This is a genomic window from Micromonospora sp. NPDC047074 (assembly GCF_040643815.1).
GTDB lineage: Bacteria > Actinomycetota > Actinomycetes > Mycobacteriales > Micromonosporaceae > Micromonospora.
Genome location: NZ_JBEYVB010000010.1, coordinates 173,624 through 217,167, shown reverse-complemented (window position 1 = coordinate 217,167; position 43,544 = coordinate 173,624). Strand labels below are relative to the sequence as shown.

42 protein-coding genes and 1 pseudogene (1 of these 43 cut by a window edge) are annotated in these 43,544 nt (G+C 74.0%); 14 read left to right on the top strand and 29 right to left on the bottom strand.

Features of this window, described 5'->3' with window-relative positions; all coding sequences use genetic code 11:
- A pseudogene (locus ABZ809_RS16350) lies at window positions 1-101 on the top strand (phytochelatin synthase); the annotation flags it as partial.
- A gap of 211 nt (window positions 102-312) precedes the next feature.
- On the opposite strand, the gene ABZ809_RS16345 reads toward ABZ809_RS16350, so the two are convergent.
- Window positions 313-669, bottom strand: coding sequence for a VOC family protein (locus ABZ809_RS16345; RefSeq protein WP_357563307.1), 357 nt, complete (start codon window positions 667-669; stop codon window positions 313-315).
- A gap of 158 nt (window positions 670-827) precedes the next feature.
- Here ABZ809_RS16345 and ABZ809_RS16340 point away from each other — a divergent pair, with 158 nt between their 5' ends.
- Window positions 828-3,710, top strand: coding sequence for an aconitate hydratase (locus tag ABZ809_RS16340; protein WP_357563306.1), 2,883 nt, complete (start codon window positions 828-830; stop codon window positions 3,708-3,710).
- 65 nt (window positions 3,711-3,775) lie between these two features.
- Here ABZ809_RS16340 and ABZ809_RS16335 read toward each other — a convergent pair whose 3' ends face one another.
- From ABZ809_RS16335 to ABZ809_RS16295, 9 genes are all read right to left on the bottom strand, one after another.
- A complete protein-coding gene (locus tag ABZ809_RS16335; protein WP_357563305.1) occupies window positions 3,776-5,791 on the bottom strand; it encodes a hypothetical protein in 2,016 nt (671 codons plus the stop codon).
- Between the two features lie 301 nt (window positions 5,792-6,092).
- Complete coding sequence (locus ABZ809_RS16330) at window positions 6,093-6,704, bottom strand: ATP/GTP-binding protein (protein WP_357563304.1); 612 nt, start codon at window positions 6,702-6,704, stop codon at window positions 6,093-6,095.
- Window positions 6,685-7,071 carry a DUF742 domain-containing protein gene (locus ABZ809_RS16325; RefSeq protein WP_357563303.1) on the bottom strand — a complete coding sequence of 129 codons (387 nt, stop codon included), beginning with the start codon at window positions 7,069-7,071 and terminating at the stop codon, window positions 6,685-6,687. Before ABZ809_RS16325 ends, ABZ809_RS16330 begins: the two co-directional genes overlap by 20 nt.
- Window positions 7,072-7,075: 4 nt before the next feature.
- Window positions 7,076-7,498 (bottom strand): roadblock/LC7 domain-containing protein, encoded by a 423-nt coding sequence (locus ABZ809_RS16320; protein ID WP_357563302.1) that lies wholly within the window; start codon window positions 7,496-7,498, stop codon window positions 7,076-7,078.
- 91 nt (window positions 7,499-7,589) lie between these two features.
- The gene (locus ABZ809_RS16315; RefSeq protein WP_357563301.1) at window positions 7,590-10,172 is read right to left on the bottom strand and encodes a nitrate- and nitrite sensing domain-containing protein; all 2,583 of its coding nucleotides are present in this window, start codon (window positions 10,170-10,172) and stop codon (window positions 7,590-7,592) included.
- Window positions 10,173-10,310: 138 nt separating this feature from the next.
- A complete protein-coding gene (locus tag ABZ809_RS16310; protein ID WP_357563300.1) occupies window positions 10,311-11,897 on the bottom strand; it encodes a prenyltransferase/squalene oxidase repeat-containing protein in 1,587 nt (528 codons plus the stop codon).
- On the bottom strand, window positions 11,894-12,805 hold the full coding sequence (locus tag ABZ809_RS16305) for a terpene synthase family protein (protein WP_357563299.1): 912 nt from the start codon (window positions 12,803-12,805) through the stop codon (window positions 11,894-11,896). Before ABZ809_RS16305 ends, ABZ809_RS16310 begins: the two co-directional genes overlap by 4 nt.
- Complete coding sequence (locus tag ABZ809_RS16300) at window positions 12,802-14,139, bottom strand: cytochrome P450 (protein ID WP_357563298.1); 1,338 nt, start codon at window positions 14,137-14,139, stop codon at window positions 12,802-12,804. The genes ABZ809_RS16305 and ABZ809_RS16300 overlap by 4 nt, the downstream gene beginning before the upstream one ends.
- 234 nt (window positions 14,140-14,373) lie before the next feature.
- A complete protein-coding gene (locus ABZ809_RS16295; RefSeq protein ID WP_357563297.1) occupies window positions 14,374-15,291 on the bottom strand; it encodes a GNAT family N-acetyltransferase in 918 nt (305 codons plus the stop codon).
- A gap of 78 nt (window positions 15,292-15,369) precedes the next feature.
- Here ABZ809_RS16295 and ABZ809_RS16290 point away from each other — a divergent pair, with 78 nt between their 5' ends.
- The gene (locus ABZ809_RS16290) at window positions 15,370-15,618 is read left to right on the top strand and encodes a DUF2630 family protein (protein WP_357563296.1); all 249 of its coding nucleotides are present in this window, start codon (window positions 15,370-15,372) and stop codon (window positions 15,616-15,618) included.
- 43 nt (window positions 15,619-15,661) lie between these two features.
- Here the strand turns inward: ABZ809_RS16290 and ABZ809_RS16285 are convergent, their stop codons facing one another.
- From ABZ809_RS16285 to ABZ809_RS16275, 3 genes are all read right to left on the bottom strand, one after another.
- A complete protein-coding gene (locus tag ABZ809_RS16285; RefSeq protein WP_357563295.1) occupies window positions 15,662-16,597 on the bottom strand; it encodes an RIO1 family regulatory kinase/ATPase in 936 nt (311 codons plus the stop codon).
- Between the two features lie 154 nt (window positions 16,598-16,751).
- Window positions 16,752-17,423, bottom strand: coding sequence for an HAD family hydrolase (locus ABZ809_RS16280; RefSeq protein WP_357563294.1), 672 nt, complete (start codon window positions 17,421-17,423; stop codon window positions 16,752-16,754).
- A gap of 60 nt (window positions 17,424-17,483) precedes the next feature.
- Entirely contained in the window at window positions 17,484-18,353 is an 870-nt protein-coding gene (locus ABZ809_RS16275) for a carbon-nitrogen hydrolase family protein (RefSeq protein ID WP_357563293.1), read from the bottom strand.
- 105 nt (window positions 18,354-18,458) lie between these two features.
- Here ABZ809_RS16275 and ABZ809_RS16270 point away from each other — a divergent pair, with 105 nt between their 5' ends.
- The 6 genes from ABZ809_RS16270 to mug all read left to right on the top strand — a co-directional run bounded on the left by ABZ809_RS16270 (window position 18,459) and on the right by mug (window position 22,752).
- Window positions 18,459-19,031, top strand: a complete 573-nt coding sequence (locus tag ABZ809_RS16270; RefSeq protein ID WP_357563292.1) for a helix-turn-helix domain-containing protein — start codon at window positions 18,459-18,461, stop codon at window positions 19,029-19,031.
- 93 nt (window positions 19,032-19,124) lie between these two features.
- Window positions 19,125-20,030 carry a TIGR04222 domain-containing membrane protein gene (locus ABZ809_RS16265; protein WP_357563291.1) on the top strand — a complete coding sequence of 302 codons (906 nt, stop codon included), beginning with the start codon at window positions 19,125-19,127 and terminating at the stop codon, window positions 20,028-20,030.
- Complete coding sequence (locus ABZ809_RS16260; protein WP_357563290.1) at window positions 20,027-20,845, top strand: DUF692 domain-containing protein; 819 nt, start codon at window positions 20,027-20,029, stop codon at window positions 20,843-20,845. The genes ABZ809_RS16265 and ABZ809_RS16260 overlap by 4 nt, the downstream gene beginning before the upstream one ends.
- The gene (locus ABZ809_RS16255) at window positions 20,842-21,288 is read left to right on the top strand and encodes a hypothetical protein (RefSeq protein WP_357563289.1); all 447 of its coding nucleotides are present in this window, start codon (window positions 20,842-20,844) and stop codon (window positions 21,286-21,288) included. Before ABZ809_RS16260 ends, ABZ809_RS16255 begins: the two co-directional genes overlap by 4 nt.
- A gap of 67 nt (window positions 21,289-21,355) precedes the next feature.
- A complete protein-coding gene (locus tag ABZ809_RS16250; RefSeq protein WP_357563288.1) occupies window positions 21,356-22,123 on the top strand; it encodes an SDR family oxidoreductase in 768 nt (255 codons plus the stop codon).
- Complete coding sequence (gene mug, locus ABZ809_RS16245; RefSeq protein ID WP_357563287.1) at window positions 22,123-22,752, top strand: G/U mismatch-specific DNA glycosylase; 630 nt, start codon at window positions 22,123-22,125, stop codon at window positions 22,750-22,752. Before ABZ809_RS16250 ends, mug begins: the two co-directional genes overlap by 1 nt.
- A 4-nt stretch (window positions 22,753-22,756) precedes the next feature.
- Here mug and ABZ809_RS16240 read toward each other — a convergent pair whose 3' ends face one another.
- From ABZ809_RS16240 to ABZ809_RS16230, 3 genes are all read right to left on the bottom strand, one after another.
- Window positions 22,757-24,736 (bottom strand): ABC transporter ATP-binding protein, encoded by a 1,980-nt coding sequence (locus ABZ809_RS16240; protein ID WP_357563319.1) that lies wholly within the window; start codon window positions 24,734-24,736, stop codon window positions 22,757-22,759.
- A gap of 145 nt (window positions 24,737-24,881) precedes the next feature.
- Window positions 24,882-25,649, bottom strand: a complete 768-nt coding sequence (locus ABZ809_RS16235) for an enoyl-CoA hydratase/isomerase family protein (RefSeq protein WP_357563286.1) — start codon at window positions 25,647-25,649, stop codon at window positions 24,882-24,884.
- 46 nt (window positions 25,650-25,695) lie between these two features.
- Window positions 25,696-25,923 carry a helix-turn-helix domain-containing protein gene (locus tag ABZ809_RS16230; RefSeq protein WP_007462679.1) on the bottom strand — a complete coding sequence of 76 codons (228 nt, stop codon included), beginning with the start codon at window positions 25,921-25,923 and terminating at the stop codon, window positions 25,696-25,698.
- 203 nt (window positions 25,924-26,126) lie between these two features.
- On the opposite strand from ABZ809_RS16230, the gene ABZ809_RS16225 reads away from it, so the two are divergent.
- Entirely contained in the window at window positions 26,127-26,726 is a 600-nt protein-coding gene (locus tag ABZ809_RS16225) for a cadmium resistance transporter (RefSeq protein ID WP_357563285.1), read from the top strand.
- 144 nt (window positions 26,727-26,870) lie between these two features.
- Here ABZ809_RS16225 and ABZ809_RS16220 read toward each other — a convergent pair whose 3' ends face one another.
- Window positions 26,871-28,475, bottom strand: coding sequence for an ABC-F family ATP-binding cassette domain-containing protein (locus tag ABZ809_RS16220; RefSeq protein WP_357563284.1), 1,605 nt, complete (start codon window positions 28,473-28,475; stop codon window positions 26,871-26,873).
- 245 nt (window positions 28,476-28,720) lie between these two features.
- On the opposite strand from ABZ809_RS16220, the gene ABZ809_RS16215 reads away from it, so the two are divergent.
- A complete protein-coding gene (locus tag ABZ809_RS16215; RefSeq protein WP_357563318.1) occupies window positions 28,721-29,638 on the top strand; it encodes a neutral zinc metallopeptidase in 918 nt (305 codons plus the stop codon).
- A 132-nt stretch (window positions 29,639-29,770) separates the two neighbouring features.
- Here the strand turns inward: ABZ809_RS16215 and ABZ809_RS16210 are convergent, their stop codons facing one another.
- Window positions 29,771-31,102 (bottom strand): carbohydrate-binding protein, encoded by a 1,332-nt coding sequence (locus ABZ809_RS16210; protein WP_357563283.1) that lies wholly within the window; start codon window positions 31,100-31,102, stop codon window positions 29,771-29,773.
- 316 nt (window positions 31,103-31,418) lie between these two features.
- Here ABZ809_RS16210 and ABZ809_RS16205 point away from each other — a divergent pair, with 316 nt between their 5' ends.
- Both ABZ809_RS16205 and ABZ809_RS16200 read left to right on the top strand, forming a co-directional pair.
- A complete protein-coding gene (locus ABZ809_RS16205) occupies window positions 31,419-32,321 on the top strand; it encodes a helix-turn-helix domain-containing protein (RefSeq protein ID WP_357563282.1) in 903 nt (300 codons plus the stop codon).
- A gap of 126 nt (window positions 32,322-32,447) precedes the next feature.
- Window positions 32,448-33,221, top strand: coding sequence for a carbohydrate-binding protein (locus ABZ809_RS16200; RefSeq protein ID WP_357563281.1), 774 nt, complete (start codon window positions 32,448-32,450; stop codon window positions 33,219-33,221).
- Window positions 33,222-33,349: 128 nt separating this feature from the next.
- On the opposite strand, the gene ABZ809_RS16195 is transcribed toward ABZ809_RS16200, so the two are convergent.
- From ABZ809_RS16195 to ABZ809_RS16180, 4 genes are all read right to left on the bottom strand, one after another.
- Window positions 33,350-34,768 carry a helix-turn-helix transcriptional regulator gene (locus ABZ809_RS16195; RefSeq protein WP_357563280.1) on the bottom strand — a complete coding sequence of 473 codons (1,419 nt, stop codon included), beginning with the start codon at window positions 34,766-34,768 and terminating at the stop codon, window positions 33,350-33,352.
- Window positions 34,765-36,120, bottom strand: a complete 1,356-nt coding sequence (locus ABZ809_RS16190; RefSeq protein ID WP_357563279.1) for a helix-turn-helix transcriptional regulator — start codon at window positions 36,118-36,120, stop codon at window positions 34,765-34,767. Before ABZ809_RS16190 ends, ABZ809_RS16195 begins: the two co-directional genes overlap by 4 nt.
- 107 nt (window positions 36,121-36,227) lie before the next feature.
- On the bottom strand, window positions 36,228-36,881 hold the full coding sequence (locus ABZ809_RS16185) for an acVLRF1 family peptidyl-tRNA hydrolase (RefSeq protein WP_357563278.1): 654 nt from the start codon (window positions 36,879-36,881) through the stop codon (window positions 36,228-36,230).
- Between the two features lie 42 nt (window positions 36,882-36,923).
- The gene (locus ABZ809_RS16180; RefSeq protein ID WP_357563277.1) at window positions 36,924-37,478 is read right to left on the bottom strand and encodes a TetR/AcrR family transcriptional regulator; all 555 of its coding nucleotides are present in this window, start codon (window positions 37,476-37,478) and stop codon (window positions 36,924-36,926) included.
- A gap of 57 nt (window positions 37,479-37,535) precedes the next feature.
- On the opposite strand from ABZ809_RS16180, the gene ABZ809_RS16175 reads away from it, so the two are divergent.
- Window positions 37,536-38,516: a DsbA family protein gene (locus ABZ809_RS16175; RefSeq protein WP_357563276.1), complete on the top strand. Its 981-nt coding sequence runs from the start codon at window positions 37,536-37,538 to the stop codon at window positions 38,514-38,516.
- A 127-nt stretch (window positions 38,517-38,643) separates the two neighbouring features.
- Here the strand turns inward: ABZ809_RS16175 and ABZ809_RS16170 are convergent, their stop codons facing one another.
- The 7 genes from ABZ809_RS16170 to sufD all read right to left on the bottom strand — a co-directional run.
- Window positions 38,644-39,348 carry a LysE family transporter gene (locus tag ABZ809_RS16170; RefSeq protein ID WP_357563317.1) on the bottom strand — a complete coding sequence of 235 codons (705 nt, stop codon included), beginning with the start codon at window positions 39,346-39,348 and terminating at the stop codon, window positions 38,644-38,646.
- Between the two features lie 558 nt (window positions 39,349-39,906).
- Window positions 39,907-40,332 (bottom strand): metal-sulfur cluster assembly factor, encoded by a 426-nt coding sequence (locus ABZ809_RS16165; protein WP_357563275.1) that lies wholly within the window; start codon window positions 40,330-40,332, stop codon window positions 39,907-39,909.
- Window positions 40,329-40,805 carry a Fe-S cluster assembly sulfur transfer protein SufU gene (gene sufU / locus ABZ809_RS16160; RefSeq protein ID WP_357563274.1) on the bottom strand — a complete coding sequence of 159 codons (477 nt, stop codon included), beginning with the start codon at window positions 40,803-40,805 and terminating at the stop codon, window positions 40,329-40,331. The genes ABZ809_RS16165 and sufU overlap by 4 nt, the downstream gene beginning before the upstream one ends.
- Window positions 40,806-40,847: 42 nt before the next feature.
- Window positions 40,848-42,152: a cysteine desulfurase gene (locus ABZ809_RS16155; protein ID WP_357563273.1), complete on the bottom strand. Its 1,305-nt coding sequence runs from the start codon at window positions 42,150-42,152 to the stop codon at window positions 40,848-40,850.
- 31 nt (window positions 42,153-42,183) lie between these two features.
- Window positions 42,184-42,957: a Fe-S cluster assembly ATPase SufC gene (gene sufC, locus ABZ809_RS16150; protein WP_357563272.1), complete on the bottom strand. Its 774-nt coding sequence runs from the start codon at window positions 42,955-42,957 to the stop codon at window positions 42,184-42,186.
- The gene (locus ABZ809_RS16145; protein ID WP_357563271.1) at window positions 42,957-43,301 is read right to left on the bottom strand and encodes a non-heme iron oxygenase ferredoxin subunit; all 345 of its coding nucleotides are present in this window, start codon (window positions 43,299-43,301) and stop codon (window positions 42,957-42,959) included. The genes sufC and ABZ809_RS16145 overlap by 1 nt, the downstream gene beginning before the upstream one ends.
- Window positions 43,301-43,544: the 3' end of a Fe-S cluster assembly protein SufD gene (sufD, locus tag ABZ809_RS16140; RefSeq protein ID WP_357563270.1), read on the bottom strand. 902 nt of this gene lie beyond the right edge of the window; only the last 244 of its 1,146 coding nucleotides appear in the window; its start codon lies beyond the right edge, outside the window; it ends in the stop codon at window positions 43,301-43,303. Before sufD ends, ABZ809_RS16145 begins: the two co-directional genes overlap by 1 nt.

The following is a 43,544-nucleotide window of genomic DNA, read 5'->3' as shown; positions in this document are numbered from 1 at the left end:
CCGTCACCATCGCCGACTCCGCGGACCCGAACCAGGCCTCCTACCGGATGAGCGTCGACAACCTCGCCGACTGGATCGCCACCCGCGGCTACACCGCCTGACCCACGCCAACGGCACCACCCAACGACACGCACCACCCAGCGACACCCAACGACAAGGGCCGGCCCCACAAGGGGCCGGCCCTTCGTCATGCCTGGGGCGCACCCGCGGCAGCCGGCCCGCGTTGCCCACCCCGGCGGGTCACAGACCCGGACGCGGAACTCCAGCGCCCGCCGGCAGGGCAGCCGACCGACGCGAGCAACCGGCTGGCGGTCAGTCGATCGGGGCCAGGAACTCCAGGCGGTTGCCGTGCGTGTCCTCGGAGTGGAAGCGGCGCATCCCGGGCAACTCGTCGTCGCCCCACGTGACCGGGTGCCCGGCGGCGGCAAGCCGGGCGGCGAGCGCGTCCAGGTCCGGCCAGAGCAGGCCGGGATGCGCCTTGCGGGCGGGGCGGAAGTCGTCCTCCACACCCAGGTGGAGTTCGACGCCGTGCCCCGTGAACCAGCAGCCGCCACGGGCCGCCAGCACGGGCGGCTTGGGCTTCTCCGCCATGCCGAGCAGCCCGACGTAGAAGGATCGGGACGCATCCTCGGAGCCGCGCGGGCAGGCGAGTTGGACGTGATGGATCATGGGGTACCTCCTTGTCCCGAACAATGGCACGAGGTTGCGGAGTTAGCAAGACGGACGTACGGTTTTGTTGACGACGAGATCGGCGGTAAGTGTCCCCTAACCACGGCGGCACCCCGACCGGTGCGACAGACTGCTCAGGACTACTCACGGTCGCTGGTGTGAAGGAGTACGACGTGGCGAGCCTCGACACCTTCGGTGCGAAGACCCAGCTACGCGTCGGAGACGCGAGCTACGAGATTTTCAAGATCAGCAAGGTGGAGGGCCACGAACGGCTCCCCTACAGCCTGAAGATCCTCCTGGAGAACCTGCTCCGGACCGAGGACGGCGCGAACATCACCGCCGACCACATCCGGCAGCTCGGCGGCTGGGACCCCGACGCCGACCCGAGCGTGGAGATCCAGTTCACCCCGGCGCGGGTGCTCATGCAGGACTTCACGGGCGTACCCTGCGTGGTCGACCTGGCCACCATGCGCGAGGCCGTCCGCGACCTCGGCGGTGACCCCACCAAGGTGAACCCGCTCGCCCCGGCCGAGCTGGTCATCGACCACTCCGTCATCGCCGACCTGTTCGGTCGCGAGGACGCCTTCCAGCGCAACGTCGAGCTGGAGTACGAGCGCAACAAGGAGCGCTACCAGTTCCTGCGCTGGGGCCAGACCGCGTTCAACGAGTTCAAGGTCGTCCCGCCGGGCACCGGCATCGTGCACCAGGTCAACATCGAGTACCTGGCCCGTACGATCATGGAGCGCAACGGTCAGGCGTACCCGGACACCGTGGTCGGCACCGACTCGCACACCACGATGGTCAACGGCCTGGGCGTGCTGGGCTGGGGCGTCGGCGGCATCGAGGCCGAGGCCGCCATGCTCGGCCAGCCGGTCAGCATGCTGATCCCGCGCGTGGTGGGCTTCAAGCTCTCCGGCGAGATGCCGGCCGGCACCACCGCCACCGACCTGGTGCTCACCATCACCGAGATGCTGCGCAAGCACGGCGTGGTCGGCAAGTTCGTCGAGTTCTACGGCCCCGGTGTGAGCGCCGTGCCGCTGGCCAACCGGGCCACCATCGGCAACATGTCCCCGGAGTACGGCTCCACGGTCGCGATCTTCCCGATCGACGCCGAGACCGTCCGCTACCTGGAGCTGACCGGCCGGGACGCCGCGCAGGTCGCGCTCGTCGAGGCGTACGCCAAGGAGCAGGGCCTCTGGCACGACCCGGCCGCCGAGCCGGACTACTCGGAGCGCCTGGAGCTGGACCTGGGCACCATCGAGCCGTCCCTGGCCGGCCCGAAGCGCCCGCAGGACCGGGTCCCGCTGGGCAACGCCAAGACGCTGTTCCGCTCGGCGCTGACCGACTACGTGGCCGCTGACGAGACCGGCAGCGACGCCGACCCCCGCGGCGGGGTCCGCACCAACCCGCCGCTCGGCGTGCAGGGCCCCGCCGACGAGGCCAGCGCCGAGTCCTTCCCGGCCAGCGACTCCCCGGCCAACGGGGTCAACGACCCGGCCGACGCCCCGCGTGACCTGGAGACCGCGGCCGTCGGCGCGGGTGGCCGGGCCACCAACCCGATCCGGGTCACCGGCGCCGACGGCACCGAGTTCGAGCTGGACCACGGCGCCGTGGTGATCGCCGCGATCACCTCCTGCACCAACACCTCCAACCCGCAGGTGATGATCGGCGCGGCCCTGCTGGCCCGCAACGCCGTCGACAAGGGCCTGAGCCGCAAGCCGTGGGTGAAGACCACCCTGGCCCCGGGCTCGAAGGTCGTCATGGACTACTACGAGCGGGCCGGCCTCACGCCCTACCTGGAGAAGCTCGGCTTCCACCTGGTCGGTTACGGCTGCACCACCTGCATCGGCAACTCCGGCCCGCTGCCGGAGGAGATCTCGGCCGCGGTCAACGAGGCCGACCTGGCCGTCGTCTCCGTGCTCTCCGGCAACCGGAACTTCGAGGGCCGGATCAACCCGGACGTCAAGATGAACTACCTGGCGTCCCCGCCGCTGGTGGTCGCGTACGCGCTGGCCGGCACGATGGACATCGACCTGGCCAACGAGCCGATCGGCGAGGACAGCGCGGGCGACCCGGTGTTCCTGCGGGACATCTGGCCGAGCACCGCCGAGATCCAGGACGTCATCGCCTCGGCGATCGGCGCCACCGGCTTCAGCGCCGCGTACGCGGACGTGTTCGCCGGTGACGAGCGCTGGCAGTCGCTGCCCACCCCGACCGGCGACACGTTCGCCTGGGCGGGCGAGTCGACCTACGTCCGCAAGCCCCCGTACTTCGAGGGCATGGAGCGGGAGCCGAAGGCGGTCGTCGACATCACCGGCGCGCGGGTGCTGGCCAAGCTGGGCGACTCCGTGACCACCGACCACATCTCGCCGGCCGGCTCGATCAAGGCCGACTCCCCCGCCGGCAAGTACCTCGCCGAGCACGGCGTGCCGCGGCACGAGTTCAACTCGTACGGGTCGCGCCGGGGAAACCACGAGGTGATGATCCGGGGCACCTTCGCCAACATCCGGCTGCGCAACCAGCTGCGGGTCCCGGGTGCCGGCTCCGACGCGGGAGCCGCGCTCCCCGAGGGCGGCTTCACGGTCAACCACCTGACCGGCGAGCAGACCTCGATCTACGACGCCTCGGTCGCCTACCAGGAGGCGGGTGTCCCGCTGGTCGTGCTGGCCGGCAAGGAGTACGGCTCCGGCTCGTCCCGTGACTGGGCGGCCAAGGGCACCATGCTGCTCGGCGTCAGGGCGGTCGTCGCCGAGTCGTACGAGCGGATCCACCGCTCGAACCTGATCGGCATGGGTGTGCTCCCGTTGCAGTTCCCGGCCGGCGAGACCGCCGAGTCGCTCGGCCTGACCGGCACGGAGACGTTCTCCATCACCGGGGTGACCGCGCTGAACGACGGCCAGACCCCGCGTACGGTCAAGGTCAGCACCGACACCGGCGTCGAGTTCGACGCGGTGGTCCGGATCGACACCCCGGGCGAGGCCGACTACTACCGGCACGGCGGCATCCTGCAGTACGTCCTGCGTCGCATGATCGCCGGCTGACGCCGCACGTGTAAGGAAGGGCCCCTTCCTAACGCATAGCGTTAGGAAGGGGCCCTTCCTTACACTCAGGTGGGGCCGGCGCCCGCCGTCACCAGTGCGGGCACGTCCGCGGCGGGGTCCAGGGTGTACGGGTAGTACGTGCCGGGCTCGACCACGGTGCCGTTCGTCTCCGGCACCCCCGAGTCGACGTACACGTTGTGGCGTTGCACGGCCCGGCCGGGGCCGCTGTCGGCGTAGCCGCTCGCCGAGTACATCGGGTGCGGCACGTTCCGGAAGTAGTTCCCCTCCACCAGCAGGCCGGCGTTCTCGGTCGACGCCACCCCGTAGAGGGCGTTGCCGAGGAAGTAGTTGTTGTAGACGTGCACCGGCTCGCCGAAGCGGACCCGGGGGTGCCGCTGGCGGCTGTTGTCGAAGAAGTTGTGGTGGATGCTGACCTTCAGGCGGCCGACGTCGGTGGAGGCCGAGCCGTCGGAGTGGCCGATCAGCATGGCCTTGTCGGCGTGGTCGAAGTGGTTCCACGACACCGTCACGTAGTCGGCGCCGCGGACGATGTCCACCGAGCCGTCCACCGCGCCGGAGAAGCGGTTGTGGTCGATCCAGATGTGGTGGGAGTTCTGGCCGATGTTGACCGCGTCGTCCTCCGCGTTCGTGAAGTTGATGTTGCGGACGATCACGTTGTACGACCGGTAGAAGTCGAGGCCGCCACCGGTGATCTCGGCGTCGCCGACCCCGACGATCGTCTTGTTGGGGCGTACCCCCTGCTTGCTGGTGATCGCGATCCGCCCGGTGACCTGGATGACGAGCGGGCCCACCGTGTCGATGTACTCCAGGAGGTCCGCCGCGTTGGTCGCGGTCACGGTCGGCCCACCGGCGCCGCCGGTGGTGCCGTTCTGGCCGAGGGCGTCGACGCCCGCGAAGCCCTCCGGGGCGGCGGCGAGCGACGGCGGGGCGGTGGCGGCGCCGGCCGCGGGCGGCAGCTTGCCGACCCCGGCGCCCGCCGGGACGACGGTCGGCACGGTCGCGGCCGGGTCGAGGCTGTACGGGTAGTACCCGCGCGGGTCCGGCACCGTGCCCCGGGTCTCGATCGCGTGGTTGCAGGCGACCAGGATGTTGCCCCGCTCGACGATCCGGCCGAGGTCGCCGCTGAAGTCGACGCGGCCCGGGTTGTTGACGCTGTAGAAGTAGTTGTTCTCCATCAGCACGGCGGCGTCGTAGGTGGAGGCGACCCCGTAGCTGTTGTCGTTGTAGTAGTTGTTGTAGACGTGCGCGAGCGCGGAGAAGCGGACCCGCGGGTTGCGCTGGTCGGAGCGGTCGAAGAAGTTGTGGTGGTAGGTGACCCGGAGCCGCCCGATGTCCTGCGGGCCGGCGTCCTCGTCGTGGCCGAGCAGCAGCGTCTTGTCGTGGTCGTGGAAGTGGTTCCAGGAGACCGTGACGAAGTCCGAGCCGCGCTTGACGTCCACCGCGCCGTCGTCGCCGTTGGAGAACTCGTTGTGGTCGATCCAGATGTGGTGCGAGAACATCTGGACGTTGATCAGGTCGTCGGTCGCGCCGGTGAGGTGCAGGTTCCGGATGATGATGTTGTGCACGGCGTCCGCCGGGGGCGAGGTCACGTCGTCGTCGACCGGCACCCCGATGGTGAGACCTCCACCGGAGAGCGTCGCGTCGTCGCCGAGCCCGACGATCGTCTTGTCGGAGGCGACGTTCCACATCCCGTCGTTGCCGCCGGTGGGCAGGGTGATGGTGCCGGCGACCTGGATGACGTACGGCCCGGGGCGGGCGATGTGGTCGAGGAACTGTGCGGTCGTGGTCACGGTGACCACGGGCCCGCCGGCGCCGCCGGTGGTCCCGGCCTGGCCGAGGGCGTGGACGCTGGCGAAGCCGTCAGCCGCCGCGAGCGGGCCGGCGACGTCGGCCGCGAGCGGGCGGCCCGGGAGGAGGGCCGGCAGGTGCGCGGCGGCCGGGGGCGCGGCGACGGCCGGCGGGGCCGGCACCAGCAGCGCGGTGGCCAGGCCGGCGGCGGCGAGCAGCCGCCGTCGACGCCCGGGCCGCGGGGGCCGGGCGGTGGTGCGGGTCGCGAGCATGGTTTTCCGCCTTTCTCGTACGGCGGATCGCCGGGCCGGCGCACGACGGCGCCTGCCCACTGTCGGTGCACGGTCAGGCCGGACCGGACGCGGGGGGACGGATTCGCGCCAGGGGTGCGGCCCGGCTCCGGGCGATCAGCCAGGTGATGGACGGCGGAAAGCGCTTTCCAAGCTCATGCTAGGCAGCTAGATTGATCGAAGTCAATCAAAGGACCAACTCGCTGGCAGGCGGAGTCCTGGCACGGGAAGACCCCCTGCGGGGGCGGTCCCGTGCCAGGGTTGCACCTGGGCGGTGCGGCGCCTATCCGGTCGTGCCGGCGCGGCGGCGGGCCTCCCGGGTCTTCATGGCGTGCTCCATCAGCGTGATGAGCACCTCCTTGCTGGACTCCCGCTTCCGGGCGTCGCAGAGCAGCACCGGCACCCCCGGGTCGAGGTTGAGCGCCGACTGTACCTCGTCGAGCCGGTACTGCCGCGAGCCCTCGAAGCAGTTCACCGCCACCACGAACGGCGTGCCACGGCCCTCGAAGTAGTCGATGGAGGGGAAGCAGTCGGCGAGCCGACGGGTGTCCGCCAGGACCACCGCGCCGAGCGCGCCGAGCGCCAACTCGTCCCAGACGAACCAGAAGCGGTCCTGGCCCGGGGTGCCGAAGAGGTAGAGCACCAGGTCGTCGCTGATGGTGATGCGGCCGAAGTCCATCGCCACCGTGGTGGTCGTCTTGCTCTCCACCCCGGACAGGTCGTCGATGCCGACGCCGGACTCGGTCAACACCTCCTCGGTACGCAACGGGCGCGTCTCGCTGACCGCGCCGACCATGGTGGTCTTGCCCACGCCGAAACCGCCCGCGACGAGGATCTTGATCGCGGTGGGCAGTGGCGTCGCTCCCGCCGGCCGCTCAGAGTGCCCGTAGTCCATTGATTACCGCCTCGAAAACGCTGTTGTCGGGAAGGCCGGCCGTGGTGTGCGGTTCGCGCACCTGCACCAGGCTGCGGGCCGCCAGGTCACCCAGCAGGACCCGGATGGTGCCCACCGGCAGGTTCAGGTGGGCGGCGATCTCGGCGACGGACTGGATCCGCTGACAGAGCCCGACGATCGCCAGGTGTTCCGGGCCCAGTCCGGTCTCCGGAATCACCTCCGCGCGGGTCGCCGTTACCAGGGAGATCAGGTCGAACGTGCCGGTGACCGGCCGGGCCCGGCCACGCGTCACCGCGTAGGGACGCACGACCGGGCCGGCATGGTCGTCGACCCACTGGTGCTCCGAGGACTCCCCCTGCACCGCCATCCGGCTACTGCTCGCCGGTCGGCTGCTCGGTGTTCCGGGACGGCGACGCGACGTACTTGCCGACCCGGGTGACGAGCATCGCCATCTCGTAGGCGATCAGGCCCACGTCGGCGTCCTCGGAAGCGAGGACGGCGAGGCAGGCGTTACGCCCGGCCGCCGTGACGAACAGGAACGACGACTGCATCTCGATGATGGTCTGCTGCACCTGCCCGCCGCCGAAGCGCTTGCCCGCTCCCCGGGCCAGGCTCTGGATGCCGGCCGCCATGGCCGCCAGGTGCTCGGCGTCGTCCCGGCTGAGCCCTCGCGAGGCGGCCATCAACAGGCCGTCCGTAGAGAGCGCCACCGCGTGTTCGGCTTGCTTCACCCGGCCGACCAGGTCGTCCAGCAACCACGTCAGGTCGGCACTCGAAGCCGTCTTCTGCGCCACTCGTCGTCCTCTTCTCCCCCGGCTGTTGTCGCCGTGCTCGTCTCGGTCGCTGCCGCGCCGCGCGGATCACCCGCACCGCGGCGGCGCCCGGTCAGGTCGCTTGCAGGTCGTCGCCGGCGTCGGGTTCCTCGCCGGCCTCGGTTCGGCTGTCGCCCGTCCCGCCGAGCAGCCGGGCGGCGTCCGTACGGCCGCGCCGGGTGCCGGTCTGGTACGAGCTCATCATCCGGCGCACCTGCTCCGGCGGGCGCGCCATGTCCTGGTCGTCGGCACCGTCCGCGGCGGGCTCGTCCCGCAGCTCCGGCACGATACTGGCCTGCCGGACCCGGACCGGCAGGCCCGAGTCGGTACGCGCCACGACCTGCCGGGCCGCCGGTGCCGGGCCGCCCGCCGTCGTCGGCCCGGTGCCCGCCTCCGGGGCGGCCGGAGCGTCGGTCGGCGCGGGCCGGGGGGTCGTCACGGGCAGGCCGGTCGGGAAGGTCGGACCGTCCAGGGCGTACTGCTCCGACCCACCGCGCGGCCGGGTGGGCAGTCGCACGTCGAGCGCCGGGGCGGCCGGCAGGCTGCGGCCACGCGACCGGGTGGGCAGCGGGGCCCCCTCGGAATCCCCCGCGGCGGGGGTGTCGGCGTCCGGCCGGGGGCGGGCGGCGAGCGGCTCGGTCAGCGTTCCCGGCACCGGGCCGACCGGCTGCTCGACGGCGGGCGCGACGCGGCCGGACGCCCCGGGCACCGGGTCGGCGGCGGGCAGGCCGGCCGGGAACCCGCCAGAGGTGTGCGGGTCGTCGTCGGCGGCGGTGACCAGCTCGGCCGGGATCAGGACGACGGCGGTGGTGCCGCCGTACGCGGACTCCTTGAGCTGCACCCGCACGCCGTGCCGCTCGGTCAGCCGGCTCACCACGTAGAGCCCGAGTCGCGCGGCGTTGGCCAGGTTCAGCTCGGACTGGTCGACGATCCGGTCGTTCGCGGCGGCCAGGTCCTCCTCGCTCATGCCCAGGCCGCGATCCTCGATCTCGATGGCGAACCCGTTCGGCACCAGTTGCCCCCGCACCTCCACCGAGGTGTGCGGCGGCGAGAACGACAGGCCGTTCTCGATCAGCTCGGCGAGCAGGTGGATGACGTCACCGACCGCGCGGCCGGTGAGCGAGACCGGGCCCAGGGGCAGCACGTTGACCCGGGTGTAGTCCTCGACCTCGGCGACCGCGCCCCGGACCACGTCGACCATCGGCACGTTGCGCCGCCAGGCGCGGCCGGGGGTGGAGCCGGAGAGCAGGATCAGGTTCTCCGCGTTGCGCCGCATCCGGGTGGCCAGGTGGTCGACCCGGAACAGGTCCTCCAGCTCCTCGGCGTCGTGCTCGCGACGCTCCATCGCGTCGAGCAGGGTGAGCTGGCGGTGCACCAGCGCCTGGGTCCGCCGGGCCAGGCTGAGGAAGACCTCGCGCACGTTGCGGCGCAGCTCGGCCTGCTCGACGGCGGTGCGGATGGCGGTCTCCTGCACGGCGTTGAACGCCTTGCCGACCTGGCCGATCTCGTCGTCGCCGAACTCCAGCGGAGGCGCCTCCTTGGCGACGTCGACCTCCTCGCCACGGCCGAGCCGCTCGACCACGCCGGGCAGCCGCTCGTTGGCGAGCCGGATGGCGGCCTCACGCAGCCGTTCCAGCTGCAACACCAGGGCCCGGGCGGTGGTGATCGACACGACGATGGAGGCGACGACGGCGAGCAGGCCCAGACCGGCGGCCAGCACCAGCCGGAGGACGACACCGACGGCGATGGGCGCGGCCCGTTCCACGAGCGCGTCGCCCGCCTCGATGATGAAGCGCTGCTGCTCCTCCATCACCACGTCGGCCGCCGCCCGCCACTCCGTCGCCGACACGGCAGGCCCGTCGGCGCCCCGCCCCGCCAGGGCCACGCGGTCCTCCAGGGACCGGAGCGTCGTGTACGCCGCACCGCTCTGCAGGGCCTCGAAACGGGCCCGGTCGGCGGCCGCCAGCTCGGTGCGGGTCTGGCTGGCCACATAGCGCTGGGCACCGGCGGTGCGGGCGAAGAGGGCGGTCTCCTCGGGCGTCATCCGGCCCGCGGCCAGCGCGCCGGTGACGAGTGCGTCCTCCTGCGACAGCAGCTCGCGGACGCGCACGAGCTGGATCAACGCCGCCGTCTCCTGGGTGAACCGCTCGTCGTCCAGGTTGCCCAGCGACCCGTACATCCGCAGCACCGAGTCGATGAGCTCGGTGTACGTCTGGGTGGCGGCGGCCCGGTCCACCTGGCGGGCCTGGATCGACTCACGCACGCCGTCGAGCCGGTCCAGCCCGGCGACGACCAGGTCGACCTGGCGCTGGCTCTCCTGGGCCGCGAGGTCCACCCGCCAGCTGCTGACGGACTTCCGGAACTTCTCGGCGACGCCGTCGGTCTTGCCCCACTGCGCGTCGAGCCGCTCGCGCTCGGCCGGACCCGAGCCGCCCAGGTACGCCGCGGACGCCCGGCGTTCCGCCTGCAACTCCAGGACCAGCGGCTCACCCGGCTGGGCGACCTGGGCGTCGAGCACCTGCACCCAGAGGAGGCTGACGCCCTCCCGCAGGGTCACCCACGCGGCGAACGCCCACAGCGCAACGAGCGAGGCCAGCAGAGCCACGACTTTTCGGCGCAGATTGGAACTGCGGGAACCCATTTGAAACCATCCCATGGCGGGGAGCCTGATTCATCCGATCGGCGGTTCAGCATGGCGCTTCGACCGACCCGGCGCACGGTAGCAGTGTCCCGACGATCACTCAAGCGTTCCTGATCATGACCTGTGCGTGGTGGAGCCCGTCCGGTTCGGGAGTCACCGTCCGATGTGGTCGGCGAGCCGGGCCAGGTGCCGCGCCGCGAGCACGGCGGCCCGCACGATGAGCACCGGGTGGTAGAGATCCTTGTCGTGCCACAGCGGAACGCCGTCGGCGGCGCCGTCCGGTTGACCGTCGAGGTAGGCGAGCGCCCGGCGTACGACGCCGGCGAGGCCCGGCCGGGGCGGCCGGCCGGTCCCCAGCAACACCTGGAGGGCGTACGCGGTCTCCTCCGGCGTGCCCGTCCACAGTCCCCACGAGCCGTCGTCGCGCTGGGTGTCCCGCACCCAGCCGGCCGCCCGGTCGAGCACCCCACCGGTGGCGTCGGGCGCGTACTCGGCCAGGCTCGCCGCCACGCTGGCCGTCGCGTAGTACGGCGAGGCGTGCCAGCGGTCCGTCCAACTGCCGTCGGCCTGCTGACCGGCCACGAGCCAGCCGGCCACCCGCCGCGCCATCCCGGCGTACGGGCCACCAAAGGTGTGCCGGGCGTGCCAGCCCAGCGCCTCCAGCACGTGGGCGTTCGTGGTGACCGACGCGCCGTCCTCGCCCTGCCAGGTGCAGAAGTGCGCGCCGGTGTCGTACGCGAGCAGGCTGTCGGGCGCGACCGGGAGGCCGAGCCGGGCCAGCGCGAAGAGGGTGACGGCCGTGGTGTCGGCGTCCGTCGGTAGGCCGGGCGAGGTCGCCACGCCGGTCGGGCCGAGTGCGGCGGCCAGGCCGGCGGCGAGTTCGGCGACGAGTGCGGCGGGGACGCCCGTCGTCGCACCGACCCGGGCCAGGCTGCTGAGCACCCAGGCCCGTTCGAACACGGCGATGGGGGTGGTGCACGGCACGGGTCCGCCACCTCGCGCGACGGCCCCCGTCAGGTAGCCGAGCGCGGCCCGGTCCACGCCGGGCCGGGCGGGACCGCCCAGCCAGGCGGCGGTCGCGGCGGGCGAGGCACCGACGGCGCCGGCCACGGGACGGGGTCGCAGGTGCGCCCGTGCCCGCTCGTCCAGCACCTCGAAGGCGTGCCACAGCTTCTCCGGCACCGGACCGCCCGCGGCGAGGAGCCGGCCGACCGCCTCGGTCCGGTGCCGCGTCATGCCGTGCGGCAGCGGCAGCACCTGCCGCTGGGCCGGCGGAGCACCGGCGGCGAGGAGTGCGTCGATCCGGTCGACCAGCGCGGGCACGATCAGGTCGACGCCCGGCATGTCCGGCACCGGTTCGGCGGCGACCAGCAGCCGGTCCCGCAGCGCCGCGACGCCCCGGCCCACGGCCGGCGGCAGCCGACGTGCCTCGGGCACGTCGGCGCGCCCCGGGGCCCCCTGCGACCGCAGCAAAGCCTCGACGGCGCTCAGGGTCGGCACCAGGCCGTACGCGCCGGGCGCTCCCCACCCGCCGTCGGCGCGCTGGGTGGCCAGCAGGTGCCGCAGCCGCTCGGCGTGCCCCGGCAACCAGGGCGCGTCGCTGACCAGCCGGCCCGTCTCGTACACCGAGGGCGAGACCGTCCCGGCGGGCGCGGCCAGCATGGCCGCCACCAGCTCGCGGCCGGCGGCGGCGAGCCCGGGGCCGACCAGGTCCGGGACGGCGACGGGTGCCGCCGTCACGCCATCCCCCAGAAGTCGGCGAGCTGGTAGAAGCCGCTGCTGAACCCGATCTGCCGGGCCAGGTAGTCCGCCTCGCGGGGACAGTCCGACCGGAGCGGGACGAGCATGTCGTGGCAGGTGTCCACGAGCGCGGCCAGCCGCTGCTCCACCTGGCCGCGGTCGTCGACCAGCAGGATGGCGTTCAGGTCGCCCCAGCGCAGGTCCCGCTCGTAGGTGCCGAGGTCGTTGACGAGGCGCAGGGCGCGCTGCACCTGGTCGCTGACCGCGACCAGCTCGTCCAGCCGGGCGAGGGTCGCCTCGTCGCCCGTGTAGAGCCAGTGCGCGACGTTGACGATCGTGCAGGCGTGGTTGTCGGCGTTGTCGAGGTAGTCGTCGAGGCTCGGCAGGCGGTCCCGGCCGCCGGAGCGCCACGCCGCCTTCCACTCCCACTCCCGGGCCATCGCCCGCACCGTCGCGTGCAGGCGGTCCCGCCACAGTGGGCGGTACGCGGCGAAGGCGGGCGCCACCGCGAGTTCCTCCTGGAGCGCGGCCAGGTAGCCGCCGAGGTGGTCGTCGGCGCCGGCCGGCTCACCGGCGGCCACCGCGAGGCAGCGCGTGACGAGGCCGTCGACCTCGTCGCGGGACTGCGCCCGGTGGTCGATCAGCCAGTCGAGGGCGAAGCCCCAGAGCACGGTCCGGTTCGCGGCGCGCAGCTGCTCGGCCGTGCACCACGGGGCACCGAACGCGATGGCCAGCGAGATGTTGGCGAACAGCATGGTGTCGAACGGCTCGGCGGGGAACAGCTCGGGGTGCGCCGCCGCCGACGCCTGGAGGTCGCGTTGGCCGCGTACCGCCAGGCCGCAGATCCGGCCCTGCTCCCGCGCGTCGCGCAGTTCGTCCCGCTCGGGCCGCGCCGTCGCCGGGATCACGCCGGTCTCCGCTCGCGGACCGGGGTCAGTGCCATGGTCACCGGCCGGCCCGGGCGCAGGGTGGCCGCCAACTGCTTGGGCGGCATCCCGGCCTCGCGCAGCCGGAACCGGTAACGGCTGAGGATCGTCGCCACCACCAGCGGTGCCTCCAGGTTGAACAGGTACATGCCGAGGCACTGGTGCGGGCCGCCGCCGAACGGGAAGTACGCGTACCGGTGGCCCCGTCGGGGCTGGTCGGCGCGGAACCGGTCGGGGTCGAAGGTGTCCGGGCGGTCCCAGTACCGGGCCAGCCGTTGGGTGACGTAGGAGCTGACCGCGACGATGCTGCCGGCCCTGACCCGGGTGCCCCCGATGACGTCGTCCGCCACCGCCGTGCGGGGCACCAGCCAGCCCGCCGGGTACATGCGCAGCAACTCGTCCATCACGGACCGGGTGTAGGTGAGGGCGAGCAGTTGGTCGCGGCTGATCACCCGGTCGGCGCCCACCACCTCGTCCAGCTCGGCGTAGAGCCGGCCGGCCACCTGCGGGTTGGCGTCCAGGATCGGCCACAGCCAGGTCAGCACCGCGTACGTGGTCTCCGTGGCGGTGGCGAACATGGACACCACGTCGTCGCGGACCCGTCGCTCGTCCAGCGGCCGGCCGTCGTCGTCGCGGGCGGAGACCAGGGCGGCGAGCAGGTCGTCGCCGTCACGCGGGCGGGCCCGTTCGGCCCGGACCAGGGGCAGCATGATGTCGTCGACGACGCCGATGGCCCGGCGCAGGGCGCGATCGCCCGGCACCGGTACGGCGTCGGGGACGAAGGGCAGGAGCAGTCGTAGCCGCAGCGCCGTCACGATCGTGTCCTGGGCGGCCACGATCCGCAGCTGGTCGGCGAGGCCGACCCGGTCGGCGAAGAAGACGCTGCTGATCGCCCGGCAGATCACCCGCCCCAACTCGGCGCCGGCGTCCAGCCACCGGCCGGACCGGGCCGGCTCCTCGAACTCGTCGACCGCGTCGCTGACCGCGCGGCTCATGGAGTCCACCAGGGAGTCGATCCGCTTGGCGGTGAAGTGCGGCTGCATCCGCCCGCGGCTGGCCTGCCACTCCGGGCCGTCGGACATGATGCCGTCGCCGGTGAGGCGCCGCACCGGTCGCCACAGCATGCTCTGGCCGCCGCGGGTGTAGTTGGCCGCGTTGTCCCGCAGCACGTGCTGCACGTGGGCCGGCTCCGTGACCAGGTAGGGACGGATCGTCCCGACGTTGAGGCGGAGGACCTCGCCCGGGGTGGCGTCCGCCAGCGCGACGAGCCTGCCCAGCGGATCACGCAGCAGGCCGGGCATCCTCCACAGTGGCACCGTCCGCGCCGTCCGTACCGGTGGGTCTTCGGCACTCCGGTCAGCCATGGCTTCCCCGCACTCGCGGCTCCTTCTCGCTCACCGTCACGCAGCGTTGTGACGGAACGTCGCTGGGACGGCCGCCTTGCGTCACGATTTCGGGAAGCATGCCATCACCCGTCGAGGCTCCGCTAGCCGCCATACGAGAATTTTGTTCATGGGAATACTGATCCATGAAGGACTTCGTGGCGGGCGTCACTCCTGGAGGGTGCGCAGGTAACGCCACTCGGCGGCGACCGGGCGGTACCCGAACCACCCGTTGACCGCCCGCATCGCGTCGTTGCCGGCGTCGTTCAGCGTGGACGCCCACCGGAAGCCCGCCGACCGGGCGGCCAGCAGCGACGCCCGCTTGACCACCCGGGCGAGACCCCGGCCCCGCCACCCGCCCCGGGTGCCGGTCATCCCGGACAGGTAGCGGTCCACGCCGTCGGTCAGCGCGACGGTGAACGCCACCACCACACCGTCGGCCACCGCCACCGTACTGAGCGTCCGGTCCAGGTCCGGCCGGTCCCAGTACGCCGCCCGCCAGTCCGGGAAGCTGATCACGGCCATCCCGACGTCACCGGGCTCGTCGGCGGCGGCGGCCAGATCCGCCTCGTGGAGCGGGCGCGGATCGGGCAGGTCGGCGGCCGTGGTCAGCCGCACCCCGGCGGGCGGGGCGGGCGCGTCCGGCAGCACCGCGGTCGCCAGGTCCAGGCCCAGGATCACGCTGCGCCGACCGGGTCGGTAGCCGCGCCGCTCGGCGAAGGAGATCGTCGCCGGCTCGTCGTCGACCCGCGCGTACGCCCGGCGCACGCCGAGCCCGACGAGCCGCTCCTCGGCGGCGGCGAGCAGCGCCGAGCCGATGCCCCGCCCCCGCTCCCCGGGGCGCACGACGAGGTTGACGAAGCCGAGCCCCGGCTCGGCGCTCTCGTGCAGCAGTCCCGTACGGGCGACGCCCGCGATCCCGCCGCCCGCCTCGGCGACCTGCATCCCGAAGCGCTCCGCCGGTTTGCCGGCCGCCTGCCAGGCGAGCAGCTCGGGGGTGACGACGAGGTGGGGTCGGGCGGCGCGGAGCAGTCCGGCGACCGGTGTCGTGTCGGAGGGGCCGGCGGCCCGGACGGTGAGGACCATGGCTGGGCAAGCTACCGCAAAGGCCGGCGCGGCGGGGGAATCCGGGCGCGCCCGCCCGGGCTGTGCCAGGCTCAGGGCATGGACGACAAGACCATCCTGAACCGGATCTCCGAGCTGGTCGACGAGGAGCACCGGTTGCGCGCCGACGCGCAGGCCGGCGAGTCGGGCACCGACGACGACGCCCGCGCCCGGCTGCGCGCGCTGGAGGAGTCGCTCGACCAGTGCTGGGACCTGCTGCGCCGGCGGCGGGCCGCCCGGCAGGCCCACGGCGACCCGGAAGCCCAGGGCGGGCGCCCCGTGTCGGAGGTCGAGCGCTACCTCCAGTGACCCGGGTCCCGGGCGGCCGGCGCGGGCCGCCCGGGACGTCCGGTCAGCGGATCCCCGCCTCCCGCAGCAGCAGCTCGGTCAACGCGGCCGGGTCGGCGTCCACCGTGGGCAGGCCCCGCGCCGCGAACCAGGTGGCGACCACCCGCACGTCGCGGGCCAGGAACTCCGGCCCCTGCGGGTTGGCCACCACGTCGACCACCTGCGGCAGGTCGATCAGCACCAGCCGCCCCGCGTGCACCAGCAGGTTGTACGGCGACAGGTCGCCGTGGGCGAGGCCCGCGCGGGCGAGGACCACCAGGGCGTCGACGAGCTGCCCCCACAGTTCGCGCAGTTCTCCGGCCGCTGGCCGGAGCTGGGCCAGCCGGGGCGCGGCCTGCCCCTCGTCCTGGTCGCCGAGGAACTCCAGCATCAGCTCGGTGCCGCGCAGCTGCACCGGGTAGGGGACGGTGATCGTGCCGTAGCGGGCGCCGACCTCCCAGAGCCGGGTCAGGGCGGCGAACTCGGCCGCCGCCCACTGCCCGGCGATCATCTGCCGGCCGAAGGCGGTCCGGCCGGCCATCGCCCGGTTCTCCCGGGACCGGCGGACCCGGCGTCCCTCCAGGTAGCCGGCGTCGCGGTGGAACAGCCGGTGCTGGGCGTCCCGGTATCGCTTGACCGCCAGCAGGCAGGACCGGTCGGTGCCGGGCACCGCCCGACGGACCAGGTGGACGTCCGCCTCCTTGCCGGTCTTGAGTACGCCCAGCTCGGTGTCCTTCGCGGCCAGCTCGGTGATCAGCCAGTCCGGGTGGGGGTCCGGGCCGTGCACGGCGTCGTCCCAGGAGGACCAGCGCTCCCCCGTCTCCGGGTCGGGCTCGGCGTCGGGGTCGGCGGGGGCGGGCTCGGCGGGCCGGCCGCGCTTCAGGAAGAGTTGCTCGTCGTCGTCGAAGCGGCGCTTGCCGCAGGTACGGCGCTCGCGCGCCGGAAGGTCGTGATCGCGCACTGCGGTGGTGTTCCCTTGCTCGAGGCTGATGGAGGCAGGTGGAAGTGACCTGCGAAGACGGCCATGACCGACCCCCTCTCCTCGACCGGGCACGGGCCCGGGTGCACGATGCGCCGACCATGCTCGCGGGGCGACCCCGCCCGGGTCAACCGAATTACGCCCGCCGCGGCCGGCGTTCCGGTGCGCCGGCGAGCACCGCCGCGACGGCGGCGATCACGCCGTCGGCCGTGCGGGTGGGCGCGAACCGGCTGTCGTCCCAGGTGCGCCCCCGGTGCAGCCAGACGCTGGGCAGGCCCATGGCGGCGGCGCCCCCGATGTCCGCCTCCGGGCCGTCGCCGACCACCCAGGCACCATGCAGCGGCAGCCGCACCCGGCGGGCGGCCAGCGCGAAGATCCTCGGATTGGGTTTGCTGACCCCGACGTCCTCGGAGATCACCCAGTCGGCGACGAAGCGGTCCAGCCCGGTACGCCGGATCATGGCCTCCTGGTGGCGGACCCCGCCGTTGCTGACCACCACGGGCGTCCAGCCGGCCTCGCCGACGATCCGCAGCGCGCACGCGACCAGCGGATCGAGCCGGATGGCGGCCAGGACGCCCTCGTGCAACTCGTCGACGAGGTCGATGGACGGGTGCTGCAACCCGTACCGGTCCCGCACGGCGTCGGCCACGTCCCACCGGTCGGTCAACCCGTCGGCGTCGATGGAGAGCAGCCAGTCGATGTCTGTGGGCGGCGCACCGACGCCGGCCAGGAAACGCTCCCCCCAGGCGCGGAACGGACCGGCCCGGTCGAGCAGGGTGTTGTCCAGATCCAGCAGGAGCAGTGGCACCTGGGCACCCTACGGGACCGCGACCGCCCGCCGACAGTGCCGATTTCTCGCCCGAAGCCGTCAGGCCGGCAGCGACGTACGCGCGCCCCCCTGTCCGGGCAGGCGGTCGAGCAGCATGCGGTGGGCCGCCCGGGTGGCCGCGAGCGCCTCCGGGCGGAGAACGACGACCAGCACGTCCTCGCCGCTGTCCGTGCCCCGGGCCAGCGGCCGGCCCTCCGGGTCGTAGACCGCCGCGCCACCGTTGAACCGCCACGGATCGGCGCCGCCGACGAGGTTGGCGAACACCACGTACATCGTGTTGTCCAGCGCGCGGGCGGCGTAGTAGAGGTCACGGCGGTGTTCGGAGCCGGCCAGGTAACCGCTCGGGCAGAGGTAGCCGTGCGCCCCGTCGGCCGCCGCGGCCCGGCCGTGCTCCGGGAAGCAGCCGTCGTAGCAGATGCCGAGCCCGAGCCGCCAGTCGTCGACGAGCAGGGTGGCGCCCCGGTCACCGGCGACGAACAGGTCCCGCTCGCCGCTCCACAGTTGCTGCTTGTCGTACCCGACGCGGACGTCGCCGGAGCGGTCGACCAGCAGGGCGGAGATCGTCCGCCGGCCGTCGGGGTGCCGTACGGCCGCGCCGACGACCACCGCGCCGCCGCCGTCGCGGGCCGCCTCGCGCAGCGGGTCCAGGCGTGGGTCGTCGACGCCCGCCGCCGCGTCGGCCGCGACGTCGGTGCCGGCCGGGTCGGCGGCGAGGGTCGGCAGGTGGTACGCGGGCAGGAAGAGTTCGGGCAGCACGGTCACCCTGGCGCCCCGATCCGTGGCCCGGCGGACCAGTCGGGCGGCGCTCGCCGCGTTGCCGGTCACGTCGCCGGGGACGGGCTCGGCCTGCACGGCCGCGACGGTCAGTGGGGCGGCGGGGACCGCGACGGCGGCGGCGGGTGGCGTCACGGGCCGATCCTAGCCGGGCAGGAATCGATGGATGATCATCCACGCGGGCAACCCAAGCCGTACGTACGGTTTGCAGGGCGCCTGCCGAACTGACACGATCGACCCGTGCCCAGAGTAAGTCAGGATCAGCTCGACGCGCGCCGGCAGGAGATCCTCGCCGCCGCCCGGGCGTGTTTCGCCCGGCACGGCTACGAGGGCGCCACCGTACGCAGGCTGGAGGAGGCCACCGGGCTGTCCCGGGGTGCGATCTTCCACCACTTCCGCGACAAGGACTCGCTCTTCCTGGCGGTGGCCGAGGACGACGCTGCGGCCATGGTGGAGACGGTCGCCCGCAACGGCCTCGTCCAGGTGATGCGTGACCTGCTGTCCCGTGCCGTCTCCCCCGACACCACCGGCTGGCTCGGCAGCCAGTTGGAGGTCTCCCGGCGGCTGCGTACCGACCCCGCGTTCGCCAGGCGCTGGGCGGAGCGGTCCGCCGCCATCGCCGCGGCGACCCGCGACCGGCTGGCCCGCCAGCGGGAGGCGGGAGTGCTCCGTGAGGACGTGCCCATCGACGTGCTGGCCCAGTTCCTCGAACTCGCCTACGACGGCCTGGTGCTGCACCTGGCGATGGGTCGTCCCGCCGGCGACCTCGACCCGGTGCTCGACCTGGTCGAGGAGGCCGTCCGCCGCCGCTGACCCACCTGCGCCGGGCCGGTGTTCCGACCGTCGCGGGACGTGGCGGCCCTGCCCCACAATGGGGCCGCGATCCCTCGCCGACAGGAGCAACCCATGACCGTCCTCGCCGCACCTGGTGACACCTGGGGCATCCCCGGCCCCACCTTCCTCGGGATCTATCTCCTCGCGACCGTCGTGGTCGTCGTCGGCACGCTCGTCCACCGGATCCTCGTCCTGGCCGGCCCGACCGCCGGGGACGTGGGTCAGCTCGGCCCGCAGCAGGTCGCCTACCTCAACGGTGGGGAGCAACTGGCGGTCTGGGCCTCGCTCGGCGGGCTGCGCGGCAGCGGCGCGATCGGCGTACGGCCGGACCGGCGGCTCACCACCGGCGGCCCGCTGCCCGCCGGGACCACACCGCTGGACCAGGCCATCCACCTCGCCGCCGGCCGGAACGCCACTGCCCGGGAGCTGCGCCGCGACGAGTGGGTCCGGCGTGCGCTCGACCAGCTCAGGACCGGCCTGGAGCAGGCCGGGCTCGCGGTGTCTCCGGCCCGCCGGGCCGCGCTGCGCCGCGGCGCGTTCCTGCTCTCCGCCCTTTCGCTGGTCGGCATCATCCGGATCATCGCTGGCCTGCAGAACGACCGTCCGGTACTCCTGCTCGTGCTCTGTCAGATCCCGCTGGTCGTGGCCAGCATCCTCCTGCACGTGGTGCCCCGGCGCACCCGGGCCGCCACCCAGGCGCTGCGGGGCCTGCGCCGGCAGCACACCTACCTCGCGCCCGCCTCGGGCCCCGCCTACGCCACCTACGGGGCGGCGGGCGCGGCGATGGGGGTCGCGCTGTTCGGTACCGCGTCGCTGTGGGCGATGGACCCGGGCTTCGCCGCGGAGGCCGAGATCCAGCGTCAGGCGACCAGCGGCGCCGGCGGCTCCTCCGGCTGCGGTGGCGGCAGCTCCTGCGGCGGCGGCAGCAGCTCCTGCGGCGGGGGTGGCGGCTGCGGCGGCGGCGGGTGCGGCGGGTGACCGGCCCGCAGGGCGTGGGCATCGGCTGGCGGCCGGAGATCGCCGGTTTCGTCGCCGACCTGCCCGGGCTGCGCTTCGTGGAGGTGGTCGCGGAGGGCGTCACCGCGACCGGGCCGCTGCCCGAGGGTCTCGCCACGCTGCGGGAGCGCGGCGTGACGGTCGTACCGCACGGCGTGCGGCTCTCCCTCGGCGGCGCCGAGCCGGTCGACCCGGCCCGCGTCGCCCACCTGGCCGCGGTGGCGGAACTCGTCGGGGCGCCGCTGGTCAGCGAGCACATCGCCTTCGTCCGGGCCGGCGGCGTCGAGGCCGGTCACCTGCTGCCGCTGCCCCGCAGCCGGGAGGCGGTCGACGCGATCTGCGCCAACGTCGCCCGCGCGCAGGCCGAGCTGCCGGTGCCGATCGCGCTGGAACCGATCGCGGCCCTGTTCGACTGGCCCGACGACGAGCTGGACGAGGCCGGGTTCCTCACCGAGATCCTGCTGCGCACGGACGCGTTCCTGCTGCTCGACATCGCCAACGTGTACGCCAACGCCCGCAACCGGGGCACCGACCCGGCCGCGCTGCTCGACCGGCTGCCGCTGGACCGGGTCTCCTACGTGCACGTCGCGGGCGGCACCGAGCAGGGCGGCTACTACCACGACACGCACACCGACCCGGTGCCGCCGCCGGTGCTCGACCTGCTGCGCGAGCTGTGCGCCCGCCGCCGGCCGCCGGCCCTTCTGCTGGAACGCGACGGGCACTACCCGCCCGGGCCGGTGCTCCGCGCCGAGTTGGACGCCCTCGCCGCCGCGTCCGGTTTCCCGGTGGTGACGTGAGCGGCGGGCTGGCCGAACGGCAGGCGGCGCTGGTGGCCGCGCTGGTGGCCGGTGGTCCGGTGCCGCCCGGTTTCGACCCGGCGGCGCTGGCCGCCGCCGGGGCCGCGCTGCTGCGCAAGCGGGCCGGAGAGGTCGCCCGGCACTGGCCGCTGCTCGCCGCCGGCCTCGGCCCACGCTGGCAGTCGACGTTCGCCGGCTGGGCGGCGGGCCGGCCGACCGCCGGCTCGCTGCGCGACGGCTGGGACCTGGCCCGGGACCTGCGCGACCGGGGCACGCTGCCGCCGCTGGGCGCGGAGGAACTGGCCGCGCGGGAGGCCACCGACCGCTACGACGGGCACACACCCCCGCGCCCCCGCCGGCTGCCGGGCTGGGGGCGCGCCGGCGGCGCCGTCGCGATCCAGGTCGCCGGTCGGGTACGCCTGCTGCGCCCCGCCCGGCACTGAGCGGAGCCATCCCCGCGAGCCGAGGGCCCCGCTGGCGGATCCGGCCGGGTACGGCAGGATCGGCGGCATGGATCTCGGACTGACCGATCGGGTGTACGTACTCACCGGCGCCTCCCGGGGGCTGGGCTACGCGACCGCGGAGTGTCTCGTCGCCGACGGCGCCCGCGTCGTGATCTCCGCCCGGGACGCCGACGCGGTGGCCGCCGCCGCGCAGCGCCTCGGCGGGCCGGAGCGGGCCGTCGGGCTGACCGCCGATCTGGCCGACACGGAGACGCCGGAGCGCCTCCTGGCGGCGGCCCGCGAGCACTTCGGGCGGATCGACGGGGCACTTGTCTCGGTCGGCGGGCCGCCGCCGGGCAGCGCCGCGTCGGTCACCGACGAGCAGTGGCGCCGGTCCTTCGAGACGGTCTTCCTCGGCACCGTCCGCATGGTCCGTACCGTCGCCGCTGCCCTTGCCGAGGGCGACGGCGGCGCGGTCGGGCTGGTCCTGTCGACCTCCGCGCGCGGGCCGGTGCCCGGCCTGGGCATCTCCAACGGCCTGCGGCCGGGCCTAGTGGGCATGGCCAAGGACGTCGCCGACGAGTACGGGCCCCGGGGCGTCCGGATGGTCGGCCTGCTACCGGGGCGGATCATGACCGACCGCAACGTGGAACTCTTCGCCGCCACGGGTGACCCCGAACGGGCGCGGGCGGAGGCCGAGGCCGCCATTCCGCTGCGCCGGATCGGCGTGCCGGCCGAGTTCGGCCGGGTGGCCGCGTTCGTGCTCTCCCCCGCCGCGAGCTACCTGACCGGGGTCACCGTGCCGGTCGACGGCGGCGTGCTGCGGAGCCTCTGATGGCCGCCCCCGCTGCGGGACCGGGCCCAGGCTCTCCAGGCCGACGGCGGAGGCGGCCGAAAGAGCCGGCCGGCGGGCAGCCTCCGCCCACCCGGGCCGAGCTCGCCGCGGCGGCGGAGCGCACCCTGCCCGACGTCATCGCGCCCGACCTGGACGTGCTGTTCGTCGGCATCAACCCGGGCCTGTGGTCGGCCGCCACCGGGCGGCACTTCGCCCGCCCGGGCAACCGGTTCTGGCCGGCGCTGCACCGGGGCGGGTTCACGCCCAGGTTGCTGCACCCCAGCGAGCAGGACGCGCTGCCGGGGCATGGCCTGGGCATCACCAACATGGTCGCGCGGGCCAGCGCCCGGGCCGACGAGCTGACCCCGGCCGAGCTGGTCGCGGGGGCGGAGATCCTCACCGGCAAGGTCGAGCGGTACCGCCCCCGGTGGGTCGCCGTGGTGGGGGTGACCGCGTACCGGATCGGGTTCGCCCGGCCGAAGGCGACCTACGGCCCGCAGCCGGAGTCGCTGGCCGGTGCCCGGATCTGGGTGCTGCCCAACCCCAGCGGCCTGAACGCGCACTTCACGCCCGAGACGCTGGGGGCCGCGTTCGCCGAGCTGCGGGCGGCGGCGACCGCCGCCGGCTGACGGCTCAGTTCGCCGCGGCGGGCGGCAGCGCCTCGTCGGCGAGGTAGGGCCGCAGCGGCGGCACGGCCACCGGCTCGGGACCGGTCGCGTCGGCGTACGGGGTGGGCGAGTCGGCGACCGCGAACTGGGTGCGGTAGAGCTCGGCGTAGAGGCCGCCCACGGCCACCAACTCCTCGTGCCGCCCCCGCTCGACGATCCGCCCGTCGTCGAGGACCAGGATCTGGTCGGCGTCGCGGACCGTCGAGAGCCGGTGCGCGATCACCAGCGCGGTACGCCCGGTCAGCGCCACCGACAGCGCCCGCTGCACCGCGGCCTCGCTCTCCGAGTCGAGGTGCGCCGTCGCCTCGTCGAGGATCACGATCGACGGGGCCTTGAGCAGCACCCGGGCGATGGCGATGCGCTGCTTCTCGCCGCCGGAGAAGCGGTAGCCGCGCTCGCCGACGAGAGTGTCCAGGCCGTCCGGCAGCGACCGGACCAGGTCGGCGACCTGCGCCCCGGCCAGGGCCGCCCAGATCTCGTCGTCGGTGGCGTCCGGCTTGGCGTAGCGCAGGTTCTCGGCGATGGTCTCGTGGAACAGGTGCGAATCCTGGGTGACCACGCCGATCTCGTCGCGCAGCGAGTCGAGGGTGGCGTCGCGGACGTCGACCCCGCCGACCAGCACCTGCCCGTCGGTGACGTCGTAGATCCGCGAGATCAGCATGGACAGCGTCGACTTGCCGGCGCCGGACGGCCCGACCAGCGCCACCATCTGCCCCGGCTGGACGGCGAGCGAGACGCCCTTGAGCACCGGCTCGTTGATCGTGCGGTCGAGCGCGGCGACCTCCTCCAGCGAGGCCAGCGAGACCTCGGCGGCGGCGGGATAGCGGAACCGCACGTCACGGAACTCCACCCGGCCGCTGCCCCGGGGCACCACGACGGCGTCGGGCTTCTCCTCGATCGAGGGCTTCAGGTCGAGCACCTCGAAGACCCGGTCGAAGGAGACCAGCGCGCTCATCACGTCGACCCGGACGTTGGACAGCGCGGTCAGCGGGCCGTAGAGGCGGGTGAGCAGCAGGGCGAGGGTCACCACGGTGCCGGCGCTGACGTTGCCGGTGACCGCGAGCCAACCGCCGAGGCCGTAGGTGAGCGCCTGGGCCAACGAGGCGACCAGCAGCATCGCCACGAAGAAGGTCCGCGAGTACATCGCGGACTGGATGCCGATGTCACGGACCCGCTCGGCCCGCCCGGCGAACCGGTCCGCCTCCACCTCGGGCCGGCCGAAGAGCTTCACCAGCAACGCGCCCGAGACTCCGAACCGCTCGGTCATCGTCGCGTTCATCTTCGCGTCGAGGTTGTAGGACTCCCGGGTGATCTCGGCGAGCCGCTTGCCGACCCGGCGCGCCGGGATGATGAAGACCGGCAGCAGCACCAGCGAGAGCGCGGTGATCTGCCAGGAGAGGGTGAACATCACCGCGGCCGTGAGCACGAGCTGGATGACGTTGCTGACCACCCCGGACAGCGTCGAGGTGAACGCCCGCTGCGCCCCGAGCACGTCGTTGTTGAGCCGGCTGACCAGCGCGCCGGTCTGGGTGCGGGTGAAGAACTGCAACGGCATCCGCTGGACATGGTCGTAGACCCGGGTGCGCAGGTCGAGGATGATGCCCTCGCCGATGCGGGCCGAATACCAGCGCTGGGCCAGGGAGAGCAGCGCGTCGGCGACCGCGAGCGCGGCGATGACGAGCGCCAGCCGGATCACCGCGCCGCCGGCGTCGGACCCGCCCCGGGTGATGGCGTCGATCACGTCGCCGGCCAGCACCGGGGTGGCGACCCCGATGACCGCCGCCAGCACGACGGTGACCAGGAAGACGACGATGTCCCGACGGTAGGGCCGGGCGAAGGCGACCACCCGCCCGGCCACGCCGCGCGTGAGCCGATGGGTGGAGATCTCGTCGCGGTTACGGATCGACCGGAGCATGCTCCAACCGGTCATGCCGCCGCCGGACATCGAGTGGGACACGCTCACCTCCGGGTCGTCGGGCAGGCCGCACCGTCAGGCCAATTCTCCCGACGACTCTGACAACCTCGGCCGTAACCCGGATCTTCCCGAACGGTCCTTACTATTCGCCCCGGGCTACTCGCCTCGCCCCGGGCTACTCGCCCCGGCCGGCGAGGTCCCGCAACCGCCGGGTCTGCGCCTCCCGCTCGGCCCGCTGCTGGTCGGCGGCGGACCGGCCGGCGGACCCGGCCAGCAGGGCCTTGATCTCCACCACCGCGTTGCGGTTGTTGGCCAGCAGCCCGCCGGTCAGGTCACGCACCGCGGCGTCCAGCTCGGCGTTCGGCACCACCCGGGTGGCCAGGCCGATCCGGTCCGCCTCGGCGGCGTCCATCCGCCGGCCGGTCGCGCAGATCTCCAGGGCGCGGCTGTAGCCGACCAGGTCGACCAGACGGCCGGTGCCGGCGAGATCGGGAACCAGGCCGAGCGTCACCTCGGCCATGGAGAGCTTCGCGTCCTCGGCGAGCACCCGCAGGTCGCAGGCGAGCGCCAGCTGGAACCCGGCGCCGATCGCGTGGCCCTGCACGGCGGCCACGGAGATGACGTCGGGGCGGTGCAGCCAGGTGAAGCCGCCCTGGTACTCCGCGATCCGGTCGGCGCACTCCTGCTCGGGCAGGGTCGCCAGCTCGGCGAACGACCCCGGGCCGGAGGCGCCCGCCACCGACAGGTCGAGACCGGCAGAGAACGCCCGCCCCTCGCCGCGGACGACCACGACGCGGATGTCGCCGGGAAGATCCCGCGAGAAGTCGCTCATCGCGCGCCACATCGCCGGGGTCTGCGCGTTGAGCACGTCGGGCCGGCACAACGTGACTGTCGCGACCGGCCCGTCGCATTCCAGCCGGACCCCGGTCGTCTCGGCGGTCACCGGACGGCCCGGGGAGCGGCGCTGGTGGACGACGCTGGTGGGCGGGTCACGCCTTCTTGCGGCGTCGGGCGCCGCCGCGCTGCCGCAGCTGGACCCCGGACTCGGTGAGCACCCGGTGGATGAACCCGTAGGAGCGGCCCGTCGAGGCCGCCAGCGCACGGATGCTCTCACCCGAGGTATACCGCTTTACCAGGTCCTTGGCGAGCGTCTGGCGCTCGGCTCCGACGATCCGGCGACCCTTCTCAGTGCTGGTGGCTGTGCCAGTGGCTGCCATGCTGTGTCCTCACGTCCCAGACTGTGCGGTTCGGATACGGTCCCACCTATTAGACCGCCTCGAACGATCATGCGCCAGATATCAACTCTTCGCCAACCGACACGCTATGCATTGTCATCTTCCCGATACAGTGACGCCGCCGACGCCTCCCGGGGATCGACACCCGTCCGGGGCGGCGGGCGGCCGGGCCATACCCTGCTGGCGTGATCGATCTCCTGGGCACCGCGGCCGGTGCCGCCGCCGTGTTCGCCGCCACCAACCTCGACGACATCATCGTGCTGACGCTGTTCTTCGTCGCCGCCCGCACCACCGGCCGGCCCCGCACCTGGCAGATCGTCGCCGGGCAGTACCTGGGCATCGGGGCGCTCGCGCTGGCCAGCGCGGTGGTCGCGGCCGGGCTGCTGGTGGTGCCGGAGCCGTGGACCGGCCTGCTCGGCCTGCTGCCGATCGCCCTCGGCGTCCGCGCGCTGCTCGACCGCGAAGCTGACGACGCCCCGGCGGTGGTCGGCTCGACGCTCGGGGTGGCCGGGGTGACGATCGCCAACGGCGCCGACAACATCGCCGTGTACGTGCCGGTGTTCCGCTCCCTCGGCCCGCTCGACATCGTGGTGTTCCTGCTGGTCTTCGTGGTGCTCGTCGCGGTGTGGTGCGCCGCCGGGGCCTGGCTGGGCGGTCATCCCCGGGTGGTCCGGCTGGTCGGGCGCGTCGGCCACTGGCTCGTCCCGGCCGTCTTCGTCGCCATCGGCGCGATCATCCTGACCACCTCGGGCGTCCTACCCCACCTGCTCACCCTGCTCCCCTGACCCCACACCCCGCCCACCCCCACCCGGCCCCCGCCCGTCCGATCCCGCCCCGTTGATCATGACGTTTGCGTGCTCCACTCCGGCGTGTCGCTACAGCAACGTCATGATCAACGCGGCCAACCGGGGGGTGGGGTGGGGGGTGGGTTAGGCGAGTTCGACGAGTTCCAGGAGGTCGTCGCTCCAGGCGTCCTCGTCGCCGTCGGGGAGCAGGATGGCCCGGTCGGGCTTCAGCGCCATGACCGCGCCGGGGTCGTGGGTGACCAGCACGATCGCGCCCGGGTAGCGGGCGATGGCGTCCAGCACCTGCTCCCGGCTGACCGGGTCGAGGTTGTTGGTCGGCTCGTCGAGCAGCAGCACGTTCGCCCCCGAGCAGACCAGGGTGGCCAGCGCCAGCCGGGTCTTCTCGCCACCGGAGAGCACCCCGGCCGGCTTGTCCACGTCGTCGCCGGAGAACAGGAACGCGCCGAGGATCTTGCGCAGGTCGGTGTCGGTCTGCTCGATGGCGGCGCTGCGCATGTGCTCCAGCACCGTCCGGTCGACGTCGAGCGTCTCGTGCTCCTGCGCGTAGTAGCCGAGCCGCAGGCCGTGGCCGGCGTGCACCTCGCCGGTGTCCGGCTCCAGCAGGCCGCCGAGCATCCGCAGCAGGGTCGTCTTGCCGGCGCCGTTGAGCCCCAGGATGGCCACCCGGGAACCCCGGTCGACCGCCACGTCGACGTCGGTGAAGATCTCCAGCGAGCCGTACGACTTGGACAGGCCGGACGCGGTGAGCGGCGTCTTGCCGCACGGCGCCGGGCTCGGGAAGCGCACCTTCGCCACCTTGTCGGCGACGCGTACCTCCTCCAGGCCGGAGATCAGCTTCTCGGCGCGGCGGGCCATGTTCTGCGCGGCGACGGTCTTGGTGGCCTTGGCCCGCATCTTGTCGGCCTGCGCCATCAGCGCGCCGGCCTTCTTCTCGGCGTTGGCCCGCTCCCGGCGGCGGCGCCGCTCGTCGGTCTCGCGGGCCTCCAGGTACGCCTTCCAGCCCAGGTTGTAGACGTCGACCACGGAGCGGGTGGCGTCGAGGAACCACACCTTGTTGACCACCGACTCCAGCAGCGAGCCGTCGTGGGAGATCACGATCAGGCCGCCCTTGTGGTTGGCGAGGAAGCTGCGCAGCCAGGTGATCGAGTCGGCGTCGAGGTGGTTCGTCGGCTCGTCGAGCAGCAGGATGCCGCCGCCGTTCTCACCCGCGTCGCGGAACAGGATCCGGGCCAGCTCGATGCGGCGGCGCTGGCCGCCGGAGAGCGTGCCGATGGTCTGGGCGAGCGCCCGGTCCGGCAGCCCGAGGTTGGCGCAGATCCGCGCGGCCTCGGCCTCGGCCGCGTAGCCGCCGAGGGAGGCGAACTGGTCCTCCAGCGCGCCGTAGCGGCGGACCAGCCGGTCGTCGGCGCCGTCGGCGAGCTTGGCCTCGATCTCCTTCATCTGGGCCATCAGCACGTCCAGCCCTCGCGCGGAGAGCACCCGGTCGCGGCCGGTGACGTCCAGGTCGCCGGTGCGCGGGTCCTGCGGGAGGTAGCCGATGGCGCTGCGCCGCTCGATCTGCCCGCCGTACGGCTGGCCCTCGCCGGCGAGCACCTTCAGCGTGGTGGTCTTGCCGGCGCCGTTGCGGCCGACCAGGCCGATCCGGTCACCCGGCTGCACCCGCAGCGTGGTGTCGGACAGCAGGATCCGGGCGCCGGCGCGCAGCTCCAGGCCGGTGGCAGTGATCATGTCGGGGGACTCGCTCTCGGGGTCTGGAAGGGCTGACTCAGGGCACGCGAAAGCGCCGGCGAGCACGAGGCCCGTCGGCGCGGGGCGGTTCAGCCTTCGCAGAGCAGCACGGGCCCAAGTGTACCGGGCGCCGCCCGGCCACCTCGCCGGATTACCGATCAAGATCATCGGGTACCGAATCGCCGTCCGGACCCGGTCCGGTACCGCAACCACCAAAACGGATCAAATCGGTGATCGGGGTAGACATGGAGCTGAACGAGAACGCGCGGATCGACACCAGCCAGGTGGACGACCGGCGAGGGTCCGGCGGGGGCGGTGGGCTGGGCGGCATCCCCATCCCGATCGGCGGCGGGCGGGGCGGCATCGTCGGCATCGTCATCGCCGTGCTGGTCGCGCTCGTCGGCGGCGGCTTCGGTCTCAACGCCGCCACCAACGGCGGCGACGAGCCGCAGGGCGACAACACGTCGCTGGAGCAGAAGTGCTCCGCCGACGACGCGCTCCAGCAGCTCGACTGCCGCAACGCGCTCTACGTCAACTCGATCCAGGCGTACTGGCAGAAGGCGTTGCCCGAGGCGTTCGGCGAGCAGTACCGCCCGTCGAAGACGGTGTTCTTCAGCCAGGGCGTGAACACCGCCTGCGGGCAGGCCGACTCCGGCGTCGGGCCGTTCTACTGCCCCGCCGACGACCAGGTCTACATCGACCTCACCTTCTACCAGGTGCTCGCCCAGCAGCTCGGGGCCGCCGGCGAGTTCGCCCAGCCCTACGTGCTCGCCCACGAGTACGGCCACCACGTGCAGGACCTGCTCGGCACCGAGGCGCAGATGCGCCGCCAGCAGCAGCGCGACCCGGACAGCGCCAACGCGCTCTCGGTGAAGCTGGAGTTGCAGGCCGACTGCTTCGCCGGCGCCTGGGCGAAGAACGCCACCGGCACCGCGGACTCCGGCGGCCAGAAGATCTTCAACAACATCAGTGAGCAGGACATCCAGCAGGCCGTCGACGCCGCCGAGAAGATCGGCGACGACGCCATCTCCGAGCGGGCCAACCGGCCGGTGAACCCGGACGAGTTCACGCACGGCTCGTCGGCCCAGCGCAAGGAGTGGTTCACCCGGGGCTACTCCACCGGCGACCCGAAGAGCTGCGACACCTTCGGCGGCAGCCGCTGAGCACGAAGCACCCCTTCCTGACGCACGAGGCCACGGGCCCGGTCGGTGACCGGGCCCGTGCCGGTGTAAGGAAGGGCCCCTTGCTAACGCATAGCGTTAGCAAGGGGCCCTTCCTTACACCGGCGGCGGTGGTCAGACCCGCTGCCAGAGCGCCGGCACGTTGGGCGGCTCCCAGCCCGGCTGGGCGGTGTGCCCCTGGAGGCAGCGGTAGGACAGGCCACCGTAGGTCACCGTCGCGCCGGCGGCGTACGCGGTGCCGACCTGCCAGGTCGTTCCGCCCGGCGGCGGCTCGGTCGGGGTGGGCGTGGGGGTCGGCCCGGGGCCACCGGTGGTGACGAGGGTCAGCCCGTACGCCGCCAGGATCGCGTTGACCGGCTGGAAGTACATCGTCCCGCCGGTGGTGCAGTTGCCGGAGCCGCCCGAGGTGACCCCCTGGGCCTGGTTGCCGGAGATCCACGAGCCGCCGGAGTCACCGGGCTCGGCGCAGGCGTTGCTCCGCGTGAGCCCGCTCACCGTGCCCTCCGGATAGGTCACCGAGGCGTTCTTCTGCTGGATGGTGCCGCAGCGCCACCCGGTGGTGGAGCCGGACCGGCAGACCGCCGCACCCACGGCGGCCTCGACACTGCCCGCCACGGCCACCGTCCCGCCCCGGTAGTCGTTGACCAGCCCGCGCGGGGTGTTCCCGGCGTCGACCTGCACCCAGGCGTAGTCCCGGCCGGGGAAGGTGGAGCCGCGCACCGTGCCGCCCGGTTGCGACGTGCGGGCTCCGGCCCGGCCGCAGTGTCCGGCGGTGACGAAGCCCCCGTTCACCGAGAACCCGATCGAGCACCGGCTGCTGCCGGTGTAGTAGGCGTTGCCGCCGATCACGTCGGCGTACGGCCTCGGGTTCTCCGTGCTGACCTCGACCCGCAGCGCACCGGCCGGCACCCCGGCGGCGGTGGCGAAGGACCGGGCCGCGGCGGTGGCGCCGGCCCGCGCGAGGACCACCACGTCATTGGCGGGCAGGTCGGCGTACCAGCCGACGACGGTCGCCGGCGCGGCCGTCGCGCCGTTCAGCCGGTCGACCGCGGCAGCCAGGGCGCGCTCGCCGTAGGTCACCGGGACGGGAACCGCGCCGAGGCCGCGCACCGTCTCGGCGTCGGCCGCGCTGGTGACGCCGACCGAGACGGTGCCGCCCCGCTCGGCGACCCAGGTGCCGCCGTAGCGGGCGCCGAGGGTGCCGCGCAACACCTGCTGCACCCGGCTGGCCCGGTCGTCGACGTCGAGCCGGGCCCGGGCCTCGGCCGGGGTCAGCCGCAGGTCCCGTTGCAGGGCGGCGAACATCTCGGGGGCGACGCCGTCGGGGGCGGCGGGGGTGGGGGTGGGGGTGGGATCGGCGCTGGCCTGGGCGGTCAGCGCCGCGGTCAGCACCAGCGTAACGGCACTCAGGGTAGTTGCCGCCACAGTGGCTGTTCGTCGGAGCATGGGGGTCTCCTCGCAGTCAGAACGATGTGGAGGATCGAAGCAACCGACTGCGAGCAGGCATGTTGCGCCACGCGGGGCTCCGCAGCCGGTCCGCTACTACAGGGAAAACAGTTGTTGTTAACTCTGTTGCCATCACCGTAGGTTAGACATCCGACGCCGTCAATACAGGCGTCGACCCGTCCCTCGTCAGCGCTGGGAGCTGCCCGTGTCCCCGTCGCGCCCGCCCGCCCCGGCCGCCCGGCCGGCCCCGTCCCTCCGATCCCGAGCGGCCCCGTCCGTCCGATCGCGACCGACCGCCGCCGGGGGGCCGCCGGCGTTGCCCCGGCACGACCTGGCGGCACCCGCCCCGGACGACGTGCCCTTCGCCATCGGCACCTTCGACGAGATCGGCCCGCTGTCCCGCGCCGGCTTCCCGCACCGGCACACCTTCTACGAGCTGGTGTACGTGACGCACGGCCGTGCCTCGCACGTCATCGACGTCGACGTCCATCCCGTCCGGCCGCCGCACCTGTTCGTCGTCACGCCCGGCCAGGTGCACCACTGGCAGGACCAACGCGACCTGCGCGGGCACGTGCTGCTGTGCGCCGCCGACTTCCTGCTGACCTTCCCGGCCGACCGCGACGCGCTGCACCGTTCGGGCCACCGGTCCTGGCGCCCGCGCGACGCCGCGCAGGCCAGGAGGATCGCCACCCTGCTGCACTGGGCGACCGCCGAACACCGCCGGGGTGGCCCGGGCCGGGGTAGCACCCTGCGGGCCTACCTGCACCTCCTGCTCACCGAAGTGCTGCGGTCCCCGCCCACGGTCCCCGGCCCGCCCGCCGTGCCCCGGGCCCGCGAGCACCGGTCCGCCGCCGCGATCGCCCGCCGCTTCGAGGAACTGCTCGCCGAGCCGGACCTCGTCGGCGCGCCACTGCGCGCGTACGCACGCCGGATCGGCGTGTCCGTGCGCCACCTCAACGACGCGGTGCCGCTCGCCACCGGAACCACCCCGGCCCGGCTGATCCGCCAGGCCCGGGTACTGGAGGCGAAACGACTGCTGACCAGCACCGACCTCACCATGGCCGCGATCGCCGACCGACTCGGCTTCGCCGACCCCGCCTACTTCTGCCGGTTCTTCCGACGCGAGGCGGGCGACTCACCGGGCGGGTTCCGGCGCACGGCGGAAAACACCACGATCCCGCCCTCCCGCACATCGACGCACCCTGACGCCTGTCAATAGCGTCGGGTCGCCGGCCGCACCGGGTGTACCGGGCGGCCGGGCAACCGATCCCGATGAGGAGGAACGCTCATGAAGGCTGCGGCCGACGACGCACGGGAACCAGGCGACCCCCGCCCCCACGGGGGCATGACCCGCAAGAGCGTGCTGACGGCGGCGGCGCTGGCCCTGCCCGCCCCGTTCCTCGTCGCCGGCGCCGCACGGGCGGTGGCAGGGGGCGAGGTCTCGCCACCGCTCACCCCGTACTGCGACGACGGCGACGACCCGACGCCGGCACAGATGGAGGGCCCCTACTTCAAGCCGAACTCACCACGGCGCACCTCGCTGGTCGAGGCCGGCACAATCGGCACCCGCCTCACCGTCACCGGTCACGTCTTCGGGCTCGACTGCCGGCCGCTGCCCAACGTGCTGCTGGACTTCTGGCAGGCGGACGCCAACGGCGGCTACGACAACCTCGGCTACCGCCTGCGCGGCCACCAGTTCACCGACGCCTCGGGCGCGTACCGGCTCGACACGATCGTGCCGGGCCTCTACCCCGGCCGGACCCGGCACCTCCACGTCAAGGCGCAGGCGCCGAACCGGCCGGTGCTCACCACCCAGCTCTACTTCCCCGGCGAGCCCCGCAACAGCACCGACACGCTCTTCGACCCCGAACTGCTGATGGCGGTACGCACGGTGGACGGCGGCCGGGCGGCCAGCTTCGACTTCGTCCTCAACGTGGCCTCCGGGCCCACGCCCACCCCGACCGGCACCGCCCCCGGCGGGACCTGGGCGGCCGGCACCGCGTACCCGGTCGGGGCCCAGGTGACCTACGGCGGCCTCGGCTACCGCTGCCTCCAGGCACACACCGCCCAGCCCGGCTGGGAACCGCCGCGCGCGCCCGCGCTCTGGGCACCGGCCTGACGGCGACTCGGACACCCGCCCCGCCGGGGAACACCCTCGGACGAACCCGGTCGCCCGTCCTCCGTCGGTGCCGCCCGCCCCGCCCGCTCGGGCCGGCCGGTGCCGACGGCGGAAGGGCGACCGGGTGCTCAGGCCGTGGCGCGGTGCGCGGTCACCAGCTCACCGAGCTGTTCCACCTGGTGCAGCCCGTCGCGGAGCAGGTCGAGTGCGTCCCCCGGCCGACCCCAACCCTCCAGCCGGTCGGCCAGCAGCAGGACCACGGCCGCCAACTCCCGCCGCCGCCCGGCCGCCCGGTAGCCGGCCACCGCCGCCCGCAGGTGCCGCTCGGCGCCGGGCCGGTCACCGGCGTCGGCCCGCAGCAGGCCGCGCACCCGGTCGGCGCGGGCCGCCACCACCGGGTCGCCGCCCAGCCCGGTGGCCTCGCCCAGCAGCGCCTCCGCCCGCTCCGGCTGGCCCAACGCCTGGTAGACCTCGGCCAGCTCGACGCCGATCTCCCGGGCCGACGTCGGCCGCCCGGCGTCCGCCAGCGCCGCGTGCGCGGTCGCCAGGTCGGCGAGCGCCCCGGCCAGGTCGCCGGCCGCCCGGCGCCCCTGCCCCCGGGCCCGGTGGCAGTACGCCAACTGCACGCGCATGGCGGCCTGCCGGGCCGCCTGACGAGCCTGCTCGACGGCGACGGCGGCCTCCGCCGTCCGCCCCGAGGCGAGCAGCGAACCCGCGACGGTCAGGTGCAGACCGGCCACCCGGGCCGGCGCGGCCAGCACCGCCAGGGCCAGGGCCTGCGTCGCGGCCTCCGCCGCCGCCTCCTCGTCGCCGAGCGCGCCGTGGCAGAGCGCCAACTCCGCGTGCAGGGTCGACAGGGCCGACGGGTCCGGATACCCGTCGCGCGCCAGTGCGTCCCGCGCCTCCGTGAGCAGGTAGCAGGCGTACCGCGGATCACCCGCGTGGTGCACCACCGCGGCGCGGGCGACCGCCGCCTCGGCCCGGACGTGCGGTGGCGCGCCCGCCAGCAGTGCCTCCGCCCGATCCACCTGGGTCGACGCGGTGTCGACGTCGTCGCGGCGCAGCGCGGCACCGGCCAGGCCGAGCCGGGCCCGGGCCTCCAGCACCGGCTCGTCCAGGCCGACGGCGGCCGCCGCCACCTCCGCACAGACGGCAACCGTCTCCTCGGTGGCACCGGCCAGGTCCGCCCCGACCAGCCGGAGCTGCTGGCGCACCACGTCGACCGGCGAGCGGCCGGCGGTGAGGTCCGTCGGCGTGACCCCGAGCCGCTCGGCGAAGTGGGCCACGGCCTCGGCGGAGGGCACCCGGCGACCGCCCTCCACGGCGGAGACGTAGGCAGCGGTGTAGCGGGGCTCGGCCAGGGCGCGCTGGGTGAGACCCCGTTCCGCCCGCAGCCGCTGGAGGCGCCCGCCCAGCGCACGCGCCGGCCCGTCCGCCACGACGGGCTCCGGCCCGGTCGTGGCCGGCTCCGGCGCGTCCGCCGCGTCGGGCGCCGGCTCGGTGGCATGCTCCGGCGCGTCCGCCACCGGGGGGTGAAGCTCGGTCACGACAGGCGCTCCGCCGCGCGCAGACCACGGCGGAGCACCGCCGCCGCCTCGTCCCGCTCCGCCCCGGCCAGCAGCAACTCGGCGAGATGTCGGCAGGTGATCACCACGTCCCCCATCAGGCCGGCCCGCTCGTACCGGTCGACCGCCCGCAGCAGCAGCCGCCGCGCCTGGACGTCGTCGCCCCGGGCGGCCCGCACCAGGCCGCGTACCCGGTCGGCCTCGGCCATGAGCTCCCGGTGGTCGCTGGCGGCCGCCGCCCCGGCGGCCTCCTCGGCCAGCGCCCCCGCCTCGTCCAGGACGCCCTCCCGCCGGCGGGCCTCGGCCAGCTCCAGGGTCGCCCCGGCATGGTCGAGTACCGCGCCGACGGCGCCCAGCATCTCCCGGGCCCGCCGCAACTCCGCTCCCGCCTCCCCCGGCCGCCCGGCCCGCAGCAACACGTAGCCACGGGCCCAGTGGCACAGGGCGATCTCACGGGTCAGCCCCAGCTCGGTGTAGCGGCGGACGGCCTCCCGCAGGTGCCGGTCCGCCTCGTCCAACTCGCCGTCGCGGCGCAACTGCCCCGCCACGGCGTGGAACTGCGCCACCCACTCCCGGTGGGTCACCCGGCCGAGCAGGGGGGCCACCTCCCGCTCCAACCGCCGGGCCCGCTCCCGCCAGCTCAGTTCGAGGAACGTGTACATCAACGCGTTGGTCAGCCGAAGCTCGGCGTCGGCGTCCACCGGGGGCGCCGCCCGCAGGGCCCGCAGGCCGCCCTCCAGGATCGCCACCGCCCTGGGCGCGTCCCCGGCGACCAGGAGGCAGTACGCCTGCCGGGCCAGCACCGCCGCGCGCAGCGGCGGGCAGCCGTCGGGCAGGTCGTCGGCCAGCACGTCGTACCGGGCGGCGGCGTCCTCGGTCAGCCCACGGTGCAGCTGGGCCTCCGCCAGGTGGTATCGGGCCCAGCCGGCCAGTTCGGACAGCCGGTAGGCCTCCGCCCGGCGGCGGATCCCCGTCAGCGCCCGCTCGGCGGCGTCCAACCGGCCCGCGGAGAGGTCCCGCCGCGCCACCGCCTGCTCGGCGGCGAGCTGGGCGGCCGCGTTCGCCGGACGGCCGTAGCGCAGGTCGTCCACCGGCAACCCGAGCTGCCGGGCGAAGTGCGCCAGCGCCTCGGGGCTGGGCACCCGCGCGCCCGACTCGACGGCGCCCAGGAAAGCCCGGGTGTAGCGCGAGCCGGCGACCTGCTGCTGGGTCAGGCCCCGGGCGACGCGCAGCCGCCGGATCCGGTGGCCCAGGCTCTCCCCGGCCGGATCGTCGTCGTGGGCGCCCCCCGCGGCGCCGGGCACGGCGACGCCGGCCGCGGCCGTCTGCGCCATCCTGGCTCCTTCCCGACAGTCGCGCCCAGCCTAGTGCGTCCACCGGCTGGTCCCGAGCGTCCGCCGTCGGCGCGACCGGCACGGTGTCGCGACGCGCCGCCGGCCGGTCAGGACGGCGCCGGATCACGCACCAGGATCCGGACCGCCCGGGCCGCCGCGATCGCGCCGACCAGCACGGCGTGCCGGGGCTCGGGGACGTCCAGCAGGCGGTCGGCGCGCAACGCCGCCAACGGGGCCAGCCGCCGGTCGGCGAGCACGGTGTCCACCGCCCGCCGGTCGCCGCCGCAGACCAGGGCACCCAGGGACGACGCCTCCGGCAACAGCAGCCGTACGGCCAGCTCGGCCGCGTCGCCCAGCGCCGCCTTCGCCTGGTTGTCGCGCCGCCGGGCGAACCGCTGCTGGGACCAGCCTCCGGCGGCGGTACGCCCCTGCACGTAGCGGGTGTCCACCTTGGAGACCACGAGCTCCTCCCCCGCCGCGACGCCCACCGCCACCGCGCCCTTGCGGGCGAGCAGCAGGCCGATCCGGCGCGGCGCGGTCGCGGCGGCCACGAAGCCGGGCACGTCCACCGCGGCCGGCGCGCCGGGCGGGGTGTGCAGCTCGGCGGTCGCGTCGTCCGGGGCGGCGAGCAGCAGCCCGTACTCCCCGGCGGTGGTGGTGGGCGGGCCGTGCCGGTCGGCGAAGCCCTCGATCCACCGGGCCACCCGCGCCGGGGCCACCTCGACCCACCGACCTCCGCCTACCGCCGGCCTGCCGACCACGGCGACCTCCCTGCTCTCGTCCCTGTCGAAAGGTGGCACACGTCAGCCACGGAGCAACCGCCAGGTCGCCAGCGCGGTCTCCGCCGCGCCCGCCGGGGCCCGCGCCGCCGTCCAGCCCGCGATGACGCCGGTGAGGGCCCCGGCGAGGTAGTCGGCGTGGACGTCCACCGGGACGTCCTCGACGCCGGGCCGGGGCCGCCCCTCGAAACTCTGCCGCAGTTCCGCGGCGAGCCGGTCCCGCAGGCCCGCCGCGAAGCGGGCGCTGCCGTGCGGGGACAGCATCCGACGGTAGAGGACCGCGTTGGCGGCGACGTCGGCGAAGAGGTCGCGCAGGGGTTGGGGCACCTCGTCGCGCGGGGCGTCCAGCGGGCAGAGCGCCGCGGCACGCGCCACCTGGGCGACCGCCTCGTCCATCGCGTCCGCGACGAGCGCGTCCAGGTCGGCGAAGTGGAGGTAGGTGGTCGCGCGGTTGACGCCGGCCCGCCGGGCGACCTCCGCGATCGTGATGTCGCCCAGCTCCCGTTCGGCGGCCAGGGCGAGGACCGCCGCCCGCAGTCGGGCCCGGGTCCGCCGCACGCGGGGATCGGAGGAGTTCACCGGCACACCATACGACGTCCGTCGCTTATGCGACACGTGTCGTGTAACGTGTCGGGCATGCTGATCGAGGTCTGGGCGGATGTCGTCTGCGCGTGGGCGTACATCGGCAAGCGACGGCTGGAGCGGGCGCTGGCGTCCTGGACGGGCCCCCCGGTCGGGGTCGCCTGGCGGCCGTACCGGATCGACCCCGCCGCCCCCGTCCCCGCCGAACCACTGGCCGAGGCGCTGCGCGACCCGATGGTCGACGCCGCGCTCCAGCAGTGCGCGCCGGACCTGACGCCCGCCGAGAACCGGGAGCGGGTCTCCCGCATCGCGGCGGCCGAGGGCCTCGGCCCGCGCTGGGGGGCCGGCTGGCGGGCCAGCAGCCACGACGCCCACCGGCTCATCGCCCTCGCCCAACAAAGCGGCGGTACGCGACTCCAGGGCGCGGTCGCGGAGGGCGTCATGCGGGCGCACTTCGTCGACGCGCGGGACATCAGCCTCCCCACCGTGCTGGACGACGTCAGCCGGGCCGCGGGCTTTCCCGACGGCGGCAGGCTGCTGGCCGATGGCGGCGGCGAGACAGCCGTCCGGGAGTTGCTGCTGCGCGGCCGGGCCACGGGCGTGACGACCTCACCGACGTTCGTCGCCAACGGTGCGACGCTGCACGGGGCGCAACCCCCGGAGGTGATCCACACCTTCCTGTCCGAGGCGGCCCGCCTCAGCCCGCCGCGGCTGCCCGCGGAGGTCGAACGGCTCCGCCACGCCGAGGCGCTGCTGGATCTCGGCGATCCCCTCGGCGCCCTCACCCTGCTCCAGCCGCTCCTCGACGCCCACGGCGACGACCGCGGCACGCGGCTGCTCGCGGCACGGGCGTACTTCCACTCCGCCCAGCTCAACCGGGCGCTACGGATCCTGGAGCCGCTCGCGGCGGCGGCCCCGGACGACTCGTACGTGCAGTTGCTGCTCGGGCGGACCCTCGAACGACAGGGTGATGCCGCGCGTGCCGCCCGCCACCTGCGGCTGGCGGCGGCGATGTCCCCGGGCTACGCGCGCTGACGCCCGGCCGGCGTGGCGGTGCTCGCGCTACGCGGCACCACCTGCAGCCGGCGGCGGGTCTCCTCCAGCGGCATCGCGCTCCTGGTCGCCGCCCCTGGCGCGGTACGGCGCCGAAGGCAGCCCCCGGTCAGCGCGGCAGCAGCATGGCGATCGCGAGCACCGCGATGAGGGCGCTGGAGACCAGCGCCGTGAGGCGCCGCCCGCGCGGCCCGGTCAGCGCCCGCCCGACCAACGTGCCGCCACCGGCGATCAGCAACTGCCAACTGGCCGAAGCGACGAAGGCACCCGCCACGAACAGCAACGCGCCGGCCGTGCCCGATTCCGCGCCACCCGACCGGCCAAGGATCAGAGCGGCGAAGTAGACCACCGTCGCCGGGTTGAGCAGAGTCAGCGCCAGCACGCCGGCGAAGGCCCGGCCGGGGGTGTCCAGGCCCCGGCGGGTACGGGCCGCCCCGGTCCCGGCCCGAGGGCTGTCCCGGTTGGTTCGGCCGTCCCGGCTGTCCCGGCTGGTTCGGCTGTCCCGGCTGGTTCGCCACGGCACCCCCACGGGCAGGACGCGCCAGGCGCCATGGCCGGCGATCGCGAGCAGCACCACTGCGGCGGCCCACCGCAGCGGCCCGGCGACCGGGGCGATCAGCCCGGCGGCGGCAGCGCCCCCGAGGGTGGCCGCGGCGGCGTAGAGCCCGTCAGCCGTGGCCACGCCGAGCGCGGCGGCGGCCCCGACCCGGAACGACGTACGGGCGGTCAACCCGAGGATGAGCACCGCGATCGCGCCGACCGGAACGGCGACGCCGTAGCCGGCGACCAGACCGCCCAGGAACGCGCCGGTCACGACGGTCGGCGGCGGATCGGGCCGAGACCGGACGCCGTCCGCTGTCGCCACGCGGCGGTAGCCGCAGCGACAGACACGGACTTCGTCAGGTACGCCTCGATCACCCCCAGATCCTCCCGCGCCCCCTCACCCCACACCACTGATTTCCGGCCCCGCGCGCTGCGCCCCCCGCCCCGCCCCGCGCCCCGCCCCGCGCGCGTCCCCGCCCCGCCCCGCCCCGCGCCGCCCCCGCGATCTTGCACTTTCTGCCTCCGGGATGCGATGAATGCACCATTTGCGAGGGCACTAAGTGCAAGATCGGCGCCGCTGGGCGGGCGCCTCGGGGTAGCGCGCCTCGCCTCGGGGCGGGCGCCTCGGGGCGGGCGCCTCGGGGCGATGGCTCGGCCGGGCGGGCGGGGCGGATGGGCCGGGGGACGGGCGGACTCGATGGCGGAAGGGGACGGGCGAGGCGGGGCGGTGGGAGAGAGAGCGGGTAGGAGGGGTGGAACGGGCGAGCGCGCCGGCCCGGGTGGGGACGACGCGCTCGGCGGGACCGGGCTGGGCCGGTCAGACGTTGAATCAGACGTTGAAGCCGAGGGAGCGGAGCTGGTCGCGACCCTCGTCCGTGATCTTGTCCGGCCCCCATGGCGGGAGCCACACCCAGTTGATCCGGATGTCGTCGACCAGGCCACCGCCCGGGCCGGTGGTCAGCGCCTGCCGGGCCTGGTCCTCGATCACGTCAGTCAGCGGGCAGGCCGCCGACGTCAGCGTCATGTCCAGGGTGGCGACGTTGTCGTCGCCGACGTGCACGCCGTACACCAGACCGAGGTCGACCACGTTGATGCCCAGCTCGGGGTCGACGACGTCCTTCATCGCCTCCTCGATGTCGGCGACGGCGGCCCGCCCCTTGGCCGCCGACTCGGCCGGCGCGGCCGGCGCCCCGGCCGTGGTGGCCGCGCCCTCGGTCGCCGGGGTCGCCGCGGTGGCGGTGTCCTCGCTGCTCATGCCTCAACCTCCGAAGGGCTCACGCCCATGCCGGCGCGTGCCGCGGCGTCCTTGAACGCCATCCACGGCAACAGCGCGCACTTGACCCGGGCGGGGTAGCGGGCGACGCCTGCGAACGCTACCCCGTCACCGAGCACGTCCTCGTCCGGCGTGACCTGGCCACGGCCGGACATCAGCTCGACGAACGCCTCGTGCACCCGGAACGCCTCACCCGCGCCCCGGCCCACCAGCAACTCGTGCAACACGCTCGCCGACGCCTGGCTGATCGAGCAGCCCATGCCGTCGTACGAGACGTCGTGCAGCTTGTCGCCGTCGGTCGCCACCCGGACGGTGACCTCGTCGCCGCAGGTCGGGTTGACGTGGTGCGCCTCGGCGACCCGGGCGTCCGGGGCGTCCGCGTCGCGCAGGCCCCGGCCGTGCGGGTGCTTGTAGTGGTCCAGGATGATCTCCTGGTAAAGAGATTCAAGCTGCATCAGGCTGACCTCCCGTCGATCCGCGGGCTCCTGCGTCGCCGCTCACTCGAACACCTTCCGCACCTGCTCCAGGCCCGTCACCAGGGCGTCGATCTCCTCGGTGGTGGTGTAGAGGTAGAACGAGGCCCGCGTCATGGCCGGCACGCCGAACCGGGTGCACACCGGCTTGGCGCAGTGGTGGCCGACGCGCACCTGCACGCCGAGCGAGTCGAGCACCTGCCCGACGTCGTGCGGGTGGATGTCACCGAGGGCGAACGAGATGGTGCCGCCCCGGCCCACCGGCACGGTCGGCCCGAAGATCCGCAGGCCGGGCACCGTGGCGAGGGCGTCCAGCGCGTACGCCGTCAGCTCCTTCTCGTGCCACTGGATGGCCCGCATTCCGATGCCGGTGAGATAGTCGACGGCCGCGCCGAGCGCGACCGCCTCGGCGATCGGCGGGGTGCCCGCCTCGAACCGGGCCGGCGGCGCGGCGAACGTCGACCGGGCCATGGTGACCGTCTCGATCATCGAGCCGCCGCCGAGCACCGGTGGCATCGCCGCCAGCAGCTCCGACCGGCCCCAGAGCACCCCGATGCCGGTCGGGCCGCACATCTTGTGCCCGGTGAAGACGATGAAGTCCGCGTCGTAGTCGACCACGTCCATCGGCATGTGCGGCACCGACTGCGAGCAGTCGAGCAGCAGCAGCGCCCCCACCTCGCGGACCCGCGCGGTGATCCGCGCCGTGGCGTTGACTGTGCCGAGGATGTTGGACGTGTGCACCAGCGAGACGATCTTCGTCCGTTCGGTGACCAGGTCCTCCAGCCCCGACTCGTCAAGGCGCCCCTGCTCGGTGACCGGGAACCAGCGAAGGGTCGCGCCGGTGCGCTCGCAGAGCAGCTGCCAGGGGACGATGTTCGAGTGGTGCTCCATCTCGGAGATCACCACCTCGTCGCCGGGGCCCAGCCGGAACCGGTCGTCGGCGTCGGGGCGAAGCGACGCGTTGGAGAACGCGTACGCCACGATGTTGATCGCCTCGGTGGAGTTCTTCGTGAACACCACCTCGTCCACGCTCGGCGCGTTGATGAAGGCGGCGACCTTGGCCCGGGCGCCCTCGTACGCCTCGGTGGCCTCGGTGCCCAGGGTGTGCACCGAGCGGGACACGTTGGCGTTGTGCACCGCGTAGTGCTCGGCGAGCGCGTCGAGCACCTGCCGCGGCTTGTGCGACGTGTTGGCGCTGTCGAGGTAGACCAGCGGGTGCCCGTTGACCTCCCGGTCGAGGATCGGGAAGTCGCCGCGCACCTTCGCCACGTCGTAGCGCGGCATGTCGTCGTACTGCGGCATCCCCGCCGGGATCGCGATGGAAGTCATGTCGACCGGCCCACCATTTCTTCGAGAGGGATCAGGCCCGCGCCGCGCCGGCTCCGGCGACGTACCGCTCGTAGCCCTCGTCCTCGAGCTTGTCGGCCAGCTCGGGACCGCCCTGCTCGACGATCCGACCGGCGACGAAGACGTGCACGAAGTCCGGCTTGATGTAGCGCAGGATCCGCGTGTAGTGGGTGATCAGCAGCAGGCCGGTGTCGCCGGTGTCGCGCACCCGGTTCACGCCCTCGCTGACCACGCGCAGCGCGTCCACGTCGAGGCCGGAGTCGGTCTCGTCGAGGATCGCCATCTTCGGCTTGAGCAGCTCCAGCTGCACGATCTCGTGCCGCTTCTTCTCACCGCCGGAGAAGCCCTCGTTGACGTTGCGCTGGGCAAACGCCGGGTCCATCTGGAGGCGCTCCATGGCCCCCCGCAGCTCGCCGCCCCAGGTGCGCAGCTTGGGCGCCTGGCCGTCGATGGCGGTCTTGGCGGTACGCAGGAAGTTCGCCACCGAGACGCCGGGGACCTCGACCGGGTACTGCATGGCCAGGAAGAGGCCGGCCCGGGCCCGCTCGTCGACGGAGAGGGCGAGCACGTCCTCGCCGTCGAGGGTCACCGAGCCGCCGGTGATCTCGTACTTGGGGTGGCCGGCGATCGAGTAGGCCAGGGTGGACTTGCCCGAGCCGTTCGGGCCCATGATCGCGTGGGTCTCCCCCGACTTCACGGTCAGGTCGACCCCGGACAGGATCGGCTTGAGCTCACCCTCGGGCAGCTTGACCGACACCTTCAGGTCGCGGATCTCCAGGGTGCTCATTATCGGGTCACTCCATTGCTCGGCATCGGGCGGCCGTCGTCGCCCACGGGAAGGTAGATGTCGCCGTCGCGGACCTCGACGGGATAGACGGGTACGGGTTCGGTGGCGGGCAGCCCGGTCGGCTCGCCGGTCCTCAGGTCGAAACGGGATCCGTGCAGCCAGCATTCCAGCGTGCAGCCCTCGACCTCCCCCTCGGAGAGGGCGACCGCGGCGTGCGAGCACTCGTCGTAGATGGCGTAGAACTCGCCGTCCTCGCCGTGCACCAGGGCGATCGGGGTGCCGTCGACGTCCGCGCTGACCACGCTGCCCTTCGGCACGTCCTCGGCGGAGCAGAGGCGGATCATCAGGCGCCGGCCTCGGTGAGCCGGGCCTCGATGGCGTCGGCCAGCCGCTCGCGCAGCGCCTCGACCGGGATCTTGTTGATCAGCTCGGCGAAGAAGCCGCGGACCACCAGGCGCCGCGCCTCGGCCTCCGGGATGCCCCGGGCCATCAGGTAGAAGAGCTGCTCGTCGTCGAAGCGGCCGGTCGCGCTCGCGTGCCCGGCGCCGGCGATCTCGCCGGTCTCGATCTCCAGATTGGGTACGGAG

Coding starts and splice junctions, on each gene's coding strand:
- ABZ809_RS16215 (WP_357563318.1), top strand. CDS start 28,721: ATGGAGCTGAACGAGAACGCGCGGATCGACACCAGCCAGGTGGACGAC.
- ABZ809_RS16290 (WP_357563296.1), top strand. CDS start 15,370: ATGGACGACAAGACCATCCTGAACCGGATCTCCGAGCTGGTCGACGAG.
- ABZ809_RS16220 (WP_357563284.1), bottom strand. CDS start 28,475: ATGATCACTGCCACCGGCCTGGAGCTGCGCGCCGGCGCCCGGATCCTG.
- ABZ809_RS16330 (WP_357563304.1), bottom strand. CDS start 6,704: ATGGACTACGGGCACTCTGAGCGGCCGGCGGGAGCGACGCCACTGCCC.
- ABZ809_RS16335 (WP_357563305.1), bottom strand. CDS start 5,791: ATGCTCGCGACCCGCACCACCGCCCGGCCCCCGCGGCCCGGGCGTCGA.
- ABZ809_RS16315 (WP_357563301.1), bottom strand. CDS start 10,172: ATGGGATGGTTTCAAATGGGTTCCCGCAGTTCCAATCTGCGCCGAAAA.
- ABZ809_RS16345 (WP_357563307.1), bottom strand. CDS start 669: ATGATCCATCACGTCCAACTCGCCTGCCCGCGCGGCTCCGAGGATGCG.
- sufU (WP_357563274.1), bottom strand. CDS start 40,805: ATGCAGCTTGAATCTCTTTACCAGGAGATCATCCTGGACCACTACAAG.
- ABZ809_RS16325 (WP_357563303.1), bottom strand. CDS start 7,071: ATGGCGGTGCAGGGGGAGTCCTCGGAGCACCAGTGGGTCGACGACCAT.
- sufC (WP_357563272.1), bottom strand. CDS start 42,957: ATGAGCACCCTGGAGATCCGCGACCTGAAGGTGTCGGTCAAGCTGCCC.
- ABZ809_RS16190 (WP_357563279.1), bottom strand. CDS start 36,120: ATGGCGCAGACGGCCGCGGCCGGCGTCGCCGTGCCCGGCGCCGCGGGG.
- ABZ809_RS16265 (WP_357563291.1), top strand. CDS start 19,125: ATGACCGTCCTCGCCGCACCTGGTGACACCTGGGGCATCCCCGGCCCC.
- ABZ809_RS16240 (WP_357563319.1), bottom strand. CDS start 24,736: ATGTCCGGCGGCGGCATGACCGGTTGGAGCATGCTCCGGTCGATCCGT.
- mug (WP_357563287.1), top strand. CDS start 22,123: ATGGCCGCCCCCGCTGCGGGACCGGGCCCAGGCTCTCCAGGCCGACGG.
- ABZ809_RS16210 (WP_357563283.1), bottom strand. CDS start 31,102: ATGCTCCGACGAACAGCCACTGTGGCGGCAACTACCCTGAGTGCCGTT.
- ABZ809_RS16155 (WP_357563273.1), bottom strand. CDS start 42,152: ATGACTTCCATCGCGATCCCGGCGGGGATGCCGCAGTACGACGACATG.
- ABZ809_RS16295 (WP_357563297.1), bottom strand. CDS start 15,291: ATGGTCCTCACCGTCCGGGCCGCCGGCCCCTCCGACACGACACCGGTC.
- ABZ809_RS16230 (WP_007462679.1), bottom strand. CDS start 25,923: ATGGCAGCCACTGGCACAGCCACCAGCACTGAGAAGGGTCGCCGGATC.
- ABZ809_RS16200 (WP_357563281.1), top strand. CDS start 32,448: ATGACCCGCAAGAGCGTGCTGACGGCGGCGGCGCTGGCCCTGCCCGCC.
- ABZ809_RS16145 (WP_357563271.1), bottom strand. CDS start 43,301: ATGATCCGCCTCTGCTCCGCCGAGGACGTGCCGAAGGGCAGCGTGGTC.
- ABZ809_RS16250 (WP_357563288.1), top strand. CDS start 21,356: ATGGATCTCGGACTGACCGATCGGGTGTACGTACTCACCGGCGCCTCC.
- ABZ809_RS16165 (WP_357563275.1), bottom strand. CDS start 40,332: ATGAGCAGCGAGGACACCGCCACCGCGGCGACCCCGGCGACCGAGGGC.
- ABZ809_RS16175 (WP_357563276.1), top strand. CDS start 37,536: ATGCTGATCGAGGTCTGGGCGGATGTCGTCTGCGCGTGGGCGTACATC.